Consider the following 57,671-nt stretch of genomic DNA (forward strand, 5'->3'; position numbering starts at 1 on the left):
CGTAAGACTCCCACTTCAAAACAAGGAGAATACCAAGTTGTGTAAGTGTGAGTAACGGACGCTAGCACCCCGAATGGTTCAACTAACAATCAGTGGGGGAATACCTAAAAACCCCCACTGATTGAAGTTTCACTTTATCAGAAAAACACGGTTATACTTGAGTTTCTGGTGAGAAATTTCTATACTAAGAGATACTTAATCGATTAAAGGATGATACAATGAGTAGGGGAAAGGCAACGGTAAGACTTCAGTTGAAATCAGAAATAAGCGAACAGGCTGAGCGACAAGTTACAGAAGTAGAAGCGATCGGTTACTTATATAAACAATCTGGGCGTACGGTCCTTACTTATATCGAAGAACGAGAGGACCAACAAAAAATAGCAAATTTGATTACCATCACACCAGATAAAGTGAGTATTAAACGATCAGGTGCAGTGGAGATGCATCAGCAATTCAAGCGTGATCAAAAAACAGAAAATGTATATCGTCATCAATTTGGAACGATTCATATGGAGACTTTTACAGAAGAGATCCGTTATCTACCACTGACGGTAGAAGAAGATGGGCAGTTATTGATGCGGTATACGACGAAATTAAACGGTGAAGGAGAACGCCATCATCGATTATTGTTGATTATGAAGGAGGAACTATAAATGAACATCATGCAAGAGATGGAAGAAAGATTAAAAACGGAAATAAAAAATGCCGTAACGAAAGCAAAACTAGCGACAGAAGCAGAAATGCCTGAAATCATTTTGGAAAAACCAAAAGAGAAAGCACACGGGGACTATGCTACCAATATCGCGATGCAATTAGCGAGAGTAGCAAAGAAAGCGCCACGTCAAATTGCTGAACAGCTTATCGCTGAACTAGATCAAGCAAAAGCATCGATAACGCAAATTGATGTTGCGGGTCCTGGATTCATCAATTTTTTTATTGATAATAGTTATTTAACGCGTTTAATTCCACTGATTTTAACAGAAGAAGGGGACTATGGAAAGTCTAACGCTGGTTTAGGGGAAAGAGTTCAAGTCGAGTTTGTATCGGCAAATCCTACAGGTGATTTACATTTGGGACATGCACGTGGAGCATCTGTTGGCGATTCTTTATGCAACCTACTAGAAGCGGCTGGTTATGATGTAGAACGTGAATATTATATTAACGATGCGGGTAACCAAATCAACAATTTAGCGACTTCTGTAGAAGCGCGTTACATGCAAGCACTTGGAAAAGACTATCCGATGCCAGAAGATGGTTATCACGGAAAAGATATTATCGCTTTAGGCGAAGAACTCGTCGAGCGTTATCAGGACGAATGGGTGAACAAGTCAAAAGAAGAACGTCTAGCATTTTTCCGTACATATGGACTGGAGTATGAGTTAAAGAAGTTAGCGAATGACTTAGAACAATTCCGTGTTCACTTCGATCATTGGTTCTCAGAAACATCGCTCTATGAGGATGGAAAAATAGAACCTACTCTTGCCCAGTTAAAAGAAAAAGGTCATATTTACGAAGAAGATGGAGCTACTTGGTTCCGAACAACGGATTTTGGTGATGATAAAGACCGTGTATTAGTGAAAAATGATGGATCATACACGTATTTAACACCGGATATTGCTTATCACAAAAATAAATTAGATCGCGGATTTAATAAACTAATTAATATTTGGGGAGCAGATCACCATGGTTATATTCCAAGAATGCGTGCAGCTATTCAAGCACTAGGCAATGAAGCAGATACGCTGGAAGTGGAAATTATTCAAATGGTAAATCTATTTGAAAATGGTGAAAAGGTAAAAATGAGTAAGCGTACAGGGAAAGCTGTTACGTTAAGAGAGTTAATGGAGGAAGTTGGCATCGATGCTATGCGATACTTCTTCGTTATGAGATCGAGTGATGCACATCTTGATTTTGATATGGACTTAGCAAAATCAGAATCAAATGACAATCCCGTATTTTATGTTCAATATGCACATGCGAGAATTTGTACGATGCTGAAACAAGCAGAAGAAAAAGGATTTTGCGTTGATGAGAACTTTGACGCCAGTCTATTGAAGAGTGAGAAAGCGGAAGTATTGTTAAAGCATCTCGGTCAATTCCCACAAGTAATTGCGGATGCGGCAAATAACCGCACACCACATCGTATGACACAATATATTTTCGAGTTAGCAGCAAACTTACACAGTTTCTATAATGCGGAAAAAGTGTTAGATCCAAATGATCCAGAAAAAACAAAAGCACGATTAGCCTTAATGAAAGCAGTTCGAATTACGATTGCAAACGGCTTAAAACTAATCGGCGTATCCGCACCAGAGAGTATGTAATAATATCGAAAGGCGTTCTTGTTTTAAAACAAGAACGCCTTTTCTTGCAAGATAAGAAAACACCAAAAATCTGTCACCAATATAATCCTTCATCGTTTAGATTATTTCTTGAAAAACGATTCATACAACATGTAATTTTAGAACAGAAGTATGGACTTCTTCCATAACACGGATAGTATCGAGAAGTTGAATCTACTTCTATGTGTCATTTGCTTAAAAATAGAAAAAATGTATTGACTTTCTAGAAAAAAATTCGTAACATGTATTTGTAAAAATTTATAAATAAATGGAAATTAGGTGAGGGGAGAAATAATGAAAAACAGATTAGTTGTTTGTATAATTTTATGTTTGGTTACTGTTTTTATCCTTATCCCACAAGTATCTTTAGAAGTAAATGCTCGCCAACTTGACTCCAGTTTAGATGAGTATGTAAATGAATTGGTTAGGATGCAACCCGGCATTACAAAAACAGAGGTAGAAGAAGCAGTTGCACCGTCGGCAAAAATGTTAAACAGAACAGAAGAAGAAATAGCAAAAGAGTCACTGAATGAACTACACAAAGCATTTTTGGAAAATATAAAGGAGCTAGAACAAACGAATGACGATAGTTTAGTGTCAACCATCAATTTGATCAGGACGGAAATGTTTTAAACCAGCAAACCATAATAGAAGATGCTGGACAGTACGAGATCATCTTTCCTGCTTGGAAAAATGATTCATTGTATATATATAAAGACGGGACAAATGTTTTTCTAGAAAAATATAATTTAGCTACGATGGAACGCGAAGAACAATGGAATTTATCCCGGAGCAACCGTTCGTAAGACCCCGACTTCAAAACAACGAGAATATCAAGTTGTTACAGTGGGAGTAACGGACGCTAGCACCCCGAATGGTTCAAAGGCCTTTAGGTCATCCTTTAGGGCTAACAATCAGTGGGGGAATACCTAAAAACCCCCACTGATTGAAGTTTCACTTTATCAAAAAAATATGATAAGCGTTTAAATGGGTTGTTTATCTATGATCTTGAAATTTTAGATAAAGAAAATTTGGTTGAGAGGGAGTAGGCAAGATGAACAAATGGCTAATTGCTAGTTTGGTTTATATCCTAACATGTACAGTTCTACAATTCATTTCATCTAGTGATCCAGCGTATGATACGTTTGTATTTAAATTTATACTGAGTCAAGTTTACGCCATCCCGTTGTTTTTGATTACTGTATTGGTCATGTGTTTTGTGCAAAAGGGAAGCAATGAAGCGGAGAATTAAGCAACACAATATATGTAAAATAAATTACCAAATAAAATCGTAATAAAAGGCTAGTGTTAAAAGCATCCCAAGTTGGATGTTTTTTTCACACGAAGATAATGTTTAATTGAAACGAGTAAGAACTACATGTAAAAAACAGACAGTGTATACTGAATATTTGATGTATGGTGAAACAAAACCGCTCTCTCTTAAATGCGAATCCTGTATGTCAAGCTTTTGCACCTTAGTAGCTAAATTATCACTACCAATAAATAGAATACTAACTAGAAAAAAAGCATGCATTTTTCCTTTGAATGCGTTACCATATAAAAAACATATATAAATCAGAAGAGGTGTAAAGAATGCAAAAACTAATATTTTTTGTCGGAGTAGCGGGAACAGGAAAAACAACCGTAGCTAAAGAGATCGCGAAAGAAGTACCATGTGCATTTTTAGATCGTGATACAGTTGGAGGCCGATTTGTAGAAAGATTTTTAGTATTGCAAGGTATGGATAAAGATGATCGTGATTCCGAATTCTATAAAGAGAATCTACGCGATTTAGAATACGATACAACGAAAGACATATGTATTGAAAATTTAGCCGCTGGTCAAAATGTATTTATGATTTCTCCTTTTACAGCAGAATTAAAGAATAAAGCATGGATTGAAGAAGTGTTAGCAGCAAGCGGTAAAACATTTGCTGATGTGGATGTAAAGGTAGTTGTTGTCACCTTAGAAGATATCGAAACACAACGGAACCGAATTGAAGAACGAGGCACAATCCGCGATACTTGGAAATTAGAAAATTGGGATAGCTATGAAACACGGGTGAATTTTGTACCAACGATTAACTGGGCGATTCCGGAAGACAATATTCACATTTTTGATAATTCAGGAGATCTGACAGCTCAGAAAGTAGCACCACTTGTAGAATTTGTTCAAGGATAAGGTGGAGTGCTTACCATGAAGTAACTTTTTCCAACATATCTGCTACAAATATTGCATTTTAATTTTCATACCAATATAATGTACAGGAGACAATTTGATGCTACGTTACAGCCTGACTCAAGAAAAACGAAAAGAGGAAGGTAATAATTTGATAAAGGGAGTGCTTTGACGGTGAGCTTAGCTAATTATAACCGCGAAGAATTACAAGATATTTCAATGATCGAACTAGCAGTAATGATTTTAGAAAAAGAAAAAAAAGCAGTAGGTTATAAGGAATTATATCAGCAAATCGCTGAAATGAAGAATTTCACAGAAGCAGATAAAGATCTTTATATTGCACAATTTTATACAGATCTAAACATTGACGGTCGCTTTTTAACACTAGGTTCTGGAATGTGGGGTCTGAAAAGTTGGTATCCAGTCGAGCAAATTGATGAAGAAATCACTGCTGCACCTAAGAAAAAGAAGAAAAAAGCTACAAAGAAAAAGAAAGAGAAAGAGCTTCCGATTGAAGAAATTGATGAAGATATCACAGAAGATCCGCTCGACTTTGATGATACAGATTTTCTTGAGGATGATTTAGAGGATAGTGAAGACGAGGATCTTGAGGATGAAACTCTTGAAGATGATTTTGATGACGAAGATGATCTAGATGATGACGAAGATGATTTTGATGAGGAAGACGAAGATGAAGACGAAGATAAATAAAATCCGCTTGACTTTTATACAGTGAGTGAGTAATATTTTATTTGGGCTCTATTAATTAACTAATAGGTTAGCGTCCCCCTATCGTTAGGGGGGCGTTTTTGTTTTTGTAAAGACTTAAGTGTGCTGATGAACACATCGATCAGAATGGATACTTGTTTTTACATCGTATAGGTTATCAGATGTTTTTGTCATAAGCTCTGCTTTTCTTATATGAAATCCTTGAAAGTGAAATTTCTCAGCTGGTAAGGTAAATACTTTCCTATGATGAGGATAAAATAGTAGCAAGAATAATAGTTCGTTTTCAAAACGGAGGTAAATGAGAAGTATGCAGGCGCAGGTCGAGCTGGTGGAGCTTCTGAACACTAGAATGTAGGTTCTCCCTACATGAGTGCTGGAAGAAAGATCCAACGAAGAGGTGCACTGCTTATCATTTGGTGACTTTTGAACATCCTCTAATAGATGATAAAAAATAGTGATAAGGGAGAGAGATAACAAGTGGCAAAATATATTTTTGTAACAGGTGGAGTTGTTTCGTCAATAGGAAAGGGTATTGCAGCAGCATCCTTAGGTCGTTTATTGAAAAATCGAGGATTAAATGTAACGATTCAAAAATTTGATCCGTATATCAATGTCGACCCGGGTACAATGAGTCCATATCAACACGGTGAGGTTTTCGTAACAGATGATGGTGCGGAAACAGACTTGGACTTAGGGCATTATGAGCGTTTTATTGATATTAATTTATCAAAATACAGCAACATTACTACAGGGAAAATTTACTCTACGGTAATCAAAAAAGAACGCCGTGGTGATTATTTGGGAGGAACCGTTCAAGTTATCCCGCATATAACAAATGAAATTAAAAATAAAGTATTTCAATCCGCAGATCAAACCAATGCGGATGTGGTAATTACTGAAATTGGTGGAACCGTTGGAGATATCGAATCCTTACCCTTCTTAGAAGCTATCCGTCAAATCAAAAGTGACATTGGAAAAGAGAATGTGATGTATCTTCATACAACACTTGTTCCTTATATTAAAGCAGCTGGCGAATTAAAAACAAAACCTACACAGCATAGTGTGAAAGAATTGCGTTCATTAGGGATTCAACCAGATGTCATCATCCTGCGCTCTGAAATGTCTGTAAGTCAAGAGATGAAAGAAAAAATCGCGTTATTCTGTGATATCGACGAGAAAAACGTCATTGAATCAACTGATGCAGATACGTTATATCACGTACCGTTAGCTCTTCAAGAACAAGGCCTAGATCAAATTACTTGTGATCACTTCAATTTAGGTTGTGAACCTGCAGATATGTCAGAATGGAAACAGTTAGCTGAAAAAGTAAGAGGATTAACTGAGAAAAAAACAATCGCACTTGTTGGGAAATATGTGGAGTTACCAGATGCATATATTTCTGTTGTAGAAGCATTGAAACATGCAGGGTATCAGTTTGACGTTGATGTTGAAGTGAAATGGGTCAATGCAGAAGAAGTTACGGCGAGCAATGTGAAGTCATTGTTATCCGATGTAGATGGTGTATTAGTGCCAGGAGGATTCGGGGATCGCGGCATTGAAGGGAAAATTGAAGCGATTCGCTATGTGAGAGAAGAGAAAATTCCATTCCTAGGAATATGTTTGGGAATGCAGTTAGCAACGGTAGAGTTTGCTCGAAACGTGCTAGGTTTAGATGGTGCACATTCGGCAGAAATTGATCCGAGTACAGAACATCCAATCATCGACCTTTTACCAGAACAAAAAGACATTGCTGATTTAGGTGGCACTTTACGTCTTGGTTTATACCCATGTCGATTAAAAGAAGATACGAAAACAAGAGCAGCTTATGGTGATGAAGATGTAGTTTATGAGCGACACCGTCATCGTTATGAATTTAATAACCACTACCGTGAGGAAATGGAAGAGAAAGGTTTTATTTTCTCTGGTACAAGCCCAGACGGAAAATTAATTGAAACGATTGAAGTTGCGGATCACCCATGGTTTGTCGCATCTCAATTCCATCCAGAATTCAAATCTCGTCCAACAAGACCACAGCAATTATTTGCTGGATTTATTGGTGCTACAGTTAAATAATTCAAGTGAACTTCTGCTTTTGGAGGTTTATATTGGTTCCAATCAGGGTAAAACAAGCGATAAAGGGAAATATTTCTTTATCGCTTGTTTTTTTCATTGACGTTTCTTATACATTTTATTTGTAAATGTATACCTCCCAAAGAGGAGTTTCATCAACTTTTTGAAAGGTGGTTGTTTACCAAAGATAAGCAGGAATTTTTCTATACAGAGTAGAAATTATTAAGATGAAGTACTAAGGTGAGGTGTAAATGGGAAGAACAACATAAAGTAGTATGCTATGTCATTAAAGGGGGTTTTTTTTATGTCAAAAACGGTTTTGGTTGTAGATGATCAATCAGGAATCCGTTTGCTATTAGAAGAAATTATCAAAAATGAAGGGCATCACGTAAAGAGTTGTGAACACGGTAGTGCCGCCATTGCATGTGTTAAAAAGATCAAGCCTGAATTAATCATTATGGATTACCGTTTGCCTCTCATGGACGGCTGTCAAGTAGTTGAACAATTAGAAAATGAAGGTATCGAGATACCGACCATTTTGATGAGTGGTTTGGTAGATGAGGTGAAGGAAAAGTCAAAAGATTTAAAGTCTGTTAAAAGTTATTTTTCCAAACCGTTTAATATTCATATAGTAAAAGATGAAATAAATAAGTTATTGGATGAGTAATAGTATGGGTTGATTATCAAGTATATTCCATTTTCCTTACTATACAATGGATAATTATCCTTACAACGAATAATTTGTAAAAAAATTTGTCAGAAAACGCTTACATATGAGAAGTTTTGTTGCACCTTTACAGGGAAGTTGGTATGCTAATAAAGTATCCAATCAACCAACATATTTGACTGGCTATATTGGCTTGTTCAAAAACACGGTATCCAGTATTTCATTTGTATTTTTGGACATGCACGCAAAAGTATTTATTACTTAAATTATCTAAGGAGGAACAATTAATGCCATTAGTATCAATGACACAAATGTTACAAGACGCAAAAGCAGGTGGTTACGCGGTTGGTCAATTCAACATTAACAATCTTGAATATATCCAAGCGATTCTACAGGCTGCAGAAGAAGAAAAATCTCCAGTTATTTTAGGGGTATCTGAAGGTGCTGGACGATACATGGGCGGCTATGGCGTAGTTGTAGCTATGGTTACTTCTGTAATGGAAGCACAAGGTACAACAGTACCAGTTGCTATTCATTTAGATCATGGTTCAAGTTTTGAACAATGTGCGAAAGCGATTCATGCTGGATTTACTTCTGTAATGATCGATGCTTCACACGATCCATTTGAAGAAAACGTAGCAACTACTTCAAAAGTAGTAGAACTTGCTCACTTCCACGGTGTATCTGTTGAGGCTGAACTTGGAACTGTTGGTGGACAAGAAGACGACGTAATAGCAGATGGTGTTATCTACGCTGATCCTAAAGAATGTCAAGAACTAGTTGAACGCACAGGTATTGATACATTAGCTCCTGCACTAGGTTCTGTGCATGGTCCTTACCAAGGTGAACCAAATCTTGGATTTAAAGAAATGGAAGAAATCGGAGCTGCTACTGGATTACCTCTAGTACTTCACGGTGGTACAGGTATTCCATTGAAAGATATTCAAAAAGCAATCTCTTTCGGAACTTCTAAAATCAATGTAAACACAGAAAATCAAATTCAACAAACAAAAGTAGTACGTGAAGTCTTAGCTGCAGATTCTGAAATGATTGACCCACGTAAATACTTAGGACCATCTCGTGATGCAATTAAGAATTCTGTAATTGGTAAAATGCGCGAATTTGGTTCTTCAAACAAAGCTTAATTTTTATTTCGCTGATAAAAACCATCCGTTATTTTCGGATGGTTTTTGTGTATATATACAAAATTCTGTTGTTCTTTTGCAATGCCAATATCGACTGATTATTTTAGAGAACTTGAAACCACTTAGAATTAACTAAATTGCATGTGGTTAGTAGATAAGTCATTTTTTTGACATTCTTTGTTTTATTTTAGAAATTATATCGGATATGGTAGATACTTCAGTCAATTCTTTGTATAATAGGATTAATGCCTTAACCAACGCATTATTTACTTGAAAATGTACAAACTAAAGATAACTGATATAGACAGATATAAATTGATCAACAGATAAAGTGAGGAATTTACATGCAAAAATTATTCGTGCAAGGTGGTACGCCTTTAAATGGGAAAGTTCGAGTTAGTGGTGCCAAAAACAGTGCGGTAGCTTTACTTCCGGCAACCATTTTAGCGGACTCGAAAGTGATCATCGAAGGGTTACCAGACATTTCTGATGTAGAGACGTTAGAAGCTCTTTTGGAAGAGATTGGCGGAACTGTGGAGAAAAATGGTCAAACAGTACATATTGACCCATCAAGAATGACTGCAATGCCTTTACCGAACGGTAAGGTAAAGAAATTGCGTGCTTCTTATTATTTTATGGGTGCAATGCTTGGACGGTTTAAAAAGGCTGTAATTGGCTTGCCAGGTGGCTGCCATTTAGGTCCACGACCAATTGATCAACACATTAAGGGGTTTGAAGCGTTAGGGGCCAAAGTAACGAACGAACAAGGTGCGATTTACTTGCGTGCCGATGAATTAAAAGGTGCGCGTATTTATTTAGATGTAGTTAGTGTTGGCGCAACCATTAATATTATGTTGGCAGCAGTGAAAGCGACAGGTAAAACAGTCATCGAAAATGCAGCTCGTGAGCCGGAAATTATTGATGTTGCTACATTATTAACAAGCATGGGTGCAAAAATAAAAGGTGCTGGTACAGATGTTATTCGTATTGAGGGTGTTGATCAACTAACGGGTTGTATGCACACCATTATTCCAGACCGAATTGAAGCTGGTACCTACACGATAATGGCTGCCGCTCAAGGGGAAAAAGTATTAATTGATAATGTTATTCCACAACATTTGGAATCATTATTAGCAAAGTTACGTGAAATGGGTGTAAATATTGAAGAGGGCGAAGAACAACTCTTAATTACACCTAGTAAAAAGCTAACAAGTGTGGATATTAAAACACTCGTTTATCCAGGGTTTCCAACGGATCTGCAACAACCGTTAACCTCTTTACTTACAAAAGCTGAAGGTACCGCTGTTGTAACGGATACGATCTATTCTGCCCGCTTTAAACACATTGATGAACTGCGCAGGATGAATGCCCAAATTAAAGTCGAAGGCAGCTCTGCGATTATTTCTGGACCTGTGAAATTACAAGGGGCAAAAGTAAATGCAAGTGATCTTCGAGCAGGAGCAGCTCTAATTGTAGCTGGATTGATTGCGGATGGCGTTACGGAAATTACGGGACTAGAACATATTGATCGTGGATACGAGCAACTAACGGAGAAATTAACGAATTTAGGTGCGGTTATTTGGCGTGAAGAAATGACTGAACAAGAAATAGAACAATTCCAAAATTCCTAAAGAAAAACGAATACAATGGGAAAACAGGAACAACGCTCGTTGTTCCTGTTTTCCTTGTGCATAAAAGGATTAACGGGCGCTGAATGGTTCAAGAGACTTTTGGACTAACAATCATTGAGAAAGACAAAAAAATCTACTGATTTATGTTTCACCTTATCGTTCTAAAGACTTATTTTAGTCAATTTGCTCTTATAATCAACCATTAAAACAAAAAAATAGTTGAATATTATGAAAGAAAGCGTTACGATGAAAGAAGTTTAAGATTATTCTGCGACTGATCCACCCCGATTGGCCTTTTTAAATTTTCTTCCCTTAAAGACAGGTTAACGGAATGATTTGTCGTAAGCTTCCATAATTATTTTTCAGTTAGATACCTTTCCTTCTCAAACTTCTCAGTAGAACTGCGTTAAAAACTTCTAAGAAACTTTATTGTTTTTTTAATAAGGTATGTTCGTAAGACTTCATTCAAGAAGGACCCTAAGAAAATGTAGAAGCAAATGTTCTATCCTTTTCCAATAAAAAAACTAGTAGGTGTGGTGATTGTGTGTCTGAGGTAACAATATCTCAATTAGAGTCAATGACGTTAAAAGATCTTTATGCTCATGCAAAGGAGTTTAAAGTATCTTATTATGCAAAATTAACAAAAAGAGAACTAATCTTCGCTATTTTAAAAGCGCAAGCTGAAAAGAGCGGCTATTTATTTATGGATGGAATTCTAGAAATCATTCCATCTGAAGGTTTTGGTTTTTTGCGACCAATCAATTATTCTCCAAGTGCAGAGGATATTTATATTTCTGCATCACAAATACGTCGATTTGATTTGCGAAACGGTGATAAAGTATCCGGGAAGGTTCGTCCACCTAAGGAAAACGAACGTTATTACGGGTTACTTCATGTCGATGCAGTAAATGGAGATAATCCAGAACTAGCAAAAGAAAGAGTCCACTTTCCTGCACTAACCCCGTTATATCCAAATCGACTAATGGGTCTAGAAACAAATCCAAAAGCAATCTCTACACGAATCATGGATCTAGTTACACCAGTTGGATTTGGTCAGCGTGGATTAATTGTTGCCCCTCCTAAAGCTGGTAAAACAATGTTATTGACTCAAATAGCAAATAGTATTACGGAGAATCATCCAGACGTAAAGTTAATTATATTGTTAGTGGACGAGCGCCCAGAAGAGGTGACAGATATCGAACGTTCTGTTGATCCAAATGTGGATGTGGTTAGTTCTACTTTTGATGAAGTTCCGGAAAATCATATTAAAGTCTCTGAACTCGTTTTGGAACGCGCGATGCGTCTGGTTGAACATAAAAAGGACGTTGTCGTTCTTATGGATAGTATTACGAGATTGGCACGTGCTTATAACTTAGTTATTCCACCTAGTGGTCGTACGCTATCTGGAGGTATTGATCCGGCTGCATTCCATCGACCGAAACGATTCTTTGGAGCCGCGCGTAACATCGAAGAAGGTGGCAGTTTTACCATTTTAGCAACAGCTTTAGTGGAGACAGGCTCCCGGATGGACGATGTTATTTATGAAGAATTCAAAGGAACGGGTAATATGGAATTGCATTTAGATCGTTCATTAGCACAACGTCGTATCTTCCCTGCAATTGATATTACTCGATCAAGTACGAGAAAAGAAGAATTGCTTTTGCCACAAGATCAGCTAGATGTGATGTGGGCAGTCCGCAAAAATATGCAAGATTCACCCGATTTCTTGGAACGATTCTTGCGTAAACTTCGTGCAACAAAGAACAATGAAGAATTTTATGATCAACTTGCCGATGAAAGAAAGCGTAAGGGGTTAAATCGCAAATAAATGATTATTCCTTTTGTTTGCTATTGCAAACAAGCATGTACACTGTTATAATTCTTCTGTATGAATTTTGCACATCATCAAGAAAATTTGCTATGATTCGTGCATATTATAACTCTGTTTCCAAGGGATTCAGGGCAAAAGGAGTGGAAAGAGATGAAACAAGGAATTCATCCAGAATACAGAAAAGTTGTATTTCTAGATACAAGTTCTGATTACAAATTTCTAACTGGTTCAACAAAAACATCGGAAGAAACAATTGAGTGGGAAGATGGTAACACATACCCATTAATCCGTGTGGAGATCAGTTCAGAATCTCACCCGTTCTATACTGGTAAACAAAAAGCTGATAAAGCTGGTGGCCGTGTAGACCGATTCAAGAAAAAATATAACCTTGGCTAAGCATTTATTTTCTGCAAGCTAACGTGAGCGGCCATTCCTTTTAGGGATGGCTTGTCTTAACGAATGATTTTGTTAAATTATCAATAAAAACAGGCGATTGCACTTTTAGCCTGTTTTTTATTTTTTTGAGATAGAGTAATACTTTTATTAGTTATCCTTAAAAAGGAAATTTTAATAATCTTGGGGTTAGCCTTACGAAAACAACTAGTTTCTTGTGATTTGAAGGGAAGTTTTACGAAAGGGTGCTCGGTATAGTCGTTCTAATTGCTTTACATAGAGAGGGGAAGTAATTGTGTATATAATGAATCAAAGTGGATGGATTGAACTTATCTGTGGTAGCATGTTTTCTGGTAAATCTGAAGAACTTATTCGTCGTGTTCGGAGAGCAACGTATGGCAATCTATCTGTTCGCGTGTTCAAACCAGCAATTGACGATCGTTATCATGAAGAGTCTGTCGTATCTCATAATGGGAATTCAATTTTGGCTAGGCCAGTGGGTTCTGCAGCTGAAATTATGGAATATATGGAACCGAATATTGATGTAGTAGGTATTGATGAAGTGCAATTTTTTGATCAACAAATTGTTGAAATTATTGATGAATTGGCCAATCAAGGCCATCGCGTTATTGTAGCAGGACTAGATACTGATTTTCGCGGTGAACCATTTGGTGTCGTTCCGGAACTAATGGCGCTTAGCGAAAGTGTTACAAAACTAAATGCTATTTGTCCTGTGTGCGGTTCACCTGCAAGTAGAACTCAACGCTTAATCGATGGCGAACCAGCTTCTTATTATGATCCAATCATACTAGTAGGCGCTTCAGAATCCTATGAGCCACGCTGTCGTCATCATCATCAAGTTCCAAATAAACCACAACCTGAATTAAATATATCCAATATCCATAAATAAAAAAGCACTGTTTTGGTGCTTTTTTATTTTGGGAGTTGGAGAATGCGAATAAATCGGAAAAGATGCGAACAAATCGCAGAGAATGCGAACAAATCGGAAAAGATGCGAATAAACCGCGGAGAATGCGAACAAATCAGAAAAGATGCGAATAAATTGCGTAGAATGCGAACAAATCGAAAAAGATGCGAACAAATCGCGGAGAATGCGAATAAATCGCGGAGAATGCGAACAAATCGAAAAAGATGCGAATAAATCGCGGAGAATACGAACAAATCGGAAAAGATGCGAACAAATTGCGGAGAATGCGAACAAATTGGAAAAGATGCGAACAAAACGTGGAGAATGCGAATAAATCAGAAAAGATGCGAACAAATTGCGGAGAATGCGAACAAATCTGAAAAGATGCGAATAAATCGCGGAGAATGCGAACAAATCAGAAAAGATGCGAATAAATTGCGGAGAATGCGAACAAATCAGAAAAGATGCGAACAAATCGCAGAGAATGCGAACAAATCGGAAAAGATGCGAATAAATTGCGGAGAATGCGAACAAATCAGAAAAGATGCGAACAAATCGCGGAGAATGCGAACAAATCGGAAAAGATGCGAACAAATCGCGGAGAATGCGAACAAATCGGAAAAGATGCGAACAAATTGCGGAGAATGCGAACAAATCGGAAAAGATGCGAATAAATCGCGGAGAATGCGAACAAATCGGAAAAGATGCGAACAAATCGCGGAGAATGCGAATAAATCGGAAAAGATGCGAACAAATCGCAGAGAATGCGAACAAATCACAGAGAATGCGAACAAATCAGAAAAGATGCGAACAAATCGCGAAGAATGCGAATAAATTGGAAAAGATGCGAACAAAACGTGGAGAATGCGAATAAATCAGAAAAGATGCGAATAAACCGTGGAGAATGCGAATAAATCCCAGAGAATGCGAACAAATCAGAAAAGATGCGAACAAATCGCGGAGAATGCGAACAAATCGGAAAAAATGCGAATAAATTGCGGAGAATGCTCGCAAAATCAAAAAGATGCACGCAAGACCAGCTCATCGCATCCCCTCCCAATCTAACTATCTCTATCAGGCAAGATTTTGACGTAAAATTATTCCTATATTATAATGAAAAGTATTGTATAATAAACACTGGATGTTTGAAAATAAGATGAGGTGAAATTCGTGTTTGATAAGTTAGAGTCTTTAGAAGCACGCTATGATAAATTAAATGAATTATTAAGTGATCCCGAAGTTATCAGCGATACCAATAAATTAAGAGAATACTCCAAAGAACAGGCAGATCTAACAGATGTCGTTCAATTGTACCGTGAATACAAGGACATTTCAGAACAATTATCTGATGCCAAAGCGATGTTAGCAGATAAGCTTGATGCGGATATGAAAGAAATGGTTCAAATGGAGATTGACGAACTCTCCGAACAACTTCCGGATATCGAAGAACGATTAACCATTTTATTACTGCCAAAAGATCCGAACGACGATAAAAACGTTATTATGGAGATACGAGGTGCGGCTGGTGGAGATGAAGCAGCCCTGTTTGCTGGCGATCTATTTCGGATGTATAACCGCTTTGCAGAAGCGCAAGGTTGGAAGATGGATGTTATGGAATCGAACTCAACAGGTGTTGGTGGTTATAAAGAGATTATTTTTATGATCAACGGAAGAGGTGCGTATTCCAAGTTGAAGTATGAAAATGGTGCCCATCGTGTGCAGCGTGTTCCAGAAACGGAATCTGGTGGTCGAATTCATACCTCTACTGCAACTGTGGTAGCAATGCCTGAAGCAGAAGATGTGGAAGTTGATGTACATGAAAAAGATATTCGAGTGGATACCTTTACATCAAGTGGACCTGGTGGTCAGAGTGTAAATACCACTATGTCAGCGGTACGTCTAACTCACGAACCAACTGGAATTGTAGTATCGATGCAAGATGAGAAATCACAAATTAAAAATAAAGAAAAAGCAATGAAAATTTTACGAGCGAGAATTTATGATAAATTTCAGCAAGAAGCTCAGGCAGAGTATGACCAAACAAGAAAGTCTGCAGTTGGTTCGGGGGATCGTTCTGAACGAATTCGTACGTATAATTTCCCACAAAACCGCGTAACAGACCATCGGATTGGTTTAACCATTCAGAAACTAGATCAAATTCTTGAAGGAAAATTATCAGAAATCGTCGATGCGTTAATTATGGAAGAACAAACAAGTAAAATGGATCAGATCGGTGATTAATATGAAAAATAACGTACAAGAAGTCCTCCGTCGGGCTTCTTCTTTTTTAGTGGAACAAAATAGAGAACCGAAAATTGCTGAGATATTGCTGCAACACCATTTAGATATGACAAAAACGGAGTTTATCATGTCGCATAGAGAAGAAGTGCCTGAATCGGTTAAACAAGCATTTTTGCAAGACGTTGAAGAACATGTAAAAACAGGCATCCCCGTCCAACATTTGATAGGAAAAGAGGAGTTTTATTCGCGAGAGTTTTTCGTGAACAAAGATGTGTTAATCCCAAGACCAGAGACAGAGGAATTAGTGTTGACGGTGTTGGAGCGAGTGAAATCAAAAGCTCGTCCGCTTAAACTAATTGATATTGGAACGGGTAGTGGGATTATCGCAATTACCTGTAAATTAGAAGATCCCACATTAACCGTAACTGCCGCAGATATTTCTTCTGCAGCACTTTCTGTTGCAAAAAAAAATGCTGAAAACTTAGAAGCTGAAATATCTTTTGTTCAAAGTGATTTTTTAACGGAGTGGTTGGGATCTGGAGAGACCTTTGATTTAATCATCTCCAACCCACCATACATTCCTTGGCAGGATGAAGCGACTTTGTCGGATACGGTAAAAAATTTCGATCCTCATCTTGCTTTATTCGCAGACGATAATGGTTTATACGCCTATCAACAAATCATAAAACAAGCAAAAAAAGTGTTATCCACATGTGGATTACTTGCATTTGAAATCGGTTATCAACAAGGCGAACAAGTTAAAATGTTGATAAAACAAACATTTCCGGAAAGCACTGTTGAAATAAGGAAAGATATTAACGGAAGAGATCGGATTGTTCTCGCTCAACGATAAAATTAAACTTCAATCAGTGGGGTTTTTAGGTATTCCCCCACTGATTGAAGTTGGACCATTCGGGGTGCTAGCGTCCGTTACTCTGGGATAAAAAAAGATATGCTCCAAAGCCTTCACGAAAATAAATAAATAAATAAATTGCTAGATTGCTAGTTTAAATAATAATGTCTCTGCCCATACTGTTTTTAACAAACAAGTGGGAGGGCAAGCAAATGAAAAAATTTATTATTATTCTATTGGTCCTGTTATTATTCATCACAATTTTACCATTACATGCACAAGATAGATCCGTCCAAAGTAACTCAGATTATCAAGTGATTCCAGATGAAGCTATTCGTTTACGTATTTTAGCTAATAGCGATGATGAAGACGATCAACTATTAAAAAAGAAGATTCGTGATCAAGTAAAAGAGGAAATCACCGAATGGGTAGCGGAAATTGATCAAATTGAGGATGCACGAAAATTAATTGAACAAAGGTTACCGGAGATTGAACAAGTGGTTGCAAAAACTTTAGCGGAAAACGGGAATAATCAAACCTATCACGTAGATTATGATCAAAACGTGTCCTTCCCAGCCAAAGTTTATGACAGATATGTATACCCAGCGGGTGAATATGAGGCTATTTTAATCTCATTAGGGGAAGCGAAGGGGGCAAACTGGTGGTGTGTACTTTTCCCACCCTTATGTTTTCTTGATTTCTCAGCAGGAACTACCGTTGCAGAACCAAGTGCAGAGGAAGAAGTAGATCTTGAAACACAAGAGGAAGATATGAAAGAAGAAGAGTCTGTTAAAGTAAAGTTTTTCTTTTTGGAATGGTTTCGCTAATCTATCATAATTATTTAACTTTTTCATAGACTAGAAAGAAAGGTTGATGAAGAAGGGATGGATGATAGTGGAATGTGTAAAAATTGATAGAACAAATCGTATGGAAGCTGAAACTTTTTTACAAGAGATTTCTAAAATTAGCATTACAGATGAAGAATTTTTACAACATGGTTATTTAATAAAAGATGAAAGAAAAACAATTGGTTTTTATCTATTAGAGCCGATCGATGATAATGAAGTATGGTTAAGAAAATTTATTATTGCACAACTGAAAGAAGCAACATGTATTATTGAAATGATGGGATTAGCAATTTTAGAAGCGAAAAAATTGTTTGTGGATAAGTTAGTTGTTCTTGCGGATCGACCAATCCTAGAACAATTATTGGCACAGTTAGGCTTTCAACAAACGGAGAATACTAAAATACCAGTAGAACGTTCCTCAACCTGTTGGGAATATTCTGTGAATAAACAAGAACTTTATCCACAATAATTTAAAAAACTTGTGAATAAGTATAAAGTTAAGAAAAGTACTTGTGAATGAAATAGATAATCGCTAAAATAGATGAAGGATTGCTGTGCATATGTTTACAAAGTTGTGTGTAACCAGGAAACCTGTGTATAAACTATTGCTAAGCTGTGGATAACATGTGGAACAGTTTTATTGTCTTCATTTTTTATGTAGAAAGGGGTCCAGGGCTTATTTTCTGGTTCAATGATTTGAATAGAGAAGCTTTAGCCTGCATCTAATGAATAAACAAACCAATTTCTTCACTTGGACAGAGGAATCAATTCGAGAAGCTGCACAATTGTTGATACAGCAAGAGGTAGTTGCTTTTCCAACAGAAACGGTATACGGATTAGGAGCAAATGCTTCCAATGAACAAGCGGTGGCAAAGATTTTTGAGGCGAAAGGACGCCCAGCAGATAACCCACTTATAGTCCATGTGTCAAATAAAGATCAAATCAAGCAATACGTAACAGAAATAACACCATTAGCTGAAAAAATTATTGATGCTTTTATGCCTGGACCGGTTACGGTCATTTTACCTAGCAATGGTTCGATTGCGAAAAACGTTACAGCAGGTTTAACGACAGTTGGGATTCGCATTCCAGACCATCCAGCAGCCCGTGAGTTAATTGAACAAGCGGATATACCTATTGCTGCACCGAGTGCGAACATATCTGGTAAACCTAGCCCAACAAGTGCCATCCATGTCTATCAGGATTTGAATGGAAAAATTGCTGGGATTTTAGATGGTGGTCCAACAGGAGTTGGCCTAGAATCAACGGTAGTAGATTGCACAACGGACGTTCCAATCATATTACGACCAGGCGGAGTCTCTGCTGCAGATATCGAGCAAGTAACTGGTGTGCCGGTGAAGGATACCGCAAGGCATGAGGAGGAACAAACTCCGAAAGCCCCAGGAATGAAATATAATCATTATGAACCCGATGCGCCATTAGCACTTGTTTTTGGAGATCATACATATTTTCAAGCGCTGATTAACGAGTATCAACAAACAGGTAAAAAAGTAGGTGTACTCATCAGTGAAGAATTAGCCCCAAAGCTGTCAGCTGATTACATGAAAGTATGTGGTTCCATTATTGACTTATCAACAATCGCCGCACATTTATATGAAGGACTTAGAAGTTTCAAAAGAACAGATGTGGATATAATCTTGACAGAAACCTATCCAGAAGAAGCAGTAGGCCAAGCGATTATGAATCGTCTAACAAAAGCAGCAAGCATAACTCACCATCAATAAAGTGAAACTTCAATCAGTGGGGGTTTTTAGGTATTCCCCGACTGATTGTTAGCCCTAAAGGATGCTAAAGGCTCTTGAACCATTCGGGGTGCTAGCGTCTGTTACTCCTACTTAAACAACTTGATATTCTCGTTGTTTTGAAGTGGGAGTCTTACGGACGGTTGCTCCGGAATAAAAATAGAGCGCCTAGCGTTCTATTTTTATCCCCTCGTTAAGACTTTTATACTAAAAAGAGATGCACGCAAATCGCGAAGAATGCACGCAAAATTAAAAAGTCACGAGCAAATCTCATCAAATTCCCCCTCTCCCCCTCTCTCTTTCTCTCCGACGATCCCATCCCTAACCCCTCTCATTGCTGCCTCAAGAAACTACCTAGCAACAATACAACCACCAAAACGCCAGTTAAAAACTCCGAATAACTAGCTACCCTTAGACATAGAGTTAAAGTAGCATGTCCAAGGTTAGGAGTGGTAAGATGCCATATAATCAAGCAGATCCAATACTAGGAATCATAATTATCGCACTTGCATTAGGTATGGATGCCTTTTCTGTTGGTTTAGGAATTGGAATGCAAATGTTAAGATTAAAGCGGATTTTTCTAATTGGCCTCATTGTTGGTCTGTTTCATATCTTGATGCCATTGATTGGAGTTATCTTAGGAACCATATTATCAACAAAAATTGAAAATTTCACTGACTTAGCAAGTGGTTTATTGCTGTTCGGGTTAGGTATACATATGATTTTACAAACGTTAGAAGAGGAACCAGAAACAAGACAAAGGCCATTTGGTTGGAGCTTAGTTTTTTTCGCCTTTACGGTGAGTTTAGACAGTTTTCCAGTAGGTCTTAGTTTTGGGATAACAGGAATAGCCACTTGGTTTACGTTTATTTTATTTGGATTTACTAGTATGATCCTGACATGGATCGGTTTACTAATTGGAAAAAAAGCTCGACACTGGGTAGGAGTATACAGTGAGTGGTTTGGTGGAATCATTCTTTGCATTATCGGAATGGAAATAATATTTCATTAATATTAAACAGATCAGACAATAATCCCGGCTTATGCCGGGTATTTTTTATGTCCTATGTTAATTTTGAGTAAGCAATCTTGGTGCTTCACACAGCAATATGTTATGATTTATCATAGCGAAGTTGTTTGCGAAAGGGAGGAGCGACCAAAGATGAATATATTATTTGTATGTACAGGGAATACATGTCGAAGTCCAATGGCAAAGGCTTTATTAAAAGAAAAATCTGACCACAATGTCAAATCAGCTGGAATTTCTGCTCGAAACGGAGACCCTTTAAGTACAGGTGCAATTCATGTACTTTCCGACCATTCGTTGGACACTCAAGATGAAGCGAAATTGGTAGATAATGAATTGGTTTCATGGGCAGACCTTGTGTTAACCATGACAACACAACATAAACAAATATTAACAATAAAATTCCCGAAAGCTTTTGAAAAAATATTCACGTTAAAAGAATATACTATTGACGAAGACCAATCTACGTGGGAACAGTTAAAGCAAGCATACCTCAACCTCGAAGAAAAACGAGTCATTGTTTTAGAGGAAACCGGTCAACAACAAACCGAACAACAATTACGAGCATTTTTACGGGAAGAACAAGATGAGATTGAACGATTAGAAGCTGAAATGCCGAATTATGATATAAAAGATCCATTCGGTGGGGACAAAACAGCTTATCAAGAAACATTTAAAGAAATCGAGAAGTACATTGAATTATTAATAGAAAAATTAGAGAATAGAGATAAATAATGAAAATATCTGATTAAATCACAAATTTCAACAAGTCTGTCTATTCAATGACTTAAAAAACAAGTAAAATAAAGATAGAGGAAATTATAGAAGGAGTGTTTTGTGATGAAAGTTGTTTTAGCATCAGATCATGGTGGTTACCAACTAGCCAGAGAAATCGAATCCTTTCTAGAAGAGTTAGAGGTGGAATGCGTTAGCGTTGGCTGTGATTGTCCAGACTCCGTCGATTATTCTGATTATGGAATCCCTGCCGCTGAAAGTGTTGCAAAGGGAGAATATGATCGAGGGATTGTCATTTGTGGAACTGGTATCGGAATGTCCATTGCAGCAAACAAAGTAAAAGGCATTCGTTGTGCTTTGGTACATGATGTCTATACAGCAAGAGTAACGCGCGAACATAATGACTCTAACGTGCTAGCGATGGGAGCGCGTGTCATCGGCGTGGATTTAGCAAAAGAGATCGTAAAAACATGGATTGGTAGTGATTTTGAAGGTGGCAGACATGCCAAGCGAATTGGCAAGATCGCAGAATACGAGTCCAAGTAAATAAGGTAGGAGTTTCGATATGGAAGAATTACAAGTTCAGATGGAAAACATCATAACTGAATGGCAAACAAACGGTTATTTAAAACCGGGCATGTGCTTTTTGATTGGCTGTTCTACGAGTGAAGTAATTGGTGAAAAAATCGGAACAACTGGTAGCGAGGAAGTAGCTGAGATTATTTTTGCAGCACTGAAAAAACTTCAAGCAACAACAGGAATTGAATTAGCTTTTCAATGTTGTGAGCATTTAAATCGAGCAATTGTAGTAGAACGAAAAGTAATGGAACAACAACTCGCTCAAGAAGTGAGTGTTGTTCCGGTAAAACGAGCAGGTGGATCGATGGCAGGACATGCTTATCGTCATCTATCTGATCCTGTCGTCATAGAAAATATAAAAGCAGATGTAGGGATGGATATAGGCGAAACAATGATTGGGATGCATATCAAGCATGTTGCCGTTCCTTTACGCCTAGACAATTGTCAATTAGGACAAGCACGAGTTAATGCGGCTTATTCTCGCCCGAAATTAATTGGTGGTAGCCGTGCTGCTTATTCGTTGTAATGCTGGTGTTTCAGGTGAACCGTTAGGCGTTGGGGATGCAGATGTCGCTTAGCGAGTATTGCCTTTTTTATACACATGGATTTAGACATGAACAAGGGGGAACTACGAAATGGATCAAGTGAAGAAAAATGATTTGGAATTGTTTCAAGCGATTGAACAGGAGCGTCATCGTCAAAATGATAAGATCGAATTAATTGCCTCAGAGAATTTCGTATCCGAAACGGTAATGCAAGCTCAAGGATCTGTACTAACGAACAAATATGCAGAAGGATACCCAGAAAAGCGTTACTATGGTGGCTGTGAGTATGTGGATATTGCAGAAAATTTAGCTCGTGACCGTGCAAAACAATTATTTGGAGCAGAACACGTAAATGTTCAGCCACACTCTGGTGCGCAAGCGAATATGGCAGTTTACCATGCCTTTTTAGAGCCAGGTGACACGGTGTTGGGAATGAACTTGTCACATGGTGGGCACTTAACCCATGGTAGCCCGGTAAACTTCAGCGGAAAGCTATACAATTTTGCTGAATATGGTGTAGATAAAGAAACAGAACAGTTAGATTATGACGTTGTATTAGAAATTGCCAAAGAAGTGAAACCAAAGTTGATTGTTGCTGGAGCTAGCGCATATCCACGTGAAATAGATTTTGCTAAATTCCGTGAAATTGCTGATCAAGTAGGCGCATATTTAATGGTTGATATGGCTCATATTGCAGGTCTTGTAGCAACTGGTTTGCATCCGGATCCTGTCCCACACGCTGATTTTGTTACCACTACAACACATAAGACTTTACGTGGTCCGCGTGGTGGAATGATTTTAACAAAAGAAAAATATGCAAAGCAAATCGATAAATCTGTTTTCCCAGGAATTCAAGGTGGTCCATTAATGCACGTTATTGCAGCAAAAGCAGCAGCATTTAAAGAAGCATTAGAACCGGAATTCACAGACTATGCGAAAAAAATTATTGCAAATGCAAAACAATTTGCTGAACGTTTGCAAAAAGAAGGTATCCGCGTAATTTCAGGTGGAACAGATAATCACCTCTTGTTATTAGATGTTCGTAGTTTAGAATTAACCGGAAAAGATGCAGAAAAAGCCTTGGATGACATCGGCATTACAACAAATAAAAATACTATTCCATTTGACCCAGAAAGTCCATTTGTAACGAGCGGGGTTCGAGTAGGAACAGCTGCAGTTACAACTCGTGGATTTGGAGCGGAAGAGATGGAAGAAGTTGCATCCATCATTGCATTCACGTTGAAAAATTATCAAGACGAAGAAAAATTAATTGAAGCAAAAGCTCGTGTTAAGGCATTAACGGATAAATTCCCATTATATCAATAGTCGGGAAGGAAAATCCTTGTGCCAAGCGGAGGAATTGCTTTCTTCTTACATCCCTTTCCTAACTTAGGACAAGGGATGTTATGCTATCCGCATTGAGAATGGAAAGAACGGAAGAACGCATGAGTTGATCAGAATCGACATAAAATAAAAAAATAAAACAATTATCGCTTGAAACCGAACTCTTTTTTCAGTACACTTTTAAAGATGCATAAATATGATAAGGAGTGATCAAACATGGGAAATGTATTTGTATTGGATCATCCATTAATACAACACAAACTAACGTATATTCGCAAAACAGACACAGGAACAAAGGAATTTCGTGAACTTGTCGATGAAGTTTCTGGACTAATGGCATTTGAAATAACAAGAGATTTACCTTTACAAGAAACAACGATTGAAACACCAGTAACAACAACAAAAGCAAAAGTACTAAGCGGAAAGAAAATTGGTCTCGTGCCAATTTTACGCGCTGGTCTTGGAATGGTAGACGGTGTTTTACGTCATATTCCAGCAGCAAGGGTGGGACATGTAGGATTATATCGTGACCCTGAAACATTAACACCTGTAGAATACTACATTAAGTTGCCATCTGATATTAACGAACGTGAACTAATTGTTATTGATCCTATGCTTGCGACAGGTGGTTCTGCGACTGATGCGATTGCTTCCTTAAAGAAACGTGGAGCAACGAACATCAAATTGATGTGCTTGATCGCAGCTCCAGAAGGTGTTGAACTGATCAAAAAAGAACACCCGGATGTAGATATTTACTTAGCGGCACTAGATGAAAAACTGAACGAAAAAGGCTACATTGTCCCAGGCCTTGGTGATGCAGGTGACCGTTTGTTCGGAACAAAATAAAGTGCCAGGCACCGCCCGAATTTTGTCGACAAAATTCAGGAGGTGCCTTTTATATGTATCTTTTTTCCGCTTCTTCACATACTACCAAGAAGTCTGTGTAGCGGAAAAAAGGAGTGCTGTTAAATGAAATGTATACAACTGCTAATAATAATATTGCTAATTTCATCATCAATTTTTATCGCTATCCCTCCCTCTTCGGCAGCACTTCAAATGAAAACAATCATTATCGAATTGGATGATTCTCCAGAAAAAAATAAACAATGGATTGAAACATACTACCCAACCTTAGAAGTGCTCGAAGTGTTTGATACATTATTTAACGGAATTGCGATAAAAGGAAGACAAAGCCAGCTCAAACGCCTTGTTCAACAGGATTTTGTGAAAAAAACGTACCCAATCCAAACATACCAACTGCCCGCAGAATTTTCAACGAATCATTCAGAACTTAATCGAGAAGAACTGAACCCAGCTACACTTCCAACACGAGACGATCAACTTGCTGATTACACAGGAAAAGGGATAAAAATCGGTGTCATTGATACCGGAATTGACTATCGACATCCTGATTTAGAAACGAATTTTCGAGGTGGCTATGATTTAGTGGATTTGGATGATGATCCAATGGAAACCCAATCATATCAGGGGTTACCAACCATTCATGGTACGCATGTCGCAGGTATCATAGCTGCGAATGGAGAAATAACCGGAATTGCTCCAGAAGCAGAATTGTATGGGTATCGTGCTCTCGGACCGGGAGGATCAGGTACAACCATTCAAGTTATAGCTGCGCTTGAAAAAGCCGTGAAAGATGGCATGGATATTATTAATATGTCATTAGGAAATGCAATTAATGGTCCAGATTGGCCGACAAGTATTGCCGTCAATCATGCCGTGGAAAAAGGTGTAGTAGTAGTGATCGCAAATGGCAATGCTGGTCCAGAAAATTGGACAGTCGGGTCACCAGCAACAGCGACTAAAGCTATTGCTGTTGGTGCTTCTACCAGTTTATTTACACTTCCAATACTTGAAGACCTAACGCACAACAAAGAAATTCCTTTAACCCCAGCAGTCGGTGCAAAAGAATGGGATCTAAAACAGAACTATCCCCTTGTATATGGTGGACTTGGCGATCAACCGATCACTAATGCTCGAGGGAAAATTGTTCTCTTTCAACGTGGAGAGATTTCATTTACGGATAAAGTAAAACAAGCAGAAGCAGCTGGAGCTAGGGCTGTACTCATTTACAACAATTCTGCAGAGGAATTTCAAGCAGGGTTAGAAGAGGAAACTTCATTACCAGTAGCGACGATCGCTCAAGCGGATGGAACTTGGTTGTTAGAACAACTAAACAGAGGAACCTATTGGGTAAATAGTGAATGGAGAACAATGGACAATCAAATTGCCACATTTAGTTCAAGAGGGCCTGTAACTGTCAATTGGGAAATAAAACCGGAGATTGTAGCGCCAGGAGTAGATATTATAAGCACCGTACCCGAAGGTTATCAATCATTACAAGGAACGAGCATGTCTGCTCCGTATGTTGCCGGTGCGCTAGCTTTGTTAAAAGAAGCACAACCTACCTGGACACCAGAACAATTAAAAGGTGCTTTATTAACACAAGCCTTACCTATTGAAAATCATACACCAATCGAACAGGGGATGGGGGAAATTCGAATCTTAGATGCGATTGATACTTCTTTTATTATCAAAAATCCACTCTTATCCTTTGGCAGAATAGAAGAGCGAAAAGTACAACAACAAGTAGAGATAGAATTTGAAAACACTTCTGAACAAGCGCAACATTTTTCTTTTTCTATACCAAAACAAACGAAAGGAATACGTTGGCATTTACCACTTTCATTTACGCTAGAACCAGGAGAGCAAACGACCCGAGAAGTAGCGTTGGAAATTACGAGTGATTGGCTAGATGAAGGAATTCATCAAGGATATTTGGAATTACGTTCAGATCAAGAGAGTTATCAACTACCATACTTGTTTGTTAATAAAACGGCTGATTATGATAAGGTCATGGGCTTTGAACTGGAGCTGAAATCATTGACGGCCAACATGTATTTGTATAACATCTATCTACCAGATCCAGTCGATGAACTTATCATCGACTTGTATGATCCAACTACATTTGCTCATGTTCAAACGATTGTGGAAAGAGAGGCGCTAGACGTTGGCATCCTAGAAGGAGAAATCCCGGTGGAAAAAATTGATCCACAGCAATCCTATATTGTTAACATTACCATTAACAGTGGTGACCAAGAGACAAATTATCAACAATTCCTTTCTGGAACACCTTGAGAATCTTAGAAGTAGGAGCCCCCGTGAACAGTTGCTTGGAAATGTAATTTCGAGAAAGATGCACACACCGTAATTGGTGAATGTATCTTTCTTTTGTTATTTTATCCCGGAGCAACCGTCCGTAAGACTCCCACTAAAAAACATCGAGAAAAATCAGTTGTTAAAGTAGGAGTAAAAATGCTAGCTCGATTTTATTCAACAAGTATGAAGACCATTATTCTTGTCGAGACTTTTTCTTGAGAAACTAGTAAGCCTCAAGTAAACTAGTGAATGTATCAAAAATAAACATACAGGATATTTTTACTAGATAATAAAATAATAATATGTTTACTGTCGATATTTCCTGGGAAATATCGAAGTATTGGTATTGTTGTTGATTAAGTTGGAGGAATGGAAAATGATGCAAGAGTTAGGTAGACAGGCACTGGTAAGTATTTTCTCGCATATAATTTTTATAATTATTACTTGGCAAGTATTGCAAGCAGTGCGATATGATCATATCTTTAAGAAAACAAGAACGTTTGAGGCGAAAATTGTTATTATTTTATTAACTATTGTGATCGGTTCTACGGTTAGTAATTTTTTTCTAGATTTAATTAACTGGACGCAACAAGCATTATATTTATTTTAAACTAAGCATTGTCGGTATTTGTTGAGAAGTTCTGCGTATGTCGATTTCCTTTCCTGACGATACTTTTAGCAAAAGTATTTAGAAGGAGTGAAAGGAAACGTGAAAATTATTAGTCTACTAGTCGTTATTATCTATTTATTTCTCCCTCTCTCTGACAGTTCTTCAGTGGAAACACAAGCTGTTATTTTACGAGAATTAATTGATTTTGCTGAGGATGATCAACTAGAATTAAAGAGTTGGCATATTTTAATCAAAGAAACTTTTGAGGAAAAGGCCCTAGAAGAAATAGAAGCTAACTTAAAGTCTGTTGGGTTTGTTGAAGCCGAACATAGCAAAGGGAAGGGGAATGCCGTCATTAAGCGTTGGAAGCGACAACAAGATTATAACGTCGTTGAAACGGCTTCCATCATTCAAGGAGATGGAACTAGCAGTATTGATGTTAGTTACCAGATCGACTCCAAGAATCAAGTCTACTTTGATGAGCATGAATTAGCATCACAATTAAATGAATCAATAGGTAATATTTTCACAAAAGCTAGTCATAATTATGCTTGTATTCGACTCGTTGCAGGTGGTAATATAGACAGTGTGCATTTTTTTGACAGAATAATAGAGAATCTATCGATAGAGCAGATCAATAGATTAGAAGAACAAGGCTTTACGGTTATCTCAGGTTATACAGATCAATGGAGCACTGCAATTCCAGTTGGAGACAGCTCGATGAACATACAATTAGCTAGTCGGGAAGGATTAGGCGGAAAAACAACCTTTACATTAGGAACACCTATCCTAACGACTGAATATTAATAATATAGAAAATGGATTTTAGAGGAGAATGAACCTTGGAAAAAATCATCGTTCGGGGGGGCAGGCAATTAAACGGTACCGTTAAGGTTGAAGGTGCTAAAAATGCTGTATTGCCTGTTATCGCCGCAAGTGTAATGGCAAGTAAAGGGAAAAGTAAAATTCATAATGTCCCAGCTTTAGCGGATGTTGTGACCATGAAAGATGTTTTGAGTCATATGAATGCGACGATTCACTTACATCATAATACATTGATTGTTGACGCAGAAAAACCATTAACTACGGAAGCACCATTTGAATATGTTAGCAAAATGCGAGCGTCTGTACTTGTTTTGGGGCCAATGCTGGCGCGTTATGGCCATGCAAAAGTAGCAATGCCAGGAGGATGTGCCATTGGTTCACGACCAATCGATCTGCATTTAAAAGGTTTTGAAGCGATGGGTGCGGAAGTTCATGTTGGCAATGGTTTTGTAGAAGTATTTGCAGACCAACCTTTACAAGGAGCAAAGGTTTATTTAGATATGCCAAGTGTTGGGGCAACCGAGAATATTATGATGGCAGCGGCTTTAGCTCATGGAGAAACCGTGATAGAAAATGCAGCAAAGGAACCTGAAATAGTTGATTTAGCGAATTTCTTAAATAAAATGGGCGCAAATGTAATTGGTGCCGGTACAGAAATTATTAAAATTATTGGTGTGGAATCATTACACGGTGTTAGTCATTCTATTATTCCTGATCGTATTGAAGCCGGCACATATATGATTGCAGCCGCAATTACAGGCGGTAATGTGCTCGTTGAAGGAGCTAAATCCGAACATTTACGTTCGCTAATTTCAAAAATGGAGGAAATGGGTGTTCAATTTTTTGAAGAAAAAAATGGATTAAGAGTTATTGGACCTAAAGAATTGCTGCCAACAGATCTTAAAACATTACCGCACCCTGGTTTTCCAACAGATATGCAATCACAAATGATGGCATTGATGCTCCATGCAAACGGCACTAGTGTGATTACAGAAACTGTTTTTGAAAATCGTTTTATGCATGTGGAAGAATTTCGTCGTATGAACGCAAAAGTGAAAATCGAAGGACGTAGTGTTATCGTTGAAGGCCCTGTAGCATTAGAAGGTGCTGAAGTGGCTGCGACCGACCTTCGTGCTGGTGCTGCTTTAATTTTGGCAGGATTAACTGCAGAAGGTTATACGAGAGTATGCGAGCTAAAACATATTGATCGTGGATATGTTGACATTACTGGAAAACTTGCTAGCTTAGGTGCAGATATTGAACGTACGAAAGGTACGCAAGAAGAAATGATGGTTGCAGAACAAATGGAAAAAATCTCTTCCTTATAATTCAAACGAAAAAATCACAGGAAATTATCGCTAGATTATAATGAATTTCTTTGATATACAAAAAGCTGCAGAAAGTACTCTGTGGCTTTTTGTGATGTAAAAAATTTTGTGAAACAAATAGCGTGTATACGTACATATTCTTTAGCCTACGCAAGACTTGTACCGCAACGATACTTACCTACTATTCCTTTTCATAGCACTTTGGTGGGAATCAGTGAATGAAAGTATAGCCCCTTTTTCTGATTATGGAGCGTATTCGGAGTATATTACAATATGCTACATATGATAACTGTAAAAAACGTTGAAACATCTCATGGATTATGACTTCTTTTCTGTTCTATTAAATAAACGACAATCATAAGATGATTTAGTAGAGTGAATTTCACTAGTTTATGGTGTATACATCGATATCGATGCAATACCATTACAATCAGTGAAGGTTCCCTTTTTGAATAGAAAGGAGCTTATATGATGCATCCAACAAAAAAATACAATACCAATCGAAATCATTGGAAGATGTCGAGCATAACGGTAATTTCGGTACTCCTTTTTACGATACTGGTAATACCGGCACTAGTAGTTCTTCCAAACACATTTCAACAAACAGATCAACCCAATCCAAAAGAGGCTTTCCCCATCTATGAACAAGATTATTTGACCAATGAAGATGATCTTGCTGTTCAAGTGTTACGAACTGAATTAGACCGAGTAGAATCAGTTCCAATAGAGCAATATGTAGTCGGTGTGGTTGCTGCAGAGATGCCTGCTGACTTTGAATTAGAAGCACTAAAAGCCCAAGCCTTAGCGGCACGAACGTATGTAGTACAGTATTTGTCTGTTGCAGAAACAAAGGGTGAAGAAGCAACGATAAAAGATACCGTTCAGCATCAGGTGTATCGAAATAACGAAGAATTGCAACAACTTTGGGGCAATGAATATCATCAAAAAATAAAAAAAGTGACACAAGCAGTTTTAGAAACAAGAGGTGAAATTTTAACTTATCAGAATCAACCAATTACGCCTGCCTTTTTTTCCACAAGTAATGGCTACACAGAAAATTCAGAAGACTATTGGGAAAATGAATTACCATATCTTAAAAGCGTTTCTAGTCCTTGGGATCAAGCGTCTCCACGATTTCTTGATCAAAAAATTATCCCGATTGATCAAGTGGAAGAAGCATTAGATATTAATTGGAATCATGCCAATAACAACATATCAACAACGAGAACAGAGTCTAATCGAATTAAAACCATTGAATTAGCTGGAAAAACCTTTACAGGTCGACAAATACGAGAAGCTCTAGAGTTACGGTCGACAGATTTTACATTAGAACAAAAAGATAATCACCTTATTTTCACTACTAAAGGTTATGGCCATGGTGTTGGAATGAGTCAATATGGAGCAAACGGTATGGCACAAGAAGGTAATGATTATCGAGAAATTGTTTATCATTATTATCAAGGTGTTGAAATAGATACCATCGCTGATGCAACGCCAAAACTACTTGTTCAGAACTAAAACGAACGAAAAATAAAAAAATACGGGTGTGATGTATATAATTTCCTCTTTCAGATCAGAATGGTTGCTGAGGTGATGAAAATGAAAGAGGAACACAATAACGTTTCAAAAAATAAGTGGAAACGAATTATTGAGAAGAAAGGTTTTTTCCCAGCAGTGTACTTAACTGTAGCGGCTATACTGCTAACAGGAGTTCTGTGGTATCAAAATTTAGATAATCGAATTCCTGAAACACAAACGGAACAGTCAGATGATCTAGGCAATGATGCAGTTCGAGGTGAATATCCATTTGATTTCAATCAAGACTCAGATCCAGTTGTCAGTCAAGCAGAGACAGTCAGACTCCCTGTAGCAGAAGGAAGCCAATCCCAAATTGTTACGAAATTCTATGATTTTGAGAAAGATTCAGAAGATCAAGAAAAAGCACTCGTTCTATACAACAATAAATACTATCAAAGTCAAGGTATAGACATTGCAGCATCTTCTGAAGATCCGATGTCCGTTGTTGCGGCATTAAGTGGTCGTGTCGTAGAACTGAGAGAAGACCCGCTGTTAGGATTTGTTATTCAAATGGAACATGATCATGGGGTTTCGACGTACTATGCGAGCTTAACGGATGTTCAAGTAGAAGAAGGTCAAGAAGTAGCTCAAGGAGAGGTATTGGCTACTGCAGGACAAAATGTTTATGGTCAAGCAAGTGGAACGCATGTTCATTTTGAAATTCGTAAAGAAGGAACGCCTGTAAATCCAGAAGTATACTTTGATCAACCAATTACAGAAGTGCGATTGCCAGATGCTGAAGATGAAGATGAAGATCATAATAATGATTCGGATGAGAATGAAGCAAGTGCGCAAAACGAAACCGAAGAACTTCAATCCACAAGAGCAACAACAAACACTTAAACAAAAGACCTAGGATCTAATACAGATCCTAGGTCTTTTACTACATAGGAGAGAATAAAATTTTCAAAGGATCAAGGTTTTACAGTCATCCTTCAGGGTTGACAATCAGTGGGGAGTACTTTACTAAATTCAATTCTATATAAACGGTAGGGAATAATAGTCGTTCCTAGTAAGTGTTCACTGTCAAACATCTCATTATTCATATAGTCTTGCTTTCTTCATTGTATTTAAAAGGATCGGGTGTTTTCCCAGTTTATTTTATCAATAAAAGAAAATCCTACTTTCTTAAACTATTTATCCCGGAGCAACCGTCTGTAAGCCTCCCACTTCCAAACAACAAGAATATCCAGTTGTTTACTTTAAGAGTAACGGAAGCTAACACCCACAACATGTAAACCCTTCAAGTAAAATCCAGTCTGACAATGAGAAAATTACCAAAAAAATCGACAGAGGTTGAAAAAACAACAGAAAATTGTAAGATTAACTAGGAAAATTTATTGCAGTTTTCCTAGTTTTAATTCAAAAGAGCACTAAAAATGAAGAAATTTGTCGAACGATAATTGTTTTTAGGTGTTTGCAATTTAATGGAAATGTGTAATAATAAAGCTGTACCTATCTTAATGCAAAGGGGGGAGCCGATGAAAGTTAATTCTTTTCGAAAAGGTGAAGAAGGTTATGGAAAACAATTAAAATTACATCAATATGTTAATTCACTAGGTAAACTTTACGATGAAGAAACGCTTATTAATAAAATGTGTGAATTTTGTTTGCAAACAACGGATCAAGATGATATGCGGGTTGGATTAGAATATTTGTATATGAATGGTTGTTACGATGCTTTATCACAATTAATTGAAAGAAATAAACAGCATACAAATAAAGAGAATAATGCTTGGGCACATTTGTATGAATTAACATTGGCAAAACAAAAACGCACGATTCCCCATCATAAAATATTAGAACAAGTTATGGAAATAAAAACGTATGACCCAGGATTACGATGTATAATAGAATATTTAATGCTTTCTATTCATTTTGATCTATTTGAGTATGAAAGATTGGCGTATGCATTAGATAGTATTCAATTATTATTGCAAAGAATAGATAACCCATTGCTTGTATCGTTATTAAAAGCTAGATTGGATGCTGCATTGTTCATCTATTATTGGAAACGAAATGAAATGATCTTGGCACGTAAATACGGATTTCGTATCATTAACGAAACAACAAATAATACGCTTAAAGCAAACTTGAATATAAACCTAAGCTTAACCTATATCTTTGATGATTTTGAAAATAGCTATTATCATCTAGAACAAGCAAAACAAATAGCAGAAGAGAAGAAATTAACTCGTTTAATTTCGATTATCGAAAATCACAATATCCCTTTTATTTATGCTCATTTCAATCGACCAGATGGTATTTCAACGAATGTTATTAGTGAAGAAGCGCATCTGGAGATCGCAAAAGGGAATTTCCCGAAAGCACAACGTTTACTGAGTGAAATTACTGAAGTTACTCCTTTTATTAATTATTACTTAGGACGAGCTCATCAAGATCGCCGTTTGCTATTTCAGTCTTATAATGAATTTATTGAACAGCGTAGCGATCATTTTTTTGCTCGCCTGCCTTTACAAGCATTACAAAAGCTGTAACTTTAGTTTTTTTTAATAGTGTAAGGAGGAGGTGAAAAGAATGAAAAAAGGTTTACTGGCACTAGTCCTTGTTTTTCTTTTGATTTCTGCAATTCCTAGTCATCTAGAAGCAACTTCTTCCACTGATAAAACAATTGTCCTACAGCAACGCGATCCAGGCCATGGAGACATGTTTGGTTTATCCGACCCAGAACATGGAGACATGTTTGGTTTATCCGACCCAGAACATGGAGACATGTTTGGTTTGTCTGACCCAGAACATGGGGATATGTTTGGTTTATCCGACCCAGGTCATGGAGACATGTTTGGCTTATCTGACCCAGGCCATGGAGACATGTTTGGTTTGTCTGACCCAGAACATGGGGATATGTTTGGTTTATCCGATCCAGGCCACGGAGACATGTTTGGCTTATCCGATCCAGGTCATGGAGACATGTTTGGCACGTCAGCCCCAGATGACGATGATGCTTCTTAGAGATCTCCGAACATAATATTTTTTAAAAAGGTTGTTTACTTGTCTATGTGACGAGTGGACAGCCTTTTTCTCTTCTAACCAGTGTAATCGTTCGAATAATGCATGCTTCAACTTTTTCTGATTATCAGCCTTAAATAAGGACAATTAATCATATTCAAACGTTCTCACTAATAAACTGATACAAACCAAACAAGAAGGTCTAAGGGATCATAAGCATGTAAAAAACGTCCATTGTCTAAAGATAGCTTTATCAAAATATCAATACATCACCTTATTCCACTAACACCTTGGACAGACAACAAGAGGAGGCTAGTGATGTGCATGATTATATTAAAGAAAGAACGATTCGGATTGGCGAATATATTGTCGATACGAAAAAGACTGTACGTGTAATTGCAAAAGAGTTTGGTGTATCGAAGAGCACCGTCCATAAAGATTTAACAGAACGCTTACCAGAATTGAATCCTGATTTAGCAAATGAAGTAAAATTAGTTTTAGATCACCATAAGGCGATCAGGCATTTACGAGGAGGTGAAGCGACAAAGCTAAAGTATCAACAAACCAATTCTGCGATAGAGGCTGTAGAACAATGATTAACCTGATTGATCCTCCTAATCATACATGGAATAAATTCCGCAATTATCCTATGATGAAGAATCGTTTTTTTAAAAAAGATAACAACTTCCCTGTATAAAAACAAAGCCATATATTGATCCTAAATATATTGATCACAATTTCCCACTATAAGCATAAAGAATTACAAAATAAACTAACGAATCTTGTCTCTTTGTGGTATCATATATTATTAGAAGTGTTGTGCTTATTACGGAAGTTATTTAGTAGGGAGGATCGTAAACATGTTTTCTAGAGATATTGGAATAGACCTTGGAACGGCTAATGTATTAATTCATGTAAAAGGAAAAGGTGTCGTCCTAAATGAGCCATCTGTTGTTGCGATGGATCGCACGACTGGTCGCGTGTTGGAAGTTGGAGAAGAAGCTCGAAGAATGGTTGGACGTACACCAGGTAATATTGAAGCAATTCGTCCCTTAAAAGATGGCGTTATCGCTGATTTTGATGTGACAGAAGCAATGTTAAAATATTTTATCAATAAAATTAATGTAAAAGGTCTCTTATCAAAGCCGCGTATGTTAATTTGTTGCCCAACGAACATTACAAAAGTAGAGCAAAAAGCAATCAAAGAAGCTGCTGAGAAATCAGGCGGAAAAAAAGTCTATCTAGAAGAAGAACCAAAAGTAGCAGCAATCGGAGCGGGTATGGATATTTTTCAACCAAGTGGTAATATGGTTGTCGATATCGGTGGTGGAACGACAGATGTTGCAGTCCTTTCTATGGGTGACATCGTTACGGCACAATCAATTAAAATGGCCGGTGACAAGTTTGACGCGGAGATTTTAAATTATGTGAAGCGTCGTTATAAACTATTGATTGGCGAACGTACTGCAGAAGATATTAAAGTGCATGTTGCGACTGTTTTTCCAGGTTCTCGTAATGAATCGATCGATATTCGAGGTCGTGACATGGTAAGTGGATTACCAAGAACCATCACGATTAGTTCTGGAGAGATTGAAGAAGCTTTACGTGAGTCCGTTGCAGTTATCACACAAGCTGCAAAGAATGTTTTAGAAAAAACTCCCCCTGAACTATCAGCCGATATTATTGATCGCGGCGTGATTTTAACAGGTGGTGGAGCGTTATTACATGGCATGGACCAATTGCTTTCTGAAGAATTGAAAGTACCTGTTTTCTTAGCAGAGGAACCAATGCATTGTGTCGCAAAAGGCACAGGAATTATGCTTGAAAATATAGATAAAATAGAAAGACGTAAAATCGTCTAACGGAAATAACCATGTTATGACAAAAATACTTATGTCGGGATGAGTAAAAAGCCCTTTTTTTCAGTAAAGCGTCTGATTTTCGTAGAAAAATGCGGATATCAGACGTTTTATGTGCTAAAATAGGGTTAACTTTTTATTTTGAACGTTTTTTAAATTTATTATTCAACGATCAGTAAAGGTGAACAGTAGAAGAGAGGAAGATCTGACGTGTTAAGAGGATACTATACTGCTGCAAGCGGGATGATGGCTCAACAGCGTAGACAAGATACTTTATCAAACAATATAGCAAATGCCCAAACACCTGGATATAAACAAGATCAGGCAACGATTCGAGCTTTCCCTGAGCTGTTGCTTCAACGAATGGATGGTACAACACTACCTACTACTCGTAATTTCCGTTTGCGTAATGGACAAAACATCGGTTCTATCAATACCGGTGCATATGTGCAAGAAACCATTCCTGATTTTGCCCAAGGTGGTTTACGCGAAACGGGTATGACAACAGATATGGCGCTCGTTAATGGTATGCTTCCAGACGCAGATGGTGGACTCTTTTTTGTTGTGCAAAATGCTGACGGAGAAGAAAGATATACACGAAATGGGAACTTTACTGTAGATGGACAAGGCTTTTTAACGACAAACCAAGGCTATTATGTACGTAATCAAGCAGGAGAGCCTATCTTCACAGATGGACAAGCATTTACAATGACCGACGACGGAGTTATTCAAGTGGGCGATCAACAAATTCCACTTGCTGTAAGCTATACAGCAAACACGAATGACTTAATTAAAGATGGTCAAGATCTTTTTGCGTTAACAGGCGAAGATGGTGAAATGGTTGATGCACGAGCGATGGATAATCTATCGTTTGCTGTCCAACAAAGACATTTAGAAAATTCAAATGTTGATACTGTTCAAACGATGACAGAAATGATGCAAGCTTATCGTTTATATGAAACCAACCAAAGAGTGCTTCAAGCATATGATCAAAGTATGGATCATGCGGTAAATCGAATTGCTAGATTAACATAAGTGATAAAAGTAGAATGTTACTTTTGTCTTAAGAACTTGATCAAAAAGTTTTTTTGAAAAGTAGTGGAGGAATATATAATGAGCCGAATGAATATACAAGCAGCTGTGACAATGGGGCAACTGCAACATAAATTAGATCAAATTGGTCACAACATAGCAAACGTAAATACAAACGGGTATAAAAATCGTTCTAGTAATTTCACTTCCTTGTTAACGCAAAACATCAATAACTTTTCGGATGTAGAAGCGAATGCTACTGGACGCGTTACGCCACATGGTATTCGATTGGGTTCTGGTGCTAAATTAGGGCATACCAATCTTGATTTATCACTTGGTTCGTTACAGCAGACTGGTCGAGGTTTGGATATCGCATTACTTGCAGATAATCATTTGTTACAGGTCGAGGTAACGGAAAATGGTGTAACGGAAACACGCTACACTCGTGACGGTGCGATGTACTTACACCCGATTGCAGATGGTCAAGTCATGGTAACGACAAGAGACGGATATCCAATCGTAGGGGAAAGTGGACCACTAGTGTTTGCTGACGGCATGGAGGATATAACAATCAGCGAAACGGGAGAAATCCTTGTTACAAGAAACGGTGTTGCAAATGTGGAAGGACAGCTCTCCATGGCTCAAGCAATCCGTCCGCAATTTTTAGAGTCAGTCGGTAATAATTTATTGCGTTTACCAGACTTAACGGAAGTTGACTATGTTGCAGCTGATATTGTAGGAGAAGTAGCCAACGGTGAGATTCAGGTTCAGAATCAAGCACTGGAACAATCCAATGTTGACTTGTCCATGCAGATGACGGAAATGCTGCAGGCACAGCGTTCTTACCAATTCAACGCTCGTACGATAACCATGCATGACCAAATGCGAGGATTGGTTAATCAAATCCGTTAATACTGTTTAAACTGCTGATGCTAACAAATGTCAGTGTAAAAGGGGTCACCAAATTATGGAACGAAAAGATGAAGAGATAAAACAAAGAAGACGCGAAGCTTCAAAAGAGGACGTAAGCAAAGAAACAGAAGATAAAAAAACGCGTAGACAAAAGCGAGAAGAAAAAAAGAAAAAGAAAAGACCAATTCGCCGAATCTTCCCAATTTGGTTACGTGTTTTAGTTGTTTTTTTACTGTCATTTTTAGCCGTAATTCTAGGTCTTATCGTTGGATATAGTATCATTGGTGGTGGCGAACCAATGGAAGTGCTGGAATTTGAATTTTGGCAACATCTCATAGACATTATAAGCGGAAGAGAATAAAACAAAGGGAAGCAGACCAAGCGAGATCGCAACAATATCTCTTTGATCTGCTTTCTCTATCTGACTATTTTTATTAGGAGCTGAACTGAAATGTTAGATATTCAAGAAATTCAAGCGACGATCCCACACCGTTACCCATTTTTATTGGTTGATGAAATCATTGAAATCGAAGAAGGTAAGCGTGTAGTTGGAAAAAAGAACGTGACGATTAATGAACCATTTTTTCAAGGGCATTTTCCAGATTATCCTGTGATGCCTGGCGTCTTAATTGTGGAGGCATTGGCTCAAACAGGTGCGGTTGTCATGCTGAAAAAAGAAGAAAATGTTGGGAAGATTGGTTTTCTCGCGGGTATTGATAAATGCCGGTTTAAACGCCAAGTGAAACCTGGTGACCAACTACGATTAGAAGTAGAAATTACTCGTTTAAAAGGACCAGTTGGAAAAGGAAAAGCAGTTGCTACCGTTGACGGAGAATTAGCTTGTGAAGCGGAAATTATGTTTGCAATTAAATAATTGAAAGAAATCTCCCTCGTTTACTCTGTGGGAGATTTCTTTATTTTTTTAGGAATTTATGAGGTGTTTTATCTTTAAATAGATGCAAAGAATTTTCTCGTATAACAGTAGGTCTGATGGCTGCTTTCTAATAAGTAAAACAACAGATGACAGATGACCATTCATGTTCGTCTGTTGTTTTACTTATTGGAAAGTGTCACGCTATAGCATGACATGACAAGCGCGCTTGTCACCATCAGCCTCTTACAAAATAGCTTCTTATTTTTTAAAAAAGAACCGGGCGGTGTTTGTCCGGTATATCTTATTACGGAATGAAAAGTAATCCGATTCTTCATAAATTTTTTTCAACAGATTGGGAAAACTAACAGAGAATGATCTAATGAGAGGAGGAAGAAGGGTGAAAAGTTTCTTTGTGAAAAGTAGCATACTTATATTTGCAACAGCCATATTATTTGGTTGTGCTGAAGATTTGGACGAACCAGAACAACCGTTGGAAGATCCAATTGAAGAAGATATCATTGATGAACCAGAAGAAGGTACAGATGACATGTTTGAAGATGAAAAAAACATGGAAGAAGACCCCGGTGATATGGATGAAACGGATACGGATGAAGAGTTCGATCAAGAAGATGAAGAAAACATGGAAGAAGACGAAACGGAATAATAACAAGAAAAGCGACAATTCGATTTGTCGCTTTTTTAAAAATGAAAATTTTGTTGATTCGGACAACAATGACCCCAAGCGAGGCAAAGTAGTCCGAAAAAGCAGTTAATTCGGACAACAATGATCCCAAGCGAGGCAAAGTAGTCTGAAAAAGGGGTTAATTCGGACAACAATGATCCCAAGCGAGGCAAAGTAGTCTGAAAAAGGGGTTGATTCGGACAACAATGACTCCAAGCGAGGCAAAATAGTCCGAAAAAGCAGTTAATTCGGACAACAATGACCCCAAGCGAGGCAAAGTAGTCCGAAAAAGTGGTTGATTCGGACAACAATGATCCCAAGCGAGGCAAAGTAGTCCGAAAAAGTAGTTGATTCGGACAACAATGACTCCAAGCGAGGCAAAGTAGTCCGAAAAAGTGGTTGATTCGGACAACAATGAACCCAAGCGAGGCAAAGTAGTCCGAAAAAGTGGTTAATTCGGACAACAATGATCCCAAGCGAGACAAAGTAGTCCGAAAAAGTGGTTGATTCGGACAACAATGATCCCAAGCGAGGCAAAGTAGTCCGAAAAAGTGGTTAATTCGGACAACAATGACTCCAAGCGAGGCAAAATAGTCCGAAAAAGCAGTTAATTCGGACAACAATGACCCCAAGCGAGGCAAAGTAGTCCGAAAAAGTGGTTGATTCGGACAACAATGATCCCAAGCGAGGCAAAGTAGTCCGAAAAAGTGGTTAATTCGGACAACAATGATCCCAAGCGAGGTAAAATAGTCCGAAAAAGTGGTTGATTCGGACAACAATGACTCCAAGCGAGGCAAAGTAGTCCGAAAAAGGGGTTGATTCGGACAACAATGACCCCAAGCGAGGCAAAGTAGTCCGAAAAGAATTTAGATTCCCTCCATCCCCCAATGATAATAATTGCAAGTAACACATTTTTTCTGTACACTATAAATTGACTGACCGGTCATTCTATAATACAATGAGTTTTGTGTGTTAGATGTTAAGTACCAGAGATAAATAGTAGCTTTCTATCATTAATAAAAGCGAGGTGAAACAAAGTGAACGAAAAAAAGAAGCGCATTCTTGAAGAAAGTATGAAGTTGTTTTCGAGGAAAGGATTTCACGCTACTTCCATTCAGGAAATTGTTGAGCAAAGCGAAGTGTCTAAAGGTGCGTTCTATTTATATTTCTCTTCTAAAGATGAGCTTAATATCGAAATAATTAAATATTATAGTGAACTGGTTTTTGGTAAATTAGAAAAAATTCAACAACAAGATATGGAAAACCGAAAAAAACTTCAAGCCCAAATACAAGTACTCATTGATATCATTAGTGAGCATAAAGAATATGTCATGATGTATCCGAGAGAGCTTGTTCATGTTGGAAAAGATATCGATCAATTAATTCAAGATTCGAATAAAAAAAGTTTTGAATGGATGAAAGCTAGCTTACTCCAACTTTACGGGGCTAAAATAGAACCGTATATCATTGATGGAAGCATATTGTTAGAAGGGCTTTTACACGGATATACGAAAGCAATTGTCTTTCATAATATACAAATTGACACAACGGCACTGTCTGAATTTATTGTCGATCGATTGGATGATATGATTCAAAACATGTTACATAACCATGTCGAGCCACAAGTGAAGTGGAGTCAATTGTCCTATCCGAGAGTAAAAGAGGAGACGAACACAAGTATAAATGTACAAGACCAAATCTTACTTGTGAAAAAACAGATCGAACAAACAAATATAGAAGAGCAACAAAAAGAGCAACTAAGAGAAGTGGTTGAAGTTATTGAGCAAGAATGGAGAAAAGAGCGAACGAACATGGTAATTGTCCGAGGAATGCTTGCAGAACTTGCTCAAATAGAATCACTAAAAAAAGCAACAAATCAACTGAAGATCTCAATGGGTGTTTAAGTAGATACAAGCATAGACAGATTATTCGGGAGGGAAAAAAATGAAGAAATTAGGATGGATATTAATCGCAGCACTATTTTTTATCGCAGCTTGCACAGAAGATACCGAAGAGACAAATGAAACGCAGGAAGAACATGTTGTTTCAGTAGAGATAGAAGAAGTAACAGAGGGAAATGTAACCATTGAAAAGACCTTTTATGGTCGTGCAATGCCTGAAGAGATCACACCGGTAATGGTTCAAACGATGGGGGAAGTAGAAGAAGTACATGTAGCAAACGGTGATCGTGTGGAAGAGGACGATATTTTAATCACAATCATTTCTTTTGAAACTGGTATGGAAGTCGAAATCACTGCACCGGCTGATGGGCAAGTAAGTGATTTGTCTGCATCAGAAGGTAGCATCCTTTCAACAGAAGAACCGGTAAGTATGATTGTTAACTTAGATGAATTAACGATTACAGCTGATGTGACGGCGACAAATGTCAATCTATTTGAAGTCGATCAAGAAGTGGATATCCATTTTAGTGGTGATGAAGATCGCTCTACTGCAACAGTTGTAGAAACATCATTATTACCTGGTGAGACAGGACTATATGAAGTTACCCTAACGGCAGAAAATGCAAACGATTGGAAAGCAGGTATGGTTGCGACAATTTTCTTAACAGAAGAAACGATATCAGATACATTGATTATTCCAACAGCAGCACTGATTGAAGATGATGGTGAACATTATGTCTTTGTTGTAGAAGATAATCGCGTAACACGAACAGAAGTTACCATTTCAAACCTTCAATCAGATATTACAGCGGTTGATGGGGAGATTGAACAAGGTGATCTTGTTGTTACAAGTGGGCAGTTAACGTTAAGTGATGGTTCACAAGTAATAATTGTAGGGGAGGACGGTGAATCGTGAGGCTAGTAGAAACGTCCGTAAAACGTCCAGTTGGGGTAATTATGATTGTTTTGGCAATTATCGCGACAGGATTTATTTCATTACAAAATCTATCCCTTAACTTAATGCCTGAAATTGACTTGCCGATCGCAATCGTGCAAGTTCCATATGAAGAAGCGGCGCCTCAAGATGTCGAACGTCAAATAAGCGAACCACTAGAGTCTGTGTTAGGTACAATTGAAGGGATTGAATCGATTCAAACACAGTCAAGTACAGGTTCTTCGCTTGTTATTTTAATGTTTAATATGGGAACAAACCTAGACAATGCACTACTCGAAGTTCGAGAACGTGTCGATCAAGTATCCGGATTTTTACCAGAGGATGCAGGGAATCCGAATGTGATTCGAATCAATCCAAATCAAATGCCAGTCATGTCGGTTGCTTTGCGAGGAGAAAATCTAAATCGTCTTCAAGGGCTTGCGGAAGATCAAGTTCAACCAATGTTAGAACGACAAGCTGGTGTAGCGGATGTTTCCGTGCAAGGCGGTCAAAGTCGAATAATTGAAATTGAACTAGACGAAGCAAAAATGAATCAATATGGTGTTGTTGCTGAACAATTGATGCAAGCGTTAGGTCAATCGAATCAAGCAACATCAGCAGGTACAATTAGTCGAGGAGATCAAAACCTTCAAGTACGTGTCGATGGAACCTATCAATCCGTTGATGAAATAAGAGAAACGATCATTCAAACGGGTACAGGTGCGATCGTTCACATAGAAGATATAGCTACTGTTCATGATACATTTACAACCCCGGACACTACATTAATTAATGGCGAAGAAGCTGTTGTCCTTTCGATCATGAAACAATCTGATGCAAATGATGTCGATGTATCGGATAATATCATTGCTTCGATGGATCAAATTAATGATATGTTACCAGAAGGTGTTGAATTTAGTATTGTTACGGATAACTCAGAATTCACACGGCTAGCAATCAACTCCGTTGTGCAGAATATTTTAATCGGTGGGGGATTTGCCCTACTTGTATTACTACTATTTTTAAAGAGTGTTCGTGCTACACTTGTTATCGGTGTTTCGATTCCAATTGCGGTTATTACAACCTTCTCTTTAATTTACTTTACTGGAGAGACGTTAAATATTTTAACGATGGGTGGTTTAGCACTTGGTATTGGAATGATGGTCGATAGTTCGATTGTTATTCTTGAAAATATTGTTTCTTATCGACAAAAAGGTTACTCCAAGTTTGATGCTGCAAAACAAGGGGCATCTGAATTAGCGCCAGCAGTAATCGCATCAACGACAACAACCTTGGTCGTGTTTTTACCAATGGTCTTTGTTGGTGGGATTGCAGCAGAACTATTTGTCCCATTAGCATTAACCGTCGCTTATGCCCTAATTGCAGCCCTTGTCGTTTCGATTACGCTAGTACCAATGCTTTCCTCTAAATTACTTGGTGATTTGAGTGAAAATAACGGTCGAAGATACTGGTTTGATCGGGCGTTAAATCGATTTACAAATGGCTATCGTTCGATTTTGAAAAAAGTATTACAATTACGTAAGACAACGGTGTTTGTAACGATTGCTTTACTTGTCGGAAGTTTGGCCCTGATGCCAATGATCGGAATGGAATTTATGCCCGAAGGTGATCAAGGCCAAATTAGTGTAAGTGTAGAAACACCGGCAGGTACGTCTTCTCCCAAAACAGAAGAAATTGCAATGCAAGTAAATGAAGTGATCGAACAATATCAAGTAGATATTGAAACAAATTATGTGACGCTTTCTGGTGATGGTGGGATGCCAGGCATGATGATGGGACTCGGAGGAGGAGCTTCGAACGTTGCAGATTTTACTATCCAACTCGTTCCAGCTAATGAGCGTACACGCACGACTAGTGATTTCACTCAATTACTAAATGAAGAATTGCAACACATTGCGGGTGCAGATATTACCGTAAGCCAGTTAAACGACATGTCGATGGGAAGTGCTATCTCGATTGAAATTCAAGGTCCAGAACATGCGGTAATTAATGAACTGGCAGAGGAAGTGCTTGCAGAAATTGCGACGATTGACGGTGTTTATAATCCATCCACTTCGCTTGAAGCTACACAGCCACAAATGCAAGTTCGTGTAGATCGAGAAATTGCAGCACGTCATGGCTTAAATGAATCAGCAGTAATGAGCCAGATTGGTATGCGACTCTCTGGTCAGACGATTATGCGTTATCGTGAAGCAGGCGAAGAAATGGATGTCCGACTTGTCTATCCAGAAGCATCTAGAGAAACCATCAGTGATCTAGAAAATATGCGCATCCAATCACAGTCAGGAGCAGTGATTCCGTTAATTGAGGTTGCGAACTTTGAACAGACATTTGCTCCTGCTAGTCTAAGTCGAATGAATCAACAACCAACTGCAACGGTATCAACAGAAGTGTCTGGTGTAGATTTAGGAACAGTTGTAAACGCAATTGAAGAACGGTTAAGCACGTTTAACTTCCCTGAAGACTATCAATACAACATTGGTGGGCAAGCAGAAGATATGGAAGAAGCATTCACTGATTTAGCATTAGTGCTTCTCTTATCAATCTTTTTGGTATACGTAGTAATGGCTGTTCAATTTGAGAATTTCTTAACACCATTTATTATTATGTTTACCCTACCAGTTACCGTGATCGGTGTTATTCTTGGTTTGTTTGTCACGAATACACCATTGAGTATTGTTGGTTTTGTCGGAATCATTATGCTTGCGGGGATTGTCGTAAATAATGCGATCGTACTCGTTGATTACATTAATATATTACGTCGACGTGGAATCGAACGTTATCAAGCCATCTTAGAAGCGGGTACCACACGAATGCGACCAATTTTAATGACCACACTAACGACTGTACTTGCTATGGTTTCGTTAGCGCTCGGTTTTGGTGAAGGGGCAGAGATGCAACAGCCAATGGCGATTACCGTTATTTTCGGCTTAATCGTCTCGAGTTTCTTTACATTACTATTGATCCCAGTGGTTTACACATATTTTGATGACTTATCGGAGAAGATTAAAGGGAAATTTCGGAGAGTAGAATAAAAATAACCAAAAACAGGTAATATGTTATCATAAGCATATTGCCTGTTTTCTTGTGTAGATTAATAAGGAATATCTTTAATTATTCTTCATTTTGATGTAAGATATAGATGCGTATGTATTTGTAACAATTTCGTTGCTCATTCGTCTGTTTATTATAGGTATAGAAAAGGAATAAGAGAACTAGAGATGAGAGGAACTGTTCAATTAGTTTTGGTCATTCTATAGAAATTTCGTTGAGATAATGAAATAATTCACAGGTAAAGTAGGGGAAATAAATGAATACTACACAATTAGTTATTGCTTTTTTCATAACACTAATTTCAACGGTGTTATTCGTATATCCGATTAAAAAATTTGCGGTACGGTTTGGTTTTCTCGATCATCCCGCGGAAAGAAAAATCCATAAAAAAGCAACACCGCGTTTAGGTGGTTTAGCAATCTTTTTAGGTGTGGCGATTGGTCTGCTTTATTTGCGGCCATCTATTCCTGATTTTCTGCCAATCATCGGTGGAGCATTTGTAATTATGATCGTTGGACTGTTAGACGATAAATACCAAATTCGTCCAATCATTAAATTAACAGGACAATTAGCAGCTACAGGTATTGTGATCTCTGCAGGAATTGTCATTGATAAATTGACGCTTCCGATATTAGGTACGATAGAATTCAACAGTTTTTTTGCAATATTTATAACGGTCATCTGGATTGTAGGTGTTACCAATGCGATTAACCTAATTGACGGTTTAGATGGACTAGCCTCTGGTGTTACAACGATTGGCTTAATCAGTATTTTAATTATGGCGATCTCAGATGCTCAATTTGCTGTTATTTATTTAGCAACCGTGTTGATCGCAGGTAATATCGGCTTCTTGTTTCACAATTTTTATCCAGCAAAGATATACATGGGAGATACTGGATCGATGTTTTTAGGATATTCGATCGCGGTTATCTCAACATTAGGATTATTTAAGAATGTTACACTATTTAGTTTTATTATTCCAATAATCATCCTGGCTATACCTATTTTTGACACATTATTTGCTATTGTTCGTCGAATAATCAATGGAGATAATATTATGTTGCCAGACAAAAAACATATTCATTATCAATTATTGGCAGCTGGCTTCAGCCACCGCACCACCGTGTTAATAATGTATGGATTTGCAGCTTTATTTGGAACCATTGCCATCTTATTCTCTAGAGTTTCGACCGGAATAACGTTCCTCTTAACTTTAGCACTTCTCGTTTTATTGCAAATCTTTGCTGAGTTAGTAGGGGTAATCGGAAAAGGTAAAACACCGTTATTAAAAATGATGAAAAAAACGTATCATAAAGTGAAATTGAATGCAAAACTATGATAAAAGAACGGTACGGGGTTTGTGTAAAAACGCAAATCCCTTTTTTAGTTTCGTTATCAAATTAATTCCAGAAAAGTTTATTTGACAGAATATGATAGATTTCGTGATAAATATAGTTAATATTGTCTACGAACATTTTGTGTTTAGAGTGGAATTATAGTAATAAGTAAGTGTTTTTATGTTTATTTAGGTAGAAAATTGTCGGTTTAGTGTGAAAAAAGTCCTATAGAAATAACAGTATTAAAGTTTTATAATCTATATAAGGAGGTGTGGTATTGAAGTTAGTAACAAAAAAATTGAATATTATCTTAATCGTTTTCTGTTCGATCGGTATCATCTTTTCTAGTAACCTATTCGTAGTAGCAGCAGCGAATAGTTACTCCGAAACAGTAAATGTGTTTTTGTACAATGCATCATCACATCCGAACTCTTCTGATAGATTAAATCACTTTGTCGAAGGAGTTAGTAGATTTCCAAATGATGAGCGCTTTGTAAATGGTATTAATTCTAGTGCGAGTTCTTTGTTAAGTTGGGCCAAGTCACAACATGAAGCTGGTAATTTCTCTACAGCCATAAATCGTTATGAATTAATCTTATCAGCACCAGAATTAGAACAACTTTTAAGGGATGAGACGGAAGTTAGGTTAAACTATGCTCAACGTCGAGAACGTACCCCCTCAGCCGAATCGTTTTATGAGTCTGCGAGACAAACACATAATTCTTCGGATAAACTTATTATTCTTTATGAAGGCCATTTACTACACCCAAACTCAAATAAAATTGAGAGTTATATAAATGACAGTGCTAAGTCATTATTAAATTGGGTTAAGGGTGAACATCAAGGAGGAAATTTTGATGTTGCGTTAGAAAGATATGAATTAATATTATCATCACCTATACTGGATGATCGGATAAGATTGGAAACTAAGAAACGATTAAAATTAGCAGAAACGAAAAAGGTTATTCCTAGTGCTAACACTCTTTATAATCAGGCAACTAAACCGTCTAATTCTTCTGATCGTTTAGCTTTATTTGCCCAAGCCTATGCACTGTATCCAAGTAATAAGGACTTGCAAACTGGTATTAACGAAAGTGCTAAGTCATTATTTGATTGGGCAAGAAAACAAGATTATCAAACGGCTATTAACCGCTACAATCTCATCTTATCCTATCCAGGAGTTAATAGAAACTTGGTGAATGAAGTAAGAAATAGGCTAAGAGAGTCTTTCTTTCAAATGGCATTAAAGCATTCTAATTCTTCAGATAGAATAGCAGTTTTTAATCATGCTCTAGAAACTTTCCCTAACGACAGTGGTTTTACAGAAAGCTTGAACGAAGCTAGTAAATCATTACTCAACTGGGCGGGTACACAACATCTGAAAGAGGATTATCATACTGCGGCAGATCGATATGCTCTAATTATGAGTAATAGTAGCGTAAGTTCCAGAATTAAACAGGAAGCAAAATATAAATATGATTTTGCTAAAAAAAATCGTAGAACACCAGAAATGTATTATGACTATGCTACTAATCTATCGACATCATCTGAGAGGATTTTTGCGTTTGAAGAAGGATTCGAATTATATGGTAATTCAAGCCTGATAACTAAAGGAATGAATGAAAGTGCCTTATCATTATTTAATTGGGCAACTAAACAACAGGAAAATGGGGAATATCATACTGCAGCAAATCGCTATGAATTAATTCGCTCATCAACAGGAGTAAACGAAAAGTTGCAGAGTGAAATTATACCATTATATAAAGAGGCTCTTCTCGAAATAGCAAGAAAGCAAAATAAGCCCGATGAAAAGCTAACAACTTATATAACTGGATATAATTTAGACCCAAAAGACTCTCGTTTTAGTAACAGGATAAATTCAAGTGCAAGATCATTATTGACTCTAGCAATTAATGAATACAATAATGATCATAATAAAGCGACCGAGAGTTATCGTTTAATCTTATCAGCTCCGACATTAAATAATGATATAAAACGAGAAGTTGAAGCAAGATTAAAGTATGCAGAAAAAAATGAATCTATTCCAACTGCTAATACGTTGCATACACAAGCTACAAAACAATCTGATTCTTCAAGTAGGTTAGCTGCTTATGTAGAAGGGCATGTGTTGTACCCCGCCGATAGCAGGTTTAAAGATGGGATAAATGATAGTGCTCAATCACTATTAAATTGGGCAAGTGGTAAGCATGAAGAAGGTGACTATGAGACTGCTATTATTAGGTATAACAGAATTTTAAATGCTCCCGTTTTAGATAATGAACTTAGAACGGAAACAGAGTTTAAATTAATGTTAGCTATGAATAGTAAGGTTTTTAGCTCACTTGATAATATTCTGAGTGTAGCTAAGTCTCAACCCAACTCATCTGATAGATTGACAATCTATACAGAGGGAAATAAATTATTTCCAAACAACGAAGAAATTAGTACTGGTATAGTTGATGCGGCTAAATCCTTACTCAACTGGGCAAGTGGACAACATCGAGAGAATAGGTATGATGTTGCTATAGATCGCTATCAGCTAATTTTAAGTGCCCCTCAATTAGATAATTCAATCAAAAAAGAGACTGAAATTAAGTTGCAATATGCTTTAAACAATACAGTGTTTCCATCCGTAACAGAATATAGAAACCGTGCAAACAGGGAAACTAGTTCATCAAAAAAACTTGAAATATTCACAGAGGCGTACAGTGTTTACCGGAACAATAATTTGATTCAGAAGGGTCTGGAAGATAGCGCTAGGAGTCTATTAGAATGGAGTAAGTCACAACATAATAAAGGTGATTTTACGACTGCTATTGATAGATATACAACCCTAATTAACAACCCTTATTTATCAGATGCAATAAAGAATCAAGCTGATTTTTATTTGGATTCAGCCAAAAGTGGCAGTACATTACCTACTCAACAAATCACTAATTATAATCTTACACTTAATGAGATGATGAAGATACAAATGGGGCTTAATCCACCGCCGCAAACGGATAGATATAGAAGCAGTCCGGTATATGTAAGAACTTCTGATCTTCAATTCAGTGTAAGTGGCTCAATTACAGGTAGTGGGGTCAATGTACGAACAGCTCCAAATACTACACAAAATAATGTAGCTTATACTTTGAACAATGGAACAGCCTTTGAATTTATTAAAGAAGTATCTGGAACATCAGTGAGTGGGAATACAGTTTGGTATGAAATTAGATACAGAAATCAAACATTGTATGTTCATAGTTCATTAGCTAGTAAATCAGGGAATGTGGCTTCTACTGTAAGAGCTACAAATGCTTATGAAAGTCGTAATACTAGTAGTCATGTTTTCTATCGGCTTTCGAATGATACACAAGTAACAGTTGTCGATAAGGGGAACACATGGACACAGATTTCTGGTAGAGTTTGGAGAAATGCTAAAGAAAGTGATGTTATGACGTATCTTAACCCAGATACTCAAGACTTATTTCAACATTTAGTTCTTTCTTCAAGTTCCAATGTACCTAGTGGTCAAATAGACCGGGTGTTGGAAGGGAAAGGCGTGTTACATGGTCAAGGACAAGCTTTTATTGATGCAGGACGTGAACATCGTGTCAACGAAATTTACCTTATCTCTCATGCTCTTTTGGAAACTGGTCACGGCAGATCAAGTCTGGCGGACGGTAGTATTAGAGTAGGTAAGAATTCAGATGGTAACCCGGTTGTAGTTACTAGCTCTAATCAAAATAGTCTAACTGATATACAACCCGTATATAATATGTTCGGAATTGGTGCGGCTGATTCAGATCCTCATCGATTAGGAGCCATTCGAGCATATCGGGAAGGATGGAATACCCCGGAAAAAGCGATTGTTGGAGGAGCTAAATTTATAGGAGAACGCTATATTCACAACAGATATCAGCAGGATACTTTATATAAAATGCGTTGGAATCCAATTAACCCTGGATATCCACAATATGCAACTGATATGGGATGGGCAGCGAAGCAAGTCTCTACTATAAAAAATATGTATGACATGTTAGAAAATCCAACGATACTTTTTGATCTCCCATCTTTTAAATAATGATTTCAAATTAAAGGATATTTTTCATTAATAAGGTTGTCTCATTTTTTTGAGACAACCTTATTTTAATGTGCTGGGCATGAGTGCTCTATAGTGGAATAGTGTTGAACTGTGAAGGCAGAAGCAACATTAGACGGCGGTGTAAGGTAGGGAAGTTAATGACTTTCCCCTACCGATTGTCTTATTAAACCAAAAATATATAAGAAATTTAGCAACGATGAAATAAAATAAATTGGGCAAAGAGTTGTGTGGTAAACGATTATAAATACTGTAACAGAATACGTCAGTTATGCTCAAAGGATTATTTGTTATCTAGATACTTTCTGAAGGGAAATGTGCTATTATAGTACATGGTAAATATTTTACGATGTTAAGGGAGTGCTGTTGTGAGTAAGGCGAAAAGAGTAGTTCATATAACAACTGTACACCATCCATTTGATACTAGGATTTATCATAAAGAGTGTATGTCACTCAAAGAAGCAGGGTATGAAGTTTATCTTGTTGCTCCTAGTATTTCAGAAGGGTCTACAGCTAATAATGACATTAATATAATTCCAATTAAGAAATATAAAAATCGAATGTTAAGAATGCTAATCTCAACTTTCATAGCTTTTAAAGCAGCTAAAAAATTGAATGCTGACTATTATCATGTACATGATCCAGAACTATTACACATTGCAAAGTTATTGAAAAACAGTAAAAATGTAGTGGTATATGATGTGCATGAAGATTATGTCACGAGTATAATGCAAAAGAAATATCTTCCTAAATTAGTGCGTAAATTTGTTGCTAGTTGCTATCAGTTTATAGAAAATAAGCTCACTAAGAAAATTGAACTATGCCTAGCCGAAAAGTATTATTCAGAGAAATATCAGAAAGGCACTTGTATTTTGAACTATCCGATTATAGGTGAATCAATAGTTAACAGGGATAGAGATACTTTGAAATCGAATAATAGACTATTATATACAGGAAATGTCTCGGAAGATAGAGGTGCGATAATTCAAGCAAGGCTACCTAATATAATCAATAATATTTCAGTTGTATTTGTGGGGAAGTGCTCTATTGAGTTAGCAAAAAAAATGAAGGATATTGCTGATTATCAAGATAATAAGATAGAATTAATTGGAGTTAATCGTTTTGTGGAAAGAACAGAAATTGATGACATGTATAGAAATGAAGATTGGTTAGCGGGTTTAGCTTTATTTCCCCCCACTGATCATTATATGAAAAAAGAATTGACCAAGTTTTTTGAATATATGAGTGCTGGTATTCCAATTATATGTTCTGATTTTCCAGTGTGGAAAGCTTTCATTCAAAATCATAAATGTGGAATTGCTGTAAATCCATTTAATGATAAAGAAATAAAAGATGCAATTAAATTTATGCAGGAAAATCCGGAGCAGAGAAAAGAAATGGGTGAAAACGGAAAAAATGCAGTTATCAATGAATTAAATTGGTATACTGAGGAAAAAAAACTTATAAAATGGTATGATCAATTATGGCTACAAAAAGTTTCTCCCGGTAGAAAAAGAGGTGAAGAAAATTGACTAATCGTTTAAATGATCCTCTAGTTTCTGTAATAACGCCCACATATAATGCTCAAAGATTCATATCTAATACAGTTACATCAGTAATTAATCAAAGTTATTCTAACTGGGAGATGATATTAATAGATGACCATTCCAGTGACGATACTGTTAAAACTATAGAAGAATATTTACAAAAAGATCAGCGCATTAGATTAATAAAGAACAATAAAAATATGGGTGCGGGTTATGCTCGGAATATAGGGCTAGAAAATGCTCGAGGAAGATATATTGCATTTCTAGACAGTGATGATCAATGGTTGCCAGAGAAACTAAGTAAACAAATAAAATTTATGCAAGATCATGATTTAGCATTTTCGTATACGGCATACGAAAGAGTACACTATCGTAAGAATGGTGATATAGAAATCAAAAATGTTCGTGTGCCTAAATATGTAACGTATGAGGAACTATTAAAGAAAAATGTAATAGGATGTTTAACTGTTATACTAGACAAAGAACAAATTGGGGATTTTAGAATGATAAACATTAGGTCTAGACAAGATTACGCACTATGGCTCAATATAACAAGAAATGGATATAAAACTATGGGTATGGATGAGATATTAGCTCGTTATAGAGTAAGAAGAGATTCTCTATCAAGCAATAAATTTATAATGGCTAAACGGAACTGGTCAGTCTATAGGAAAGTAGAAAAACTAAGTTTGATTAAAAGTTTATGGTACTTTGGACATTATGTCGTCCTTAAAACGAAAGAATATCTAAGATATATTTAAGTAAGGTACTGAGATTCTTAAAATATGCAGAGGTGTCAAAAAATGAAATCTTATTTACAAGAGATAATAAAAAGAAAAGATCTATTGTTTTATTTAGTTAAATCAGGATTAAAAGCTGAACATAGAAATAGCTACTTAGGTTATCTTTGGTGGCTGTTAGATCCATTACTTAATGTCGTTATATACTATTTTTTAGTAGTGGTAGTACTAAACAGAGGTGGAGAAGACTTTCCGGTGTACTTAGTCATAGGACTAGTAACATGGAGGTTTACAAATTCATCAATAAGAGCTTCAGCAAAAGCTATAACTAAGTATGCTTCAATTATAAATCAAGTGTATCTTCCAAAAGCTATATTTCCATTTGCAGTTTCTCTAACACAAGTATTTAACTTTATGTTTGGGCTAGTTGTGATTGGTATTTTTCTAATAGCATTTCAAGTTATAATTAGTTGGCAAGCTATTTACTTACCCGTCATAATACTCGTGCACTTACTATTTTTATTAGCAGTAACAATGGTTATATCATTTTTTTGTGTTTTTATTAGGGATATCGATAATTTAATTAGTCATATTTTACGAATCTTCTTTTATACATCCCCAATTATATGGGAGAGTCGAAATCTACCGAGTCAAATTGCTTGGCTAGCTAAAGCAAACCCTATTGCAATCTTAGTAACATCGTATAGGGATGTTCTGATGTATCAATCATCACCCAATTGGCTTGGTTTAATATTGATTACAATTCTGTCTCTTTTAATGATTTTTTGGATGTTAAAGTATTATCAGGTGAATGAACATAAAATAATTAAAGCACTTTAATTTATTTAAGGAAGGTTTCAAAAAATGATAAAAAATTATAGTAAAGAATTCAAAAATACTGACCAAGTTGTTTTAGGTATTGATAAATTGGGTGTAGCTTACAAAGAGGGTAATAACAAAGATGATTATAAGTCGCATGCAATAGATTTCTTTAAAGGGAAAAAAACTGATAAGGATAAAAAAATTTGGCCGCTAAAGGATATTTCTTTTACTGGGTATAAAGGTGAAGTTATAGGTATTATTGGTAAAAACGGTTCTGGAAAAACAACTTTATGTAAAGTGATTTCAGATATTATATTGCCTGATGAAGGTGAAGTTTTTGTTAATGGCAAAGTTTCTGCGCTCTTTTCATTGGGAATGGGTTTTAATAAAGAGTTGACTGGTCGAGAAAATGTATATCTTAATGGGATGATGCTAGGGATAACAAAAAAAACAATTGAACAACATTTTGATGTAATTCATGAATTTTCTGGTATTGGTTCGTTTATTGATCAACCGATGAAAAAATATTCAAGTGGCATGCGAGCTAGATTAGGTTTTAGTGTTGCGGCTCATTTAGAACCAGAGATTTTAATACTTGATGAAGCGCTAAATACTGGTGACAAAGATTTTAGTGCCAAAGCAGAAAAAAAAATTAAGGAACTTGTACAAAAAGCTAAGCTTGTTATAGTCGTGACACATAGTCTGAAATTTGCAGAAAAAAATTGCACGAGATTGATTTGGTTAGAAAAAGGTCAGATTAGAAAAACAGGTAACCCATTAGAAATTATAACTGAATATAAAGATACAATGCCTAAGAAGGGAAAGATTAAGAAGAAATTAGATCTAAAAAAAACAGAATCGAAATTGAAAGATACACCAGTTGTTGAAATGAATAATGTAAGTGTAAATTATAGAATTAATAAAGAAGCTTTTTATGCGTTAAAAAATATTAATATTAAAATTAATGAAGGTGAAGTTGTTGGTATAATAGGCCATAATGGAGCAGGTAAAAGTACTCTATGTAAGGTGCTTACAAAAATCATCAAACCAGATGACGGTGATTTATATTGTAAAGGTGAAACTACTGCTCTATTAGGTTACGGTACTGGTTTTAATGCACAATTAACTGGTAAGGACAATATATATTTAAATGGAATGTTACTTGGTATCCCTTTACAAATTGTAGAATCAAATTACCAGTCGATTGTTGATTTTTCTGAACTAGGTGGAGCTATAGAAAAATCTATAAAAGAATATTCAAGTGGCATGAAGGCCAGATTAGGCTTTAGTATAGCAGCCGTATTAAAACCAGATATTTTTATTATAGATGAAGCTTTGTCAACAGGAGATATTGCTTTTCGACAAAAAGCGAGTGAGAAGATTCAAGAAATGATGGAAAGCGCAAAAGCTGTAATCATCGTTACTCATAGTATGAGCTTTGTAGAAAAAGTTTGCACGAGAGCAATTTGGTTTGATCAAGGCACTGTACGATTAGATGGTAAGCCAGAAGAAGTAGTATTAGCTTACAAAGAAAACAAAAAGTAAAAAAGGTGTTGAAATGATGTCTAAATATAAAAAAGTTATTCCCCTCTTTTTACATTGGATATTAAATAATTTTCTGAACAAGAGGCAAAGAAAATATATAATAGATAATATGAGTGCAAACCAAATAAAGTTCTTTAGTAGAATAATGAGCGGGGCACAACGAAAGTATGACTTTAGACATGTAGAGTCTTTAATTTATAAGCTTAATAACTTAGGGTTTCAAGAAAAAGCTTACAACGATTTAAACGAGGTAATAACAAACACGTATAATAAAAGTGTGAAAAAGTTTGCTTTGTTCGAGTTAGCGGTGTGGCATGCTAATCAAAGTACGGTTAGGGATGCAAATAAAAGTCTGGAATATTTAAAACAATTTAAGGCTTTAGAAAAAAATAAAATTGAGTTAAGAAGAGCTTTAATATTAGAGACAGAATCCTTACAATTAATAGGTGAACAAGAACGTGCTATTGGAAAACTACTAGAGGGCATAAGGAAAGAAAAACATGTTGATCTATATTTAGGGATGGCTAACCTTCAAGATAATGAAATTTCTAAATTAGAGTGGATTAATAAAGCAATGGCTCTATACAAGCTTGAAGCAATTGAACTGGAGCAATCAAAAACAAAACCTTATGATCGACTAGGAACAAAAGGAATAGAACGAAACCCCAGTGTTGAACATGATGTGAAAGTATCTGTAATTATGCCTGTATATAATGCAGAGGATGTTATAACAACATCAATTCGATCGTTACTGAAGCAGACATGGGTTAATATAGAGATTATAATAATTGATGACTTTAGCACCGATAAAACAGTCGAAATTGTAAGACGGTTGATAAAAAAAGATAATAGGATTCATTTAATTGAACTAGGTAGCAATAACGGTCCATACGTTGCTCGTAATTATGGTCTTCAAATAGCAACTGGAGAATATATTACGGTAAATGATGCTGATGATTGGTCTCACCCCAGAAAAATTGAAATTCAAATTAAACACTTATTAAATAACAAAAACATAATTGGTAACACTTCTCAACAAGCTAGATTGTCTAATGATTTGAAATTCTATAGAAGAGGCAAAATGGGATGCTATGTTTCAAGTAATATGTCTTCTCTGATGTTCAGAAAGAATGTTGTTCATGAAAAATTAGGATATTGGGATTCAGTAAGGTTTGGAGCTGACTCGGAATTCATACGAAGAATAAGAGCTATCTTTGGAGAAAAATCAATTGTTGATTTAAATACAGGTTTGTTATCTTATCAACGCTACTCTGCAAATTCTTTGACAGGAAATTCAGCTTTTGGTTTTCCAGGTTTTTTTATGGGAGCGCGAAAAGAATATCTTGAATTACAAATGAACTATCATAATAATAGTAACTTATATTATGATTTTCCAATGGATAAAAGACCATTCCCTGTTCCCGATCCTATGAAACCTAAACGGTCACAAGTTGACAAAGATGGATTTAGGCATTTCGATGTAATTATCGCTTCTGATTTCAGGTTAGATGGAGGGTCTACTCTCTCAAGTTTAGAAGAAATCAAAGCTCAAAAAAAAGCAGGTTTGAAAACAGGGTTGATTCAAATGGCGCGCTATGATTATCCGGAAAAAAAGAAAATAAATAGTAAAATTAGGGAAGAAATTGATGGCGAGCATGTTCAAATTATCGTTTTTGGTGAAAAGGTTAAATGTGATTTGTTAGTATTAAGATATCCTCCAATATTACAGGAGTATCAGAGGTATATTCCGAAAGTTAAGGCGAAAACAAGTATTATTATTATTAACCAGACACCCATGAGTGATTATAGTAAATCTGGAGAAGTTAGATATAATATAGACAGATGTATGGTTAATTATAATTTATTATTTAATGAAAAACCAAAATGGTATCCAATTGGACCGTTAGTCAGAGATGCATTATACAATCACCATATGAAACAAATAGAGCAAATAGAACTCTCTAATGATGATTGGTTAAATATTATTGAT

The 57,671-nt window shown here is 36.9% G+C and carries 52 protein-coding genes (1 of these 52 running past the window's edge); all 52 read left to right on the top strand.

Going from position 1 to position 57,671, the window contains the following annotated elements; genetic code table 11:
* Positions 1-218: 218 nt before the first annotated feature.
* A complete protein-coding gene (locus OWO01_RS10435; protein ID WP_268780401.1) occupies positions 219-653 on the top strand; it encodes a YwiB family protein in 435 nt (144 codons plus the stop codon).
* Positions 654-2,324, top strand: coding sequence for an arginine--tRNA ligase (gene argS / locus OWO01_RS10440; RefSeq protein WP_268780402.1), 1,671 nt, complete (start codon positions 654-656; stop codon positions 2,322-2,324).
* A gap of 312 nt (positions 2,325-2,636) precedes the next feature.
* On the top strand, positions 2,637-2,975 hold the full coding sequence (locus OWO01_RS10445; RefSeq protein ID WP_268780403.1) for a hypothetical protein: 339 nt from the start codon (positions 2,637-2,639) through the stop codon (positions 2,973-2,975).
* Positions 2,976-3,396: 421 nt separating this feature from the next.
* Positions 3,397-3,594, top strand: coding sequence for a DUF4017 family protein (locus tag OWO01_RS10450; RefSeq protein ID WP_268780404.1), 198 nt, complete (start codon positions 3,397-3,399; stop codon positions 3,592-3,594).
* A 341-nt stretch (positions 3,595-3,935) separates the two neighbouring features.
* Complete coding sequence (locus OWO01_RS10455) at positions 3,936-4,523, top strand: P-loop nucleotide/nucleoside kinase family protein (protein ID WP_268780405.1); 588 nt, start codon at positions 3,936-3,938, stop codon at positions 4,521-4,523.
* A gap of 171 nt (positions 4,524-4,694) precedes the next feature.
* On the top strand, positions 4,695-5,231 hold the full coding sequence (rpoE, locus tag OWO01_RS10460; RefSeq protein WP_336284061.1) for a DNA-directed RNA polymerase subunit delta: 537 nt from the start codon (positions 4,695-4,697) through the stop codon (positions 5,229-5,231).
* Between the two features lie 495 nt (positions 5,232-5,726).
* Positions 5,727-7,322 (top strand): CTP synthase, encoded by a 1,596-nt coding sequence (locus OWO01_RS10465; protein WP_268780406.1) that lies wholly within the window; start codon positions 5,727-5,729, stop codon positions 7,320-7,322.
* A 301-nt stretch (positions 7,323-7,623) separates the two neighbouring features.
* Positions 7,624-7,986 (top strand): response regulator, encoded by a 363-nt coding sequence (locus OWO01_RS10470; RefSeq protein ID WP_268780407.1) that lies wholly within the window; start codon positions 7,624-7,626, stop codon positions 7,984-7,986.
* A 287-nt stretch (positions 7,987-8,273) separates the two neighbouring features.
* Positions 8,274-9,131, top strand: coding sequence for a class II fructose-bisphosphate aldolase (locus tag OWO01_RS10475; RefSeq protein WP_268780408.1), 858 nt, complete (start codon positions 8,274-8,276; stop codon positions 9,129-9,131).
* Positions 9,132-9,475: 344 nt separating this feature from the next.
* Entirely contained in the window at positions 9,476-10,762 is a 1,287-nt protein-coding gene (locus OWO01_RS10480) for a UDP-N-acetylglucosamine 1-carboxyvinyltransferase (RefSeq protein WP_268780409.1), read from the top strand.
* 544 nt (positions 10,763-11,306) lie between these two features.
* Positions 11,307-12,590: a transcription termination factor Rho gene (rho, locus tag OWO01_RS10485; RefSeq protein ID WP_268780410.1), complete on the top strand. Its 1,284-nt coding sequence runs from the start codon at positions 11,307-11,309 to the stop codon at positions 12,588-12,590.
* A 153-nt stretch (positions 12,591-12,743) separates the two neighbouring features.
* On the top strand, positions 12,744-12,989 hold the full coding sequence (locus OWO01_RS10490) for a type B 50S ribosomal protein L31 (protein ID WP_268780411.1): 246 nt from the start codon (positions 12,744-12,746) through the stop codon (positions 12,987-12,989).
* Positions 12,990-13,281: 292 nt separating this feature from the next.
* Positions 13,282-13,896, top strand: a complete 615-nt coding sequence (locus tag OWO01_RS10495; RefSeq protein ID WP_268780412.1) for a thymidine kinase — start codon at positions 13,282-13,284, stop codon at positions 13,894-13,896.
* A gap of 42 nt (positions 13,897-13,938) precedes the next feature.
* Positions 13,939-14,148 (top strand): hypothetical protein, encoded by a 210-nt coding sequence (locus OWO01_RS10500; RefSeq protein WP_268780413.1) that lies wholly within the window; start codon positions 13,939-13,941, stop codon positions 14,146-14,148.
* Positions 14,139-14,294: a hypothetical protein gene (locus tag OWO01_RS10505; RefSeq protein ID WP_268780414.1), complete on the top strand. Its 156-nt coding sequence runs from the start codon at positions 14,139-14,141 to the stop codon at positions 14,292-14,294. The genes OWO01_RS10500 and OWO01_RS10505 overlap by 10 nt, the downstream gene beginning before the upstream one ends.
* On the top strand, positions 14,239-14,748 hold the full coding sequence (locus OWO01_RS10510; protein WP_268780415.1) for a hypothetical protein: 510 nt from the start codon (positions 14,239-14,241) through the stop codon (positions 14,746-14,748). Before OWO01_RS10505 ends, OWO01_RS10510 begins: the two co-directional genes overlap by 56 nt.
* Positions 14,749-15,084: 336 nt before the next feature.
* Positions 15,085-16,155: a peptide chain release factor 1 gene (gene prfA / locus OWO01_RS10515; RefSeq protein ID WP_268780416.1), complete on the top strand. Its 1,071-nt coding sequence runs from the start codon at positions 15,085-15,087 to the stop codon at positions 16,153-16,155.
* Position 16,156: 1 nt separating this feature from the next.
* Positions 16,157-17,008 (top strand): peptide chain release factor N(5)-glutamine methyltransferase, encoded by an 852-nt coding sequence (gene prmC / locus OWO01_RS10520; protein WP_268780417.1) that lies wholly within the window; start codon positions 16,157-16,159, stop codon positions 17,006-17,008.
* Positions 17,009-17,220: 212 nt separating this feature from the next.
* Positions 17,221-17,835: a stage II sporulation protein R gene (gene spoIIR, locus OWO01_RS10525; protein ID WP_268780418.1), complete on the top strand. Its 615-nt coding sequence runs from the start codon at positions 17,221-17,223 to the stop codon at positions 17,833-17,835.
* A gap of 67 nt (positions 17,836-17,902) precedes the next feature.
* Complete coding sequence (locus OWO01_RS10530; RefSeq protein WP_268780419.1) at positions 17,903-18,325, top strand: hypothetical protein; 423 nt, start codon at positions 17,903-17,905, stop codon at positions 18,323-18,325.
* 256 nt (positions 18,326-18,581) lie between these two features.
* Positions 18,582-19,601 (top strand): L-threonylcarbamoyladenylate synthase, encoded by a 1,020-nt coding sequence (locus tag OWO01_RS10535; RefSeq protein WP_268780420.1) that lies wholly within the window; start codon positions 18,582-18,584, stop codon positions 19,599-19,601.
* 475 nt (positions 19,602-20,076) lie between these two features.
* Positions 20,077-20,631 carry a manganese efflux pump MntP gene (locus OWO01_RS10540; RefSeq protein WP_268780421.1) on the top strand — a complete coding sequence of 185 codons (555 nt, stop codon included), beginning with the start codon at positions 20,077-20,079 and terminating at the stop codon, positions 20,629-20,631.
* A 150-nt stretch (positions 20,632-20,781) separates the two neighbouring features.
* The gene (locus OWO01_RS10545; RefSeq protein WP_268780422.1) at positions 20,782-21,381 is read left to right on the top strand and encodes a low molecular weight protein arginine phosphatase; all 600 of its coding nucleotides are present in this window, start codon (positions 20,782-20,784) and stop codon (positions 21,379-21,381) included.
* Positions 21,382-21,486: 105 nt separating this feature from the next.
* Positions 21,487-21,927, top strand: a complete 441-nt coding sequence (rpiB, locus tag OWO01_RS10550; protein WP_268780423.1) for a ribose 5-phosphate isomerase B — start codon at positions 21,487-21,489, stop codon at positions 21,925-21,927.
* A gap of 19 nt (positions 21,928-21,946) precedes the next feature.
* Positions 21,947-22,486 (top strand): TIGR01440 family protein, encoded by a 540-nt coding sequence (locus OWO01_RS10555; RefSeq protein ID WP_268780424.1) that lies wholly within the window; start codon positions 21,947-21,949, stop codon positions 22,484-22,486.
* Between the two features lie 109 nt (positions 22,487-22,595).
* The gene (gene glyA, locus OWO01_RS10560) at positions 22,596-23,831 is read left to right on the top strand and encodes a serine hydroxymethyltransferase (RefSeq protein WP_268780425.1); all 1,236 of its coding nucleotides are present in this window, start codon (positions 22,596-22,598) and stop codon (positions 23,829-23,831) included.
* A 234-nt stretch (positions 23,832-24,065) separates the two neighbouring features.
* Positions 24,066-24,695: a uracil phosphoribosyltransferase gene (gene upp / locus OWO01_RS10565; protein WP_268780426.1), complete on the top strand. Its 630-nt coding sequence runs from the start codon at positions 24,066-24,068 to the stop codon at positions 24,693-24,695.
* Between the two features lie 123 nt (positions 24,696-24,818).
* Positions 24,819-27,005: a S8 family serine peptidase gene (locus OWO01_RS10570; RefSeq protein ID WP_272506097.1), complete on the top strand. Its 2,187-nt coding sequence runs from the start codon at positions 24,819-24,821 to the stop codon at positions 27,003-27,005.
* Between the two features lie 397 nt (positions 27,006-27,402).
* On the top strand, positions 27,403-27,636 hold the full coding sequence (locus tag OWO01_RS10575) for a DUF1146 family protein (protein ID WP_268780427.1): 234 nt from the start codon (positions 27,403-27,405) through the stop codon (positions 27,634-27,636).
* A 99-nt stretch (positions 27,637-27,735) separates the two neighbouring features.
* Positions 27,736-28,443, top strand: coding sequence for a YwmB family TATA-box binding protein (locus tag OWO01_RS10580; RefSeq protein ID WP_268780428.1), 708 nt, complete (start codon positions 27,736-27,738; stop codon positions 28,441-28,443).
* Positions 28,444-28,478: 35 nt separating this feature from the next.
* A complete protein-coding gene (murA, locus tag OWO01_RS10585; RefSeq protein WP_268780429.1) occupies positions 28,479-29,789 on the top strand; it encodes a UDP-N-acetylglucosamine 1-carboxyvinyltransferase in 1,311 nt (436 codons plus the stop codon).
* 471 nt (positions 29,790-30,260) lie between these two features.
* Positions 30,261-31,307, top strand: coding sequence for a stage II sporulation protein D (gene spoIID, locus OWO01_RS10590; protein ID WP_268780430.1), 1,047 nt, complete (start codon positions 30,261-30,263; stop codon positions 31,305-31,307).
* A gap of 75 nt (positions 31,308-31,382) precedes the next feature.
* The gene (locus tag OWO01_RS10595) at positions 31,383-32,210 is read left to right on the top strand and encodes a stage II sporulation protein SpoIIQ (protein WP_268780431.1); all 828 of its coding nucleotides are present in this window, start codon (positions 31,383-31,385) and stop codon (positions 32,208-32,210) included.
* Positions 32,211-32,848: 638 nt separating this feature from the next.
* On the top strand, positions 32,849-33,865 hold the full coding sequence (locus OWO01_RS10600; RefSeq protein WP_268780432.1) for an AimR family lysis-lysogeny pheromone receptor: 1,017 nt from the start codon (positions 32,849-32,851) through the stop codon (positions 33,863-33,865).
* Between the two features lie 40 nt (positions 33,866-33,905).
* On the top strand, positions 33,906-34,340 hold the full coding sequence (locus OWO01_RS10605; protein ID WP_268780433.1) for a hypothetical protein: 435 nt from the start codon (positions 33,906-33,908) through the stop codon (positions 34,338-34,340).
* Between the two features lie 317 nt (positions 34,341-34,657).
* Entirely contained in the window at positions 34,658-34,933 is a 276-nt protein-coding gene (gene spoIIID, locus OWO01_RS10610) for a sporulation transcriptional regulator SpoIIID (protein ID WP_268780434.1), read from the top strand.
* A 264-nt stretch (positions 34,934-35,197) separates the two neighbouring features.
* Entirely contained in the window at positions 35,198-36,199 is a 1,002-nt protein-coding gene (gene mreB / locus OWO01_RS10615; protein WP_268780435.1) for a rod shape-determining protein, read from the top strand.
* Between the two features lie 207 nt (positions 36,200-36,406).
* Entirely contained in the window at positions 36,407-37,231 is an 825-nt protein-coding gene (locus tag OWO01_RS10620) for a flagellar hook-basal body protein (RefSeq protein ID WP_268780436.1), read from the top strand.
* A gap of 78 nt (positions 37,232-37,309) precedes the next feature.
* Positions 37,310-38,140 (top strand): flagellar hook-basal body protein, encoded by an 831-nt coding sequence (locus tag OWO01_RS10625; RefSeq protein ID WP_268780437.1) that lies wholly within the window; start codon positions 37,310-37,312, stop codon positions 38,138-38,140.
* Positions 38,141-38,195: 55 nt separating this feature from the next.
* Positions 38,196-38,501, top strand: a complete 306-nt coding sequence (locus tag OWO01_RS10630; RefSeq protein WP_268780438.1) for a DNA-directed RNA polymerase subunit beta — start codon at positions 38,196-38,198, stop codon at positions 38,499-38,501.
* Positions 38,502-38,591: 90 nt separating this feature from the next.
* The gene (gene fabZ, locus OWO01_RS10635) at positions 38,592-39,014 is read left to right on the top strand and encodes a 3-hydroxyacyl-ACP dehydratase FabZ (protein ID WP_268780439.1); all 423 of its coding nucleotides are present in this window, start codon (positions 38,592-38,594) and stop codon (positions 39,012-39,014) included.
* A 397-nt stretch (positions 39,015-39,411) separates the two neighbouring features.
* Positions 39,412-39,678, top strand: a complete 267-nt coding sequence (locus OWO01_RS10640; RefSeq protein ID WP_268780440.1) for a hypothetical protein — start codon at positions 39,412-39,414, stop codon at positions 39,676-39,678.
* 1,055 nt (positions 39,679-40,733) lie between these two features.
* Positions 40,734-41,600, top strand: a complete 867-nt coding sequence (locus tag OWO01_RS10645) for a TetR/AcrR family transcriptional regulator (protein WP_268780441.1) — start codon at positions 40,734-40,736, stop codon at positions 41,598-41,600.
* Positions 41,601-41,640: 40 nt separating this feature from the next.
* Entirely contained in the window at positions 41,641-42,513 is an 873-nt protein-coding gene (locus OWO01_RS10650; RefSeq protein ID WP_268780442.1) for an efflux RND transporter periplasmic adaptor subunit, read from the top strand.
* Entirely contained in the window at positions 42,510-45,587 is a 3,078-nt protein-coding gene (locus OWO01_RS10655) for an efflux RND transporter permease subunit (RefSeq protein WP_268780443.1), read from the top strand. The genes OWO01_RS10650 and OWO01_RS10655 overlap by 4 nt, the downstream gene beginning before the upstream one ends.
* A 275-nt stretch (positions 45,588-45,862) precedes the next feature.
* On the top strand, positions 45,863-46,945 hold the full coding sequence (locus OWO01_RS10660) for an MraY family glycosyltransferase (RefSeq protein ID WP_268780444.1): 1,083 nt from the start codon (positions 45,863-45,865) through the stop codon (positions 46,943-46,945).
* Between the two features lie 275 nt (positions 46,946-47,220).
* Entirely contained in the window at positions 47,221-51,009 is a 3,789-nt protein-coding gene (locus tag OWO01_RS10665) for an N-acetylglucosaminidase (RefSeq protein WP_268780445.1), read from the top strand.
* Positions 51,010-51,395: 386 nt separating this feature from the next.
* A complete protein-coding gene (locus OWO01_RS10670; RefSeq protein ID WP_268780446.1) occupies positions 51,396-52,559 on the top strand; it encodes a glycosyltransferase in 1,164 nt (387 codons plus the stop codon).
* Positions 52,556-53,335 (top strand): glycosyltransferase family 2 protein, encoded by a 780-nt coding sequence (locus OWO01_RS10675; RefSeq protein WP_268780447.1) that lies wholly within the window; start codon positions 52,556-52,558, stop codon positions 53,333-53,335. The genes OWO01_RS10670 and OWO01_RS10675 overlap by 4 nt, the downstream gene beginning before the upstream one ends.
* Before the next feature lie 42 nt (positions 53,336-53,377).
* Positions 53,378-54,154 (top strand): ABC transporter permease, encoded by a 777-nt coding sequence (locus tag OWO01_RS10680; RefSeq protein WP_268780448.1) that lies wholly within the window; start codon positions 53,378-53,380, stop codon positions 54,152-54,154.
* 24 nt (positions 54,155-54,178) lie between these two features.
* Positions 54,179-55,681 (top strand): ABC transporter ATP-binding protein, encoded by a 1,503-nt coding sequence (locus OWO01_RS10685; protein ID WP_268780449.1) that lies wholly within the window; start codon positions 54,179-54,181, stop codon positions 55,679-55,681.
* Positions 55,682-55,697: 16 nt separating this feature from the next.
* A protein-coding gene (locus OWO01_RS10690) for a glycosyltransferase (protein WP_268780450.1) crosses the window boundary here: on the top strand, positions 55,698-57,671 show its 5' portion. The gene runs 570 nt beyond the window's last position; only the first 1,974 of its 2,544 coding nucleotides appear in the window; it begins with the start codon at positions 55,698-55,700; its stop codon lies beyond the right edge, outside the window.

Origin of the sequence: Natronobacillus azotifigens, from assembly GCF_026805325.1 — a bacterium.
Classification (GTDB): domain Bacteria; phylum Bacillota; class Bacilli; order Bacillales; family Amphibacillaceae; genus Natronobacillus; species Natronobacillus azotifigens.

Coding starts and splice junctions, on each gene's coding strand:
- OWO01_RS10680 (WP_268780448.1), top strand. CDS start 53,378: ATGAAATCTTATTTACAAGAGATAATAAAAAGAAAAGATCTATTGTTT.
- OWO01_RS10545 (WP_268780422.1), top strand. CDS start 20,782: ATGAATATATTATTTGTATGTACAGGGAATACATGTCGAAGTCCAATG.
- OWO01_RS10555 (WP_268780424.1), top strand. CDS start 21,947: ATGGAAGAATTACAAGTTCAGATGGAAAACATCATAACTGAATGGCAA.
- prmC (WP_268780417.1), top strand. CDS start 16,157: ATGAAAAATAACGTACAAGAAGTCCTCCGTCGGGCTTCTTCTTTTTTA.
- fabZ (WP_268780439.1), top strand. CDS start 38,592: ATGTTAGATATTCAAGAAATTCAAGCGACGATCCCACACCGTTACCCA.
- OWO01_RS10650 (WP_268780442.1), top strand. CDS start 41,641: ATGAAGAAATTAGGATGGATATTAATCGCAGCACTATTTTTTATCGCA.
- OWO01_RS10600 (WP_268780432.1), top strand. CDS start 32,849: ATGAAAGTTAATTCTTTTCGAAAAGGTGAAGAAGGTTATGGAAAACAA.
- OWO01_RS10505 (WP_268780414.1), top strand. CDS start 14,139: ATGCGAATAAATCGCGGAGAATACGAACAAATCGGAAAAGATGCGAAC.
- rpiB (WP_268780423.1), top strand. CDS start 21,487: ATGAAAGTTGTTTTAGCATCAGATCATGGTGGTTACCAACTAGCCAGA.
- OWO01_RS10625 (WP_268780437.1), top strand. CDS start 37,310: ATGAGCCGAATGAATATACAAGCAGCTGTGACAATGGGGCAACTGCAA.
- OWO01_RS10480 (WP_268780409.1), top strand. CDS start 9,476: ATGCAAAAATTATTCGTGCAAGGTGGTACGCCTTTAAATGGGAAAGTT.
- argS (WP_268780402.1), top strand. CDS start 654: ATGAACATCATGCAAGAGATGGAAGAAAGATTAAAAACGGAAATAAAA.
- upp (WP_268780426.1), top strand. CDS start 24,066: ATGGGAAATGTATTTGTATTGGATCATCCATTAATACAACACAAACTA.
- OWO01_RS10445 (WP_268780403.1), top strand. CDS start 2,637: ATGAAAAACAGATTAGTTGTTTGTATAATTTTATGTTTGGTTACTGTT.
- OWO01_RS10540 (WP_268780421.1), top strand. CDS start 20,077: ATGCCATATAATCAAGCAGATCCAATACTAGGAATCATAATTATCGCA.
- OWO01_RS10455 (WP_268780405.1), top strand. CDS start 3,936: ATGCAAAAACTAATATTTTTTGTCGGAGTAGCGGGAACAGGAAAAACA.
- OWO01_RS10660 (WP_268780444.1), top strand. CDS start 45,863: ATGAATACTACACAATTAGTTATTGCTTTTTTCATAACACTAATTTCA.
- OWO01_RS10450 (WP_268780404.1), top strand. CDS start 3,397: ATGAACAAATGGCTAATTGCTAGTTTGGTTTATATCCTAACATGTACA.
- OWO01_RS10595 (WP_268780431.1), top strand. CDS start 31,383: ATGAAAATGAAAGAGGAACACAATAACGTTTCAAAAAATAAGTGGAAA.
- OWO01_RS10570 (WP_272506097.1), top strand. CDS start 24,819: ATGAAATGTATACAACTGCTAATAATAATATTGCTAATTTCATCATCA.
- OWO01_RS10510 (WP_268780415.1), top strand. CDS start 14,239: ATGCGAATAAATCAGAAAAGATGCGAACAAATTGCGGAGAATGCGAAC.
- OWO01_RS10535 (WP_268780420.1), top strand. CDS start 18,582: ATGAATAAACAAACCAATTTCTTCACTTGGACAGAGGAATCAATTCGA.
- OWO01_RS10490 (WP_268780411.1), top strand. CDS start 12,744: ATGAAACAAGGAATTCATCCAGAATACAGAAAAGTTGTATTTCTAGAT.
- mreB (WP_268780435.1), top strand. CDS start 35,198: ATGTTTTCTAGAGATATTGGAATAGACCTTGGAACGGCTAATGTATTA.
- OWO01_RS10500 (WP_268780413.1), top strand. CDS start 13,939: ATGCGAATAAATCGGAAAAGATGCGAACAAATCGCAGAGAATGCGAAC.
- OWO01_RS10435 (WP_268780401.1), top strand. CDS start 219: ATGAGTAGGGGAAAGGCAACGGTAAGACTTCAGTTGAAATCAGAAATA.
- OWO01_RS10605 (WP_268780433.1), top strand. CDS start 33,906: ATGAAAAAAGGTTTACTGGCACTAGTCCTTGTTTTTCTTTTGATTTCT.
- OWO01_RS10475 (WP_268780408.1), top strand. CDS start 8,274: ATGCCATTAGTATCAATGACACAAATGTTACAAGACGCAAAAGCAGGT.
- spoIIR (WP_268780418.1), top strand. CDS start 17,221: ATGAAAAAATTTATTATTATTCTATTGGTCCTGTTATTATTCATCACA.
- OWO01_RS10470 (WP_268780407.1), top strand. CDS start 7,624: ATGTCAAAAACGGTTTTGGTTGTAGATGATCAATCAGGAATCCGTTTG.
- OWO01_RS10685 (WP_268780449.1), top strand. CDS start 54,179: ATGATAAAAAATTATAGTAAAGAATTCAAAAATACTGACCAAGTTGTT.
- OWO01_RS10630 (WP_268780438.1), top strand. CDS start 38,196: ATGGAACGAAAAGATGAAGAGATAAAACAAAGAAGACGCGAAGCTTCA.
- spoIID (WP_268780430.1), top strand. CDS start 30,261: ATGCATCCAACAAAAAAATACAATACCAATCGAAATCATTGGAAGATG.
- OWO01_RS10575 (WP_268780427.1), top strand. CDS start 27,403: ATGATGCAAGAGTTAGGTAGACAGGCACTGGTAAGTATTTTCTCGCAT.
- glyA (WP_268780425.1), top strand. CDS start 22,596: ATGGATCAAGTGAAGAAAAATGATTTGGAATTGTTTCAAGCGATTGAA.